The organism is Gemmata algarum, assembly GCF_034097035.1.
GTDB classification, from domain to species: domain Bacteria; phylum Planctomycetota; class Planctomycetia; order Gemmatales; family Gemmataceae; genus Gemmata; species Gemmata algarum.
Genome location: NZ_JAXBLV010000186.1, coordinates 1 through 57,671, shown reverse-complemented (window position 1 = coordinate 57,671; position 57,671 = coordinate 1). Strand labels below are relative to the sequence as shown.

Genomic DNA, 57,671 nt, shown 5'->3' with positions numbered 1-57,671 from the left:
CACTACAAGCACCGGCTCGCCAGCGCCAACATCCGGCTCGCGGCCCACGTCGCCAAGCGGTTCCGGCACCATAGCCTCGCTTACAGCGACCTCCTGCAAGAGGCCGTTTGCGGCCTGATGCAGGCGATCGACCGGTTCGACGTCAGCCACGGCACCCGCCTCGCCACTTACGCGACGTGGTGGATCCGTCAGACGCTTCAGATCGCGGTTGCTCGCCAAAGTCACCTCGTGAGCCTGTCGCCCCACCACTTGCAAGAACTGGGCCTTTTGCAGCAGGAATCGGAAGCGTTGGCCCACGGCGGCAAACACCTGCCCAGCCCGCAAGAACTTGCCAGCAGAACCGGCAGCTCGCTCGAACACCTCACGCACCTCCAAACCGCTACCCGCACCCCTGTCAGCCTGAACGCCGTCCTCGACGACGACAGCGATTTCAAGCTGACGGAAGCGATGCCCGACACCGGCACGCTGGTGATGCAGGAGAACAACGAACGCCAGGAAGCGCTCAGCTTCCTGATGGAAAACCTGCGACCGCGTGAGCGCAAGGTGTTGGACCTGCGGTTCGGGCTCACCGGCAACGGGACCCACAGCCTGCGGCAGATCGGTCATCTGCTCCGGATCTCGAAAGAGCGTGTGCGCCAGATCCAGAACCGGGCGCTGGAAAAGCTTAAGGCCAATGCCGAGCGCGTCGGCTGGGAGCCGACTCTGTTGCTTGAGTAGTTGAATTGCTTCTAGCTGAGCAGGCCGCGTAACATCACGAGCCGCCGGACCGATGGTCCGGCGGCTCGCGGCGTTTTGAACAACAGCCCGCTGGAAAAAGGTGCGAGGCTTTTGACGATTCAGGTGCGTTCGCAACGGCAAATATTACCGGCCCACCCGGAGTTAGCCTGGAGCGATTTCTCGGTTGCGAACGGTCGTGTTAAGCCGAAACTTGCCACTTCTCGGTGTCGAAGAAAACCGTCACCACACCATCGGTGTGCGGCAGACCTTCGGTCAAAAGGTTCGCGTGTCGCCCGATGACCACGCTCACCGCCCGTGGGTAACCGGGCTTGTCGCGGAGCTTCGCGAGTAGCGACTGATCCGCGCTGACGGCGTTCGGGTTACTCAGGAACGCGAACGACATCGCACCGAGGCGTTCGTCGGGCGCCCCACGCTCGCCGAGTTTCCAGAAAAGAAGGTCGGGCACCCGCGCGCCGGCATCCGGGTCGGCCTGAATTAAGACGTGCCCCAGCCCGCGGCGGACCGGCTCGGCCTGATCCCACATCCGACGGAACTCGTGGTAAAACTCCATCACGAACGACCGCTCACGCACCTTGCGTGCGGCGGGCGGTTCTTCGGCTTCGTCCGGAGCGTATGCCGTTCCGTGCGCCGCCGCGAACCGCGGGTGCATCAGATTCAGTGCGTCGGTTACAAAGGCAAGAAACGGGTCGGTCACGAAAGTCCCTCATGATCAAAATCGAGGGGCCAAGGCGCCGGGGCGCGAAACGAGTGGGGTTACTCGAACGATTTTAGACGCACGGCCCGCGAAGCAAGCCCGTAGACATCCCCCTCGTGGTGTTGGAACAGAGGGGGATGAGAGCCGTTCTTCACACCTTCACTCCGGCGAGCAGCTCCTTCCACTTTTTCACCCGGACCGCGTCGACCACGCCGTCACGTTTGCCCGCTGCGCACACGGACGTGCGCACCGCGAAGTAATCCGGCGCCACCCCCTTGAGCTGCTTCAGTTGCTCGGGGCGCAGCGAGCCCCCCACCACGACCGTTGTGTACACGCGCTTCAACCCGTCCACGAGCGCGGCGATGTCCTTTGCGGACATGAAGTCGAGGAGCGTTTTGCCGTCCTTGCCCCACGTGTCGAGCAGGAACGCCTTGAACCGGAACCGCTTCGCGAACTTCGCCACTTCGGCCGGCGGCACCGACTTCGCGCGCTCCCAGTCGGCGTAGGCGACCGCGACCATCTCCGTTCCGATGGGCAACTCGCGCCGGGTGTCGAGCAGGTCTTCGCCCCAGCCCGGGGTCGGCGCGTAGCCCGCGAGGCCCCACTTGACATACTGGAGGGGCAGTTCGAGGTGCCAGTGTGCTTCGGTGATGGCGTTCGGGGACCACTCGCCCAGCGCGGCGCTGACGGGCACTTTGCCGTCCACCGCGTCGATGACCGCCGCGACCACTTCCGCTTCCGCCGGCGCCAGCGGGCCTTTCAGCGGCTCCTTCACGTCGATGACGTCCGCTCCGCCTTCCAGGGCCGCCGCCACTTCTGCCGCCGACCGCACGCTGACCAACAGTCCGGGCGTGGTGCTCATAACAGGGTGATTCCTTCCACCGCGAAGAAGAAGATCCGTTCGGGGCGGGCATGATAAGCGATCCGGCTCACATTTTGAAACCCGAACCGGTCCGGCGCTCCGACGCACGGGCGCCCCCGACCTCCGAACCCCACCTGTGGCTGGGTGAATCGAATTTGTTTCGCGCCCCGCGCGAACGTCTGAACTCTGTGGGCGAGTTCTGGAACGGGCGGACGGTGTCCGCCTGCGGAAGCGGTTCAGCGGCGGCGCGAACCGGCTTCGCGGCCCGACCGGCGTTTTGCCAAACCTCGCGGTCTGCTCTACAGACTATTAGCCCCTTACCCCGTCCTCTCGCCCCGCGGCGTGCGGCTCGGCTCCCCAACGTGGCTCCGTGTTATGCCGGTCCGACTGGTCAGTCACGAAGAGCTGCCGCACCCGCTCAACGGGTACCGGCTGATCGAGCGCCTCGGCCGGGGCGGGTTCGGCGAGGTTTGGAAGATCGAGGCGCCGGGCGGCCTGCTCAAGGCCGCCAAGTTCGTGTTCGGCGACCTCGACGCGATGGACGAGGACAGCCGGCCCGCCGAGCAGGAGCTCAAGGCGCTCGAGCGCGTCAAGCTGATCCGCCACCCCTACATCCTGACCCTCGAGCAGTTCCGGGTGATCGACGGGCAGCTCATCATCGTGATGGAGCTGGCCGACCGCAACCTGTGGGACCGGTTCCGCGAGTGCCGAAGCCAGGGGCTGCCCGGCATCCCCCGCGACGAGCTCCTCCGTTACATGGAGGAGGCCGCGGAGGGGCTGGACCTGATGAACAACCACTACCAGATCCAGCACCTCGACGTAAAGCCGCAGAACCTGTTCCTGCTGTTCAACCACGTCAAAGTCGCGGACTTCGGCCTGGCCAAGGTGCTCGAAGGGGTGCGCGCGACGGTGACCGGCGGGGTGACCCCGGTGTACGCCGCGCCGGAGACGTTCGAGGGCTGGGTGTCGCGGTTCTCGGACCAGTACAGCCTCGCCATCGTGTTCCAGGAGCTGCTCACCGGGGCGCGGCCGTTCACCGGCTCGAACACCCGCCAGCTCCTGATGCAGCACATCAACGGCACGCCGGACCTGAGCGCGCTGCCGCTGGCCGACCGCGCCATCGTCGGCCGCGCCCTGTCGAAGCGGCCCGACGACCGGTGGCCCACTTGCACGGACCTGGTTCGCGCGCTGAAGACGAGCGGGCTGCCGCCGCCCCCGCCGACCCCGACCCCGGCGCAAACGCAGCCGGAGCCGCCCGGGCGGCCCAAGCGCCCCGTGCCCGGGTCGGGCGCCCCGACGATGCCGGCCGCGGCCGGCCACGCGCTGGCCGATTCGATCCAGGTGACGCGCATGGCCGGCGGGTCCGGGCAACTGGGCGCCGCGCCCGGACTCACGCCCCCGCCGACGCAGCTCCCGCCCCTGATCAAGCCCGGGGGGAGTCCGGCGTACACGCCGCTGCCCGCGCTGGTGCCGCCGAACCCGTCCAGCGGGCGGCTCGTCTCCCCGGGCTCCGCCGCACAGAACCCGTCCCAGACGCTGAACCGCCCCGTCGTGATGCCGACCGGGCGGATGGGGAGCCTGGGTATCGCGCCGCCGGAGCGGTCCGGGGACGGCGCGCTGTTCCCGGCGCTGGTGGTCGCCCTCGGCCACACGGGGCGGCGGGTGGTCGAGCAACTGAAGCGCATCATCACCGACCGGTACGCGTCCGCCGAGCGGGTGCCGAACGTGCGCATCCTGCACATCGACACGGACCCGGGCGCCGGGGGCGGGGACGCCTCCGACCCCGCCGGGCTGACCGTGCGCGAGGTGATCCCCGCGCGGCTGAACCGGTCCACGCACTACATGCAGCGGGACGGGCTGCCCCCGGTCGAGCAGTGGATGCCGACCGGCTCGCTGTACAAGTTGCCGCGCAACCCCGGGCCGGCCGCCGGGGTGCGGGCGTTCGGCCGGCTCGCGCTGTTCGACCACTACCGCGCCGTCGCCCAGCGGGTGCGCCAGGAGATCGAGACGTTCCTGACCGACGACCCGCTGCTCCAGGCGGACAAGGCCACGAACCTGGGCCTGCGCACCAACCGCCCGCGGGCGTACGTGGTCGCGGGGCTGGCCGGCGGCACCGGGGGCGGCATGTTCCTGGACGTGGCGTACCTGCTGCGCCACGAGCTGCGCCAGGTCGGGTACCTGCGGCCCGAGGTCGTGGGGGTGTTCTTCGTGCCCCGCGCGGAGGTGAGCTCCCCGCGCAACGCGGCCCTGGCGAACACCTACGCGGCGCTCGCCGAGCTGCACCACTTCCAGTCGAAAAGGACCCGCTACCAGACGGTGTTCGACAAGTCCGAGGCCCCGGTCACCGACGGCGAGGCGCCGTTCGCCCGGGTGATGGTCACGCAGCTCCCCAAGAGCGCCGACGCGGGCGCGGCGCACCCGGTCACGGGGGCGGCGGCGCGGGCACTGTTCCACGAGCTGCTCACCCCGACCGGCCGGGTCGCGGACGAGGGCCGCGACGTGTACTCCCGGGCGTACCCGGCCGACGCGCCGACGTGCCAAACGTACGGGCTGTTCCGGCTCAGTTGGCCGCGGCCGGAGGTGCTCGCGGCGGCCACCCGGCGGCTCGCGCAGCGCCAGCTCCAGCGGTGGACCGGGAAGGACGCGGCGCACTTGCGCGAGCACATCGCCGCGTGGCTCGGGCAGCAGTGGGCCGACCGCAACCTGGCGTTCGACGCGGTGGTCGAGGCGCTCCAGGGGGCGGCCCGGGCGGCGCTCCGCGAGGACCCCGAGAAGGTGTTCGACGCGTTCATCGACCCGCTCCGCACCCGCACCCCGTCCGGCGGGCGGATGGACGCCACGTCCGCGTGCGCGGTGCTCGACCAGCTCATCAAACTGGTGGGCAAGCCGGACATCGAGAACGACCCGCAGACGGGCACGCTGCACGCCGCGATGAGCCGGAAGTTCGACGAACTGGTGAAGGAGACCGAGGGGCACGTCTCGGTGATGGCGGCCACCTTCCTGGAGGTGCCGCAGTACCGGCTGCCGGGCGCGGAAGAAGCGGTGCGGCAGATCGCCGAGCGGCTGAAGGGGCAGATCGACGCGCTGGAGGGGGTGCGGGCGGACCTGGACCGCGACGTGCGGACCGCGTACGCCCGGCTGTTCAGCGCGATCGGCAGCCTGGGCGGCACCGGCCTCGGGGCGATGGCGAGCCGCAAGGCGAACGCCGCCGAGGTGCTCGACCACCTGCGCGCGTACCCGCGCAAGCGGCTGCAACTGCACACCCTCGACTTGGCCCTGTCGGTATTCCGCAAGCTGCTGGGGAACGCCCCGGAGTACCTGCGGGAGATCAACTTCTGCCGCTCGACGCTGGGCGAGATGCACGCGGCCCTGGGCGCGGCCGCCGGGCCGGTGGGGTCGCCCGACGCCCCGGGCAAGCTGATCCTGCCGGACGGGTGCAAGAGCCTGGACGACGCGGCCGACCTGTTCCTCGCGGGGGTCGCGCCCGAGGACCTGCTCGCGTTCGACCAGGCGCTCCAGCGGGACATCACCCGGAAGTTCCGCGGGCTGGGCAACGTGTGCCTGAAGCCGCTGGAGAAGGGGCCGCCGCTCCGGGAGCTGCTGCTGAAGAAGGCCCGCGAGTTCCTCGACGCGAAGCTCGACCACTCGGACGCGGCGGCCGTGTTCTTCCGCTCGCGGACCGAGAACGGGACCGCGCAGCCGCTGCTCGGCGAGGCGTTCGAGGAGGCTTCCCCGGAGCTGATCCCGAACGTGTTCCCGCGGCCGTACGAAATGGTGGTGCTCGGCGCCCCGCCCGGACCCGACGGCGACCGGCTCCAGGAGCTGGCGCGGGTGGTGCTACCGGAAACTGAGTTCGTGGGCGCGCCGCTGCCGGACGACATCTGCTTCTACCGCGAGTACCCGCAGTTGAAGCTGGCCGACCTGCCGCAACTGGGGGAGTACGCGCGGGAGGCGTACCAGCAGATGGCCGCCGGCGGCGAGTTCCCACACGCCCGCACCGACGTGCCCTGGCAGCTCCCGATCACGTAACCGGCGGCCGCGTCAAACGCGGCCGCTTTGGTGCCCGAGTGCGCGTTCGCCGCCCGACGTTCCCGTTAGCCCCTTCGATCCACCCAGCCACTCCAACGCCCTCACATTTGATCACGGCGCCCGTGCGTCACTTCCGCGCCGCGGCCTTGCGGTCGTGTCGGTTCTGTGATGAACTACCAGAATGGGCCTGTGCGTCCGTAGGAGTAACCGCATGTTCCGAACCGGGAAGTGGGCCGTTGTGGTCGCGCTCGTCGGCACCTCGGTGTGCGCCGGGGCCGCGCTGACGGCGCAGGAGCGCCCGCCTGCCAACGCGCAACCGGCCGACCTCACAGCCCTGCGCGAGGCCGTTGCTGCCGCCGCCAAGCGCGGCGAGAACGTGGACGAGATCCGTAAGGCACTCGCGGCTCTCGAAAAGGTGTTTCCGGGCGCTAAGCCCGGCGCGGCGCCGCCCGAACTTCAGACCCTGCGCGACGCCGTCGAGGCCGCCGCGCGAAAAGGCGAGAACGTCGAGGCCGTTCAAAAGGAACTCGCGGCCGTCGAAACGGCCGTGACCGGGCGCGCACTCACACCAACCAAGCCGGTTCCGCCGCCGGACCGCCCGAACCCGCCGGTCCCGCTCGAGTTCGACCAAGTTCTACCCGGTCGCGTCGACCCGGAAGCGTTTCAGAAGGCCAACGAGCTCCGAATGAAGGCACTCGAGCTGCTCCTCAAGAACCCGAACGACCCGGAGGCACAAAAGCTGACGGCCGAAGCCAACAGGCTCATGCTCAGGAGCCTGCGTTTGAACCTCAACGAATTCAACGGCCCAGGCGGGCTGATGTTTCCCGAAGTGGATCCGCTCCCGAACCTGGGCCGGATACCCGAGCGGGCTAGGCTCGGCATCCGGTTCGAGGCGCTCTCGCCGCTCGTCGCGGACCAACTGGGACTCGATCCTGACGTGGGCATCGCGGTGGCCGGTGTGGTGCCCGGGTCCCCAGCCGAGCGCGCCGGGTTGAAGGTCCACGACATCGTTCTCCAGTTCGCCGGCAAGCCCGTGAGCGGAAACGCCGACGAGTTCGTCCGTCAGGTGAGCGTGACGAAGGCCGGCGAGAAGATCGACTTGGTAGTGCTCCGCAAGGGCAAGAGGGTCGAAATCAAGGGTGTGGTACTCCCCGCCGCCGACGGTCCGGCGGTCGCGCCCGCACCGCTCCCGGACCGCGCCCCGCGCGTGAGGCCGCTCCCCGCGCCGCCCGTTCCAAAGGTGGCCCCGATCCCCGAGAAGGTTATCGATTGAGGTTCGAGCGGCCGTGAATCAGAACCGCACGTCCAGGCCGACGCTGAAGAGGTGGGTGGTGAAGTCGATCGCGTGCGGGCGCAGCACCGGACCGAGTACGAACATCTCTTGCGCCCGCCGCACGTTGTTCCAGTAGAGGAAACTGTACCCGGCTGTTACGCGGACGTGCTCGGTCGCGCGCCAGTTGACGCGCACCCCGCTCTCGGCCACCACGCCCAGATAGGTCAGACGGTTGCTAACACTCGACTGCGTGACCGGCAGCGCCAGCGCCCCGCCCGCCCCGAGGAGCCGCGACCGCGCGAAGTCGAGCTCACTCACGGTCACCCCGAGCGCCGTCGCGGCGTGCCCTTCGAGCCAGACCGCCCGCCCGCCCGTCGCCGCGTGCAGCCCGAGTTGTGGCCCGTAGAAGTTGTTCCGGGTGCGCACGTCGTCCGCACCGTTGAGCTGCGTGCCGGGCGCGGCGGCGGCGAGGGACGCGGCACTGAAGTTCACGTTCAGCTCGTCGGCGAGGTGCAACTGGCGGTAGCCCGCCAGCAGTTCGATGCGCCCACGGTCGCCGCGCTCGATCGCGCACCGCCAGTTGAGATCACCGCCGGCAAACGTGGTTTGGGCGCTGGCGCTGACCCGCCCCGTTGTCAAACCCGGGAACCCCACGAACGCGGGCACCTGTACCGTCGCCCCGCCCGCGGACACGGACTGCGGGACGTTGATCACTACCGCCCCGTTCGGGATCGTGCGGAGCTGCGAGTTGCCGGTGAACAGCGAGTACAGCCGCAGACCCGCCCCGGTCCGCCGCTCCGGGTCGAGCCACATTCCGACCTCGATCCGCAGCCCGGTGCGCCAGTCGTTGAGGAGCCGCTTCCCGCCGAACAGCGGCACGGTCCCGGCTTGCCCCACGGAACCGGCGAGCGCTCCGGCGCTCGCCGGCCCGGTTGTCACGACCGGGGCGACGCTCGCTCCGCGGGTGCGGCCGATCAGCAGCTCCGCCGACATCCAAGTGGGGAACCCCGGTTCACAGGCGCAGGTGTCGCCCGCCGCGATCGCCCGGAGGTCGTTAGCTGCGGTCGCGTCAGCGAGTGCCGAAGGCGCCGGTGCCGATTCTTGTGCTGCTGCGGGCCGAAAAAACGGATCGGTGAAAGGGTCGTGGCCGGTCGCCGGTAGCTCCATCGCGGAAGAAGACGGTTGCTGCGCGGGGGCGTTTCCGATCGCGGCGCACAGCACCGCTACAGCCGCACACAACCGGTTCCGCATGTTCGCACCTCGGGCGCAGTGTCGATACACCGAACCAATCGGCACAACTAGACCAACTAAATTAAGCGGAACGCTCGCCTATTTGGCGCGCCGTGGGTAATGCGCGAAGTGAGCGAACTTACGCAACTACCAAGTTGATAAGGTGCGCAATCTGCGTCCGCGGCGAAATGAGCCGCACTGTGAGTAGCACTGCTGGCCCAAGACGAAGGCATGGCGCGCGCAAGCTCGATGCAAAGCCCTGCGAAGATTTTGACAGGATGGGCAGGATAAACAGATTTGAAATCGATCGGTCTTTACCCGGTAAAACCTGTTAATATTGTCGAAATCTATCTTTTTAAATCAGAGGCCCACGCGGCCCCAAATAATCGCCTGTCATAATAGCACTCGGCCAGGTTGCTGAGTCATTAACGCCTTGCGCGGGGCGGGCGCGAATCGCGGCGCGGCCCACCGCACCGTCCCGCCCGTGCTTGCACTCGCGCAGCGCATCCGGAACAATAACACCGTCGAGCGTCCTGATACCTGCGCCCCGAGTGCTCCCGATGCCCCAAGATGTCACGTGCCCCGCGTGCCAGGCGACGTTCCCGGTCACCGAGTCGCGCACCGCTTTTACCGTCGCGTGCCCGCACTGCGACGCCGAGATGACCGTCGAGTTCCGCAAACCGGCGGCGCCGCCCGAGCCCGGCCAACCGCGACACGCCCTGCACGTCACCCCCGGCGCACTGCCTGCTCCCGAACTGCCGCGGCCCCGAACGAAAAGAGACATCGACGGCGAAGACGCCGAGCCCCAGCGCGCGAGCGGGTCCGTGGCGATCGTTCTGCTCAGCGGCGGGTGCGGGATGCTGATGGTGCTCGGCGGGCTGGGCCTCACCGCGTGGGTGCTGTTCGGGCTGATCGACACCACGCCCCCGGTCGCCTACAACCGGTCGGGAACGAACCCGCCCCCCATCAACCGGGTGACCCCGCCGAGCAACACGTTCAACCCGCCGAACAACACGTTTACCCCGCCGAGGAATACGTTCGTCCCGCCGAACAATTCGTTCATCCCACCCCAGCCCAAGGACACGTTCGACCTGCGCCCGGTGACCGCGGCGCTGCCGTCGATTACCCCGGCGCCGCTTGACGCTGATCCGGCGACCGTCAAGTTGGAACGGGTGGGTATGGTCGCGGTCGGCGGCGGCGGCCGGTACCTCGTGATGCACCTTCCGGACAAGGGGCAGCTCACCGTGTTCGACACCAGCGCCGGGCAGTTCACCGCGACCGTCCCGGCCGACACCGGCGACGCGCACCTGACCGCCGGGGTCTCAAAGGTCGTGCTGGCCGCGCCGAACGCCCGCATCTTCCGCGTGTATTCGCTCCCCGGCCTGACCAAGGAGTACGATTCGACCGGCCCCGCCGGCATCCGCGGGATGGCAATGGGCTCGCGGACCAACGGGCCGATGGCGACCGTCGAAGTGTTCGGAGAGGTGAAGCTTTGGGACATCGGCGCGGGCGGCATCACGGAAGTCGAAGGCGCGTCCGGCAAACCGGGCGTCCACTGGCACGACCGGTGCCTCCGCGCCGCCCCGGACGGTACCGCCTTCTCGACCTACGACGGGTTTCACAGCAGCCAGAACGCCATCCTGCTGACCACGCAGAACCGCAAGTGGCAGGTCTCGGCCGACATCTACCCGGTCCCGTACCCCGGCGTGGACGGAAACTTCTACGGTAACGGCATCGTGGTCAGTAAGGCGTATCAGGACCAGCGGGTCGGCGGGATCGGTGCGAGCAGCGGCGTGTGGTTCGTGCCGTCCGTGTCGAGCAAAGACTACTTCCTGAAGGTCGCTCCGCAAACCATCGGGTTCGCACCGACCCAACAGAAAACGCTCGCGGTGAGCGTCCACAAAGGGCGTAACTCCGAGGCCACGGCACCGGGCACAACGGTGCTGAGCGACCTGCCCGAGTTCGAGGGGATGGTGGACGCGTTCAGGGGCAACGTGAACGTCGCGTGCGACCAGCACTTCTTCCTGATCCCCCAGGCGAAGTTGTTTATCACAATAACCGCGAAGCGGGACCGGCTCGTGGTGCGACGGATCAACCCGCGTTGAGTACGCGAGCGCGGCTGTTCGGCCCGTCACGCCCCGAACAGCCGCGCGAGCCAACTTCGCCGGATCGGGGCCGGTGGAGGAACGACCACGGGTTCGCCGCGCAGTACGGCGGCGCCACGGACGCACGCGATCTCTTCGGCCCGCCGCCGCCCGATCCACCCCTTGAGGCGCCCGAAGCCGGCCGCCAGTTCCGGCCGGCGGCGGTCGATGCCGTGGCCATCGGAACCGAGTAGGTGAATGAACCCGCCGGTCGCCCAGCGCCGCAGCGCGTCCTCCTCATCTCCCTCGGCCTCTGCGAGCGCCCGGGCCGTCACCTGAATCAGGCACCCGGCCGCGATCCATTCGCCCGTCAGGGTGGGATCGTCGAGCAGTGGGGGATACCGCTCCGCGTGGGCGATAATGAGCCCCACGCCCTCCGGGCGCAGCGCGCCCGCAAGCGGGAGCACGTCGAGAAACCCGTCGTGCGGCATTTCGACCAGGAGCCACTGCCGGTGGTCGCCGACCGACATGAGGGTTCCGGCCCGCCACTCGTCGAGTGTGGCCGCGGAGAGCATGACCTCGCCGGTGGGGTGGACCGACAGCGGGATCTTCTTTTCGCGCAGTGCCACAGCGAGTTGTGTCGCGGCCGAGCGGAGCCGGTCCGCGGTGTTCTCGGGGTAGTCCGGGTTCTGATGTGCGAGTGCGGTTACGTATCTAACGCCTTGGGAAACGAGCGTCCGGCACATCGCGAGTGCGACATCCGGGGTTTCCGGGCCGTCGTCGAGGTCGGCGAGCAAGTGAACGTGAGTATCCGCGAGGGGAGTCATGACGTGTTCGGGGCAAGCGATGTGCCGGCGGGCTCACGCCACTCGCTGAAGATGCTGTGTCGAGCCGTTCACTTCGTGACCTGTGGTGCGGAGCGCTCACGGCACCGCCCGCAGGACCTGCAATTAATCTTGCAGGTAATGGAGACCGGCGAGATTGCTCCAGGCCTGCAAGATTAATTGCAGGTCCTGCGGAAAGCGGTGCTGGAACAGCGCTCCCCGCGACGCATTGCCGGACAAACGCTCGGCTGACGCAACATCGGCCTGCTGCAACGCAGCGAGCTGAACCGGCCCGACACAGAAGGCGCAACGAGCCGGCCCCGGTCGTTCCAACTGGAGCGTCCGGGGCCGGTGAACTCAACTCAAATTACTCGCCGGCCGGGTCCTTGCCGCCGACCCACGGGCCTTCGAGCTTCTGGTAGGCCGGCGGTTGCAGCAGGCTGCCCTTGTCGCCAGCGTTCCAGCCCATGATTTGGTTCGGCTTGCCGCGCTTCTTGCTGCGGGCCTCCCACTGACCGGCCCACGACTGGTCCGCTTCCTTCGGGGCGCGCTTTTCCTTGTCCCAGAACAGCACCTTCCCGTACCGGTAGCTCTGCACGCCCATGTTGACCGTGGCGAACGCCGCGGCGCCGAGTTCCGGGGTGCTGAGCGTCTCGCGCTTGCGCTCGCGGACGCACTGGAGGAAGTTCTCCCACAGGGCGTAAGTGGCGTCACCCTTCTTCGGGTTCTCGAACACGTGAACCGGCTTCTCCTCGCCGTTGGCGGTCTTCGGCTTGGCGGGGCCGCCGGCGATGTTCTGGCCGTACACCGAGAAGCCCTTGATGAAGTCGCCGCCGCCGTCGAACTTGATGGTCGCGAGGTGGCCGCGGATCATCTCGCCGAACTGCACGTCGTTGCACATCGTCGCGCCGACGATGAACTGGCACCCCTCGTCGTAGTCGGCCACCACGGTGGCCACGTCCGGCACGTCGCGGCCGTCGTACTCGAGGTACAGGCCGCCGGCGCCCACCACGCGGGCCGGGAACCGCAGGCCCATGGCCGCGATCATGTGCGTCGTCTGGTGGACGAAGAGGTCCGTGTACATGCCGCCGCCGAACGGCCAGTAGCACCGCCACTGCGCCCAGATGGCGCGGTCGAACGGCTGCGCGTCCGGGGTCGGCCCGAGGGGCTGGCCGTCCACGCTCTGGAACTTGTGCCCGAGCCACATGTCCCAGTCGATGGTCTTCGGCGTCATGTCCTTGGTGAGCGGGTAGTACCGCCACTGGCCGACCGAGCTGTTGCGGAAGTAGCTGGTCTGCCCCTGCATCACCTTACCGATGTTGCCGGCGGCGACGTACTCGTGCGCCGCGAGCCAGGTCGGGTCGGCCATGCTCTGCACGCCGACGGTGACCACCTTGTTGGTCTTCACCGCCGTGTCGACGACCGCGATCGCTTCGGCGATCGTCTTGGTCATCGGCTTCTCCATGTACACATCCTTGCCGGCGTTCATGGCGTCGATCGCCATGCGCGCGTGCCAGTGGTCCGGGGTGGCGATGCACACCAGGTCCACGTCCTTCTGCTCGAGGATCGTGCGGTAGTCCTTGCTGACGTGGTTCTTGTCGGTCTTGTCGAGCCCGCACTTCTCGGCCGACGGGTACAGCCCGCGCCCCTGGATCACGCCCTTGACCGACTGCCCGTCCCACACGTCGCACACCGCGGCCGGCGCGACCGCCTTGCCCTCCTTCTGCATCTGAAGGATGACGCCGATGTGCTGCTGGCACCGGCCGCCGACACCGAGGAAGCCGACCCGCAGCTTCTCGTTGGCGGCCTTGATCCGCGCGTAGCTGGCGGCCGGAAGGGACATCGCGGCCCCGGCCGCGGCGGTGCCGGCGATGAACGCCCGGCGGTTCACGTTCGAGTTCGACATTCGCAGCTCCTGCGGGAGGATTCAGACTACGGACCCGTCACCGGCGATCGGTGCTACCTTCTCAATGGTCACAGGCCCGTCGTCTGGCTCGGAAAATCATCGGTCACGAGTCGGAGAACCCAGGTGCTCACTTCTTTTTCTGCTCGAGCAGCCACGTGTACAGCTCGTCGGTGTCGTAAGCCGCGTCCCACGAGTTGTGCCCGACCTTCGGGTACTCGGTGTACTTGGGGCTGCCGCCGGCCTTCTTGATCGCGTCCACCATTTCGCGCGAGAGGTCCACCTTCACCGCGGTGTCGGCGTCGCCGTGGAACACCCACGTCGGGATGTCCTTGATCTTCTCCGCGTTCTTCACGTTACCGCCGCCACAGATCGGCACGATCGCGGCCCAGCGGTCCGGGTAGGCGGTGGCGATGCTCCACGTCCCGAAGCCGCCCATCGACAGCCCGGTCAGGTACTGGCGCTTCGGATCGGTCTTGTACGCCTTTTGCACCTCGTCGAGCATCGCGAGGGCGCGCTTGGCGTCGTCGGAGGTTGCCTGCCACGTCCGCTTTTCGGACTGCGGGATCACGACAATGAAGGGGAAGTTCTTCTCACGCTTTTTGATCGCCGTGCCGAGACCGACCTCGACCGGCATTTTCTTCCCGCCTTTGGTCTCGCCGGAGCCGTGTAAGAACAGGACCGTCGGGTACTCCTTGGTGCCGTCGTACCCGTGGGGCACGAACACGACGTACGGCGAGGTGGTGCCGTCGGCGTTCTTGAAGGTCTTGTCGACGAACCCGGTTTTCGGTTTGTCATCCGCACGAGTCGGCGCGACCAGAGAGAAAAAGGACACGCAAAGCAGGAACGCGGAGAGGACGCGCATGCGAGGGCCTCCGGTGGGGGGCAGTGTGTTAAAGCCTATCAAACCGACCGCACGGTCGCCAGCAAGAAGGTGAAATGTCAAGTTGCGGGAAGCGTAGGGTCGCGCGCCGTCCTACTCACCACGGCGGCGCAAAAATACTCTTCGCGGCCACGAATGAGGCCTATCTTTGGATAAACCGCTGTGGTGGAATGGATGAACCTGTGAGGATTCACCGATGTCCCGCCCCACCACCCTAAGAGGCTCTACGAAAAAATCACGCTGCGAGGCTGTGATTTGCAGCGATTGGTGCAGAGCCTGAATCTGTTGGCTTCGTAGATTTGGTGAGCCGGCGAAGCAGTATCACTCATATGAGTGATATGTATGATTACCCCTCGCTGGATTCAGACGTGCGCTCGTAATCCTTGGCGTGCCGGCGGCTCTGGATCAGCCACCCGAACGTCCGCTCGACCACCCACCGCTTGCGGATCGGTACGAACCCCTGGGCACCCGGCGGTCGATTCCCGACCTGTAGCGTACACGACAGGTGTTGATCGGCGAACGTGTGCAACTCGTGCCGATGGTACGCCTGATCCACGAAGATGGTCCGGAGCCGGGGTTGCTCGAATCGGGACACCTGGCGAAGCACTCCGATGGCGTCGGCGGCGCTGGCCGCAGTGACTACCACGGCGATCACCAAGCCCAACGTATCGACCAGGATGTGACGCTTGCGCCCGTTGGTTTTCTTGCCCCCGCCGTACCCCCGGTGCCCGCCCGTGGGGGCCGCCTTGACGGTCTGGCTGTCCCGGGCCGCCGCGGCCGGGTGCGGATCGCGCCCGGCCTGCACCCGCACCGCCTCCCGGAGCGCGTCGTTGATCCGCCGCCAGGTGCCGTTCTTGACCCATTTCATGTAGTGGTACGAGACCGAGGACGGAGGCGGGAAGTCGTGCGGCAAGTCGGCCCACTTACAACCGTTGTCGTTGATGTAGAAGACGGCATCAATGATCTCTTTGATGGGGATCGTCTGGCGATGCCCGCGGCCCGCGTTCGGCGGGAACATGAACTCCAGGATCGCCCATTGATCGGCCGTCAGGTCACTGCTATACGACTTGCGTGCTGAAGTATCCGCGCCAAGAATCAATGAATATATATACTAATTTCTCGCACAGCCCCTCAGGCGACTACTCCTTCCGAGCCGTTGCCGCCGCTCCCGAACATCCCCCGCGGGGCGCCAGTGGTGATCGAGGGGCGCGTGCTCGTCCGGCGCTACGGTGTGGCGTTTCATCTCCTGCACAGTTCGCCAGCCGGAGCATCGCCGTGTTCGACCCACGCCTGGGCGCCGTTCTCGTCGCATCACACCACCCAAACTGGCTCGCAGGTCAGGTGTTTGATGTTGATATCCCTCTCCGAACGGCTGGCTAAGAGCAACGCCTCTCGTGACGCCACACGCGGTCTCAAACCGGAACGGTCCGGAGTGGTGCTTTTGGGTCCCTGCGGCATGTGGTGCATGCGGTAGCACATGGCCCTGTGACGGCCCGGGTAAGGGGGGCCGGCTCCCATACGCCGCCTGTGGGCACGAATAAAGCAGCGATGGGCAAATTTTGCCCATCGCGGGGCGAATGTTTACCTCCAAGATAATTCGCCGGCGTGGCGAGTGACCGACAGGCGCCGAACTGGTACCTCGGGACATGCGGGTGCGACTCACGCTGCCGGCTCTTCGATTCCTGTACCCCATTACCGATCCGTCCGTGCGGCGCAAATGCACCGCCTCAAAGCGGCCCAATTCATTCCTATTTCCGTTTGGACGGTGGCATAACGCCATTTCAATCTATATTCTTTCAACTCCACAAATTGCCCGCCCTCGCCGCAGGTTGCGGTGTCCACTGGTGCCGAAATGACCGAGTTTGCCGAAGCTCGCAAGGTGGCCGCGTTGCTCGCCGCCGTGGCCGAGCCGACCCGACTGCGTGTCCTGTGGCAGTTGGCGAAAGGCCCCGAACACGTCGGGAACCTCGCAGAATTAGTGAAAATTAAGATGGTTAACATGTCGCACCACCTCGGGGTAATGCGGCAAGCCGGTGTGCTGGAAGACGAGAAGGACGGGCGCCGGGTGATTTACCGGCTGCGGCCGGACATCTTCACCCCGGGGACCACGCCCGATGTACTCGGCGTGCTGATGCTCGGCAGCTTCCGGGTGGTGCTCCGGGCCAAACCCGAGGCGCCGCCGGTGTCGGCGACCGCCGCCGCCGCCAAAACCCGCCGGAAGGCCGCCAAGAAGTGAAGGCGTGGCGACCGGCGGTCGGCACCGCGGTCACTAAGATGTGGGGATGGACACCTCGGCTCCGCAGGACGCGCTGTCTCGCCCGCTCGGGCGGCAGGTGCTCGTCCTTGCTCTGCCCGCACTTGCACAGCAATACCTGCACCTCGTCGTGCAGCTCTCGGACCAGTTTCTCGTGGGACGGTTTCAGGTATCCGATCCGGCCGCCCGGGTCGGGTACCTGTCTGCGCTGAACACGGCCGGGTACCTGTACTGGTTCGTGTCGAGCTACACCGTTTTAGTGAGCGTCGGGAGCACCGCGCTCGTGGCCCGGTTCGTCGGGGCGCGGGACTTTGCGCTCGCGAACCGGGCCGCGGGCCAGTCGGTCGTTTTGGCCGTTGTGTTCGGTGTTGCGGGTGCGGTTGCGGCGCTGGTGGGGCTGCCGGACCTGATCCGCACCCTGAAACTCGAGGGCGACGCGGCGCGGGTGTGCGTCGAGTTCCTGACGCCCCTGGCGGCCCTTCTCGCGTTCCAAATCACCGAGTCCGCGTGTGCCGCGTGCCTCGCGGGCGCCGGGGACACGCGCACCGGGCTGAAGGTCCTCGGGCTCGTGGCCGTACTGAACGTGCCGCTAGCGTGGGGGCTGTGCTTCGGGTTCGGGCCGTTCCGGGGCTTCGGGTTCATCGGGATCGCGCTGGGCACGGGGCTGAGTCACGTCATCGGGTGCGTCACACTCCTCGTCATCCTCGCGCGCGGCCGGTCGGGGCTGAAACTGCACCTCACCAACTTGGTGCCTGATACCGGCCTGATCCGGCGGCTGCTTTGGGTCAGCGTTCCCGCCGCGATCGACAGCCTGTCGGCCGCGTTCTGCCAGTTGTGGTTCCTCAGCATCGTGAACCGGCTCGGCGACACCGCCGCGTCCGCGCACGGGATCGCGCTGCGCTGGGAAGCCCTTGGCTTCCTCTCCGGCGCGGCGTTCGGCACCGCTGCAATGACGCTGGTGGGGCAGAACCTGGGCGCCCGTACCCCCGACCGCGCCGCCCGGAGCGTGTGGGTGGCGTTCGCGCTCGGCGGGGGGCTCATGTGCTGCATGGGCGTGCTGTTCGTGCTCCTGGCGGAACCGATGTTCAAGGTGTTTTGTCCGGACGCCGACTTGCAACCCGTCGTTGACGCCGGGGTGCCGGCGCTGCGGCTGATCGCGTGCGCGATGCCGGCCCTGGCGAGCCAGATCATTTTCACCGCCGCGCTGCGCGGGGCGGGCGACTCGCGGGTGCCGGTGCTGTTCAGTTGGCTCGGGTTCCTGGGGGTGCGGATCCCGCTGGCGTACCTGATGACCGCCCCGCAGGTGGGCCTCGGCCCGCTCGGAACGGTTCGCGGTGGGGACATGGGGCTGCTGGGCGCGTGGGTCGCGATGTGCGCCGACCTGTGGCTGCGGGGGACGTTTTTCGCACTGCGGTTCGCGAGCGGCAAGTGGAAAAAGATCGAAGTGTGAGCGGTTCGGCTGCCACCGCCGATTCGGCCGCATGTATTTATATCTTTGTTATAATTCGCTTGCGTTCACGCCCCTTGGTGCGTCGGTGCGGCGTGTGGCGCGGGTACAAGCCCGTCAACGACCGGGGCGCACCCGTTACCTTGAAGGGTTTGGCCCTTTCGCGCCTCGCGTGCTGCGATGCTCCAACTCCTGCCGTCCAGTCAGTCCCACTACACGGTCGCGTTCCCGCCGGACGGGCGCTGGCTGGCGGCAGGTGGTCTCGGCTCCGCTGTTGATTTCTGGGATCTGCACGCGCCGTCGCTCCCCTCGCGGCGGGTCGGCCCGTTTTCGGCGGCGGTGATCCGGGTGCCGTTCACCCTGGCCGGCCGATTCGTGCTGGTGGCCACCGAGAGCGCGTTCGTTTTCGAGTTCTCGAGCGCGGGCGCCCCCTGGTCGCTTGAAGGCGAACTCCCGCGGGCGAGCCGGGCGGTCGGCTCGCCCGACGGTAGCAGCTTGGCCACGGTCGGGGCGATTGTGACCCTTTGGCCTGCGCGGCACTGCTCCGGTCGTGGCGCGGCACGACATTTTCAAAGCAAGTGCCGCCGCATTTACGGGGGACGCGAGTCTTTTGGTGGCGAACGGGTAGGGAACTACGGTGTTGCCGGAATCAGGGGGCTCGGTGGCCGGCGGGATCGCTGGTTCGGTGGCCGTATGGGACACGACCGACACTGGCCCGCCGCTGCGCACGTTTCACTGGGGCGTCGGCCCGGTGTACGCTGTGGCGTTCGATCAGAACGGGCCGTGCGCTGCGGCGGCCGGTCATGCCGGCGCGCTCGTTTGGGACGTGGACGACTGAGCCCGATTCGGGCCGCGGCCCTGGCGCGGGGGCGCGGTGCGAGTTATGGTTCCCGGGTAGGGGAAGGGTATGCTCGTCCTGAAAACGGCTTCCGCGGAGGTGCTCGACCTGGCGTTCAGCCCGGACAGCCGCGCCATCGCCGCCGCTGTGGACGGGGCGCACGTGTTCCTCTGGAACCTCGACTCCCCCAACATCGCGCCGGTGCGCCTGGGCCTGGGAGGGAAGTACCGGGCCGGGGGGCTGCGGTTCTCCGCTACCGGGCGCCGGCTGGAGTGGCAGCTCGCCGACGGCTGCCGGGCCTACGACCGTGACGAGCGCGACGCGACCAACGAGTACCCGTCGTTCCTGACCAAAGCCACGGTCTGGAAGGTCGGCCCCGCCGGCGACCGGATCGTTTCGAGCCACGGGATGCCGGACCACTTCCTCGCCGGGTGGCAGTTCAAAGATGGGGAATGGGTCCGCCAGTGGGCGCTGTCCACGCTCCACTTGTCCGTCGAGAGCGTGACCATCTCACCGGCGGGAGACCGGTTCGCGATGCTGACCCGTCCGGCGTCCCCGGGGCGCTGGTGGGACCAGCCGATGCGCCTGGAGGTGCGGGACCTCCCCACGTCGGCGAGCCGCAGCGATGGGACGTACCCGTACAGCTACGCGGGGAAGCTGTGGTTCAGCCCGACCGGCGCGGCCGTGGTCGGCATTCACGGGATGACGCTGCTCTCCTGGTCACTGCCCGCCGGCGGCGGCCCGCGGCTGGCGCGCAACGACAACCGCAAGCATTTCACCGCCCTTGCGTACCACCCGAACGGCCGGCGCCTGTTCGTGACGAGCAACGACGAAACGGTCAACGAGTTCGATGCCGACACCCTCGAACGTACGAACCGCTACACCTGGCAACTCGACCGGCTGAGCGCGATCGCGGTCAGCCCGGACGGCACACTCGCCGCGGCCGGCGCCGCTACCGGCGACGTGGTGGTGTGGGATCTGGAGTAATGCGGAACCCGGAATTGAAGGTTGCAAGGCCCAGAACGGGTGCGCACGCGTTCCGCTCCGCGTGCCGAATTACTTCTTCCGCCACACTTGGTCGGCGGTGAGGCCGAGGCGGGCCATCGTGGGCCGGATCGCGGCGTAGAACCGCTTGGCGTCCACGGGGTAGCCGGCGGTCGGGGCGAGGCCCGGCACGCGCGCGGCCCAAAAACGATTGAACTGCCGCATACACAGCTCGCGCAGGTACTTGCACAGCATCGACGCGAGCGCGACCGCCACGCTGTCGCCGTCCGCCCGGGGGCGAAACACGACCGTTATGGGGCGCGACAGGTTCTCGACCCGGTAGCGACTCTCCGCCGCGCCCTCGCGCTCCGTGACCACCCACCCGGTCGGGAGCGACGCCTGCACGATGGCCGAATAGAAGTTCCGCCCGCCCTGCTTGTCGCACAGGATGAGGAGCGGTTCGCCGTCGTCCGGGATGGCGGCCGTCACCGACTCGATCAGGTCGATCAGCCCGCAGCTCAGCACCGTGGCCTTCGAGCCGGACCCGTCTACGATCTGGTTGAACCGGAGCGTCGGTACGATGCGATAGTCGCCGGTCCAGTTGCCGTTTAAGGCCGTGCGCAGCGGTTCGGAGACGGCCCATTCGGTTTCCGCGTCGATGTGCAACGGCAGGAGGTCGTCGCCGTCGAACCAGAACTCCGCGCGCAGGTGCTCGCCCCAGAGCGGCAATTCGTCCCCGTGCCAGAAGTAGTCGTGAACGCGGGTCGGTTCGGCGCCCGAAATGGCCCACACACCGCGCTCAAGGGCCTCGATACCGCCGCGGGTGTACACCTTCTTGGAATCGTCGATCAGAACCCGCCCGTCGGGCTTTTCGTGCGCCCGCCGCACCACCGATTTGAGCGTGTCCCAACCGGCCGGGTCGCTCTTGGGCAGGCGCAGCGCGATGGCGGCCTGCACCAGCGGACCGAGGTTCGGCCCGTACCCGGCCTCGTCGATTCCCACCACCCAGAGCATCAGAAGGACCTCTCCGCCCCTCCAAACGTGAAGGGCTTCAAAACCACCGCGCGCGGTTCCACCACCGGTCGCAAGATTGCCCGCCCGCGGTTCCGTCCCGGGGCGGTTCCCCGCCTCCTCTTTTTAGGAGAGGGGTTGGGGGGAGGGCTTCTTCGCGCGTATGGTAACCGCATCCGCACCCGCAGGGGACCTCGAATGCTGGCCGACAACCTCTTCCTCAAGATCATCGACAAACGCATCCCCGCGAAAATCGCCCACGAGGACGATTTGTGCCTCGCGTTCCACGACATCATGCCGCAGGCGCCGGTCCACGTTCTGATCATCCCCAAGAAGGTGATCCGCACGCACGCGGACATCGCGCCCGAAGACCAGGCCCTCATCGGGCACCTGCACCTGATCGCGGCCAAACTGGCGAGGGAACTCGGGCTGGTGCAGGGGTACCGGCTCGTGATCAACTGCGACGAGCACGGCGGGCAAACCGTGCCCCACCTGCACATGCACCTGCTCGGCGGGCGCGACATGACTTGGCCCCCCGGTTGAACATGAACACATCTGACCTGCAAACGGTACTGTCCGCGCGCCTTGCGGCGGTCAAAGGGCGCATCGCGGAGGCGTGCCGGCGCGCCGGGCGCACTGCCGATAGCGTTACACTTGTCGCGGTCACCAAAACGGTATCACCGACGGTGGCCGCGCTGGTGCCGCCGCTCGGGGTACGTGCCCTCGGCGAGAGCCGCCCGCAAGAGTTGTGGCGCAAAGCGGAGGCGGTCGCCGGCGCGGACTGGCACCTGATTGGGCACCTTCAGCGGAACAAGATCGATCGCACGGTCCCGCTGGTGTCGTTGGTCCACTCGGTTGACAGCGTGCGCGTGCTGGACGCCCTGAGCGCGTTCGGCCGGAAGCGCGGGGCGCCGGTCGCGGTGCTGCTCGAGGTGAACTGCAGCGGCGAGGAGAGCAAGGGCGGGTTCGCCCCGGCCGACGTGCCCGCACTCGGCGACACACTCGCGGGGCTCGGCGGGGTGGACGTGCGCGGGCTAATGACCATGGCCGCCTACTCGGACGACCCCGCATCGGCGCGGCCGACGTTCGCGCGGCTGCGGGAGCTGCGCGACCAGCTCCGGACCCGCACCGGGCTTGCGCTGAACGAGCTGTCGATGGGCATGAGCAACGACTTCGAGATTGGCGTGGAGGAGGGCGCGACCCTGGTCCGCGTCGGCACCACACTGTTCGAGGGACTCAGCGAAGAGAGATCGTAGCCGCAAGAACGAAGGCAGCAGAGGATTGGCCGCAAAAAAGCACAAAAAGCACAAAAGGGAACCAAGAACGAAAACAAGAGAGTGGGTTCAACACAACTATTCTGTATTCGTTTTCGGTTTCCTTTTGTGCTTTTTGTGCTTTTTTGCGGCCAATCCTCTGCTGCTTTACTTCTCCTTCTTTGGCGGTTCCTTTGCCTTCTGTTCCAACAAGTACGCGAGCAGGTCGTAGAACTCGCTCTCCGGGAGCACGTCGGCGAAGTTGGCCGGCATCGCGGAGAGCAGCGTCTCGCGGTTCTCCGCGACATCCTTCAGTGGAATGCGTTTTTCCTTCCCCTCCGGATCCGCGACGACCAGCACCTCGCCCTCGGCACGCAGCACCAGCGCCGTAATGGTGCGGTCGTCGGTCGTGGTGATTGAGCGCGCCCGGAACGCCTGGTCCACGTTGCGGTTCGGGTCGAGCACGTCTTCGAGCAGACGCTCGGCCCCGCGGACGCCGATACCGTCGAGTTGCGGCGCGATCTTCCCGCCGGCGTCGCCGATCTTGTGGCACGCGGCACAGTGCTTGGCGAACAGCTTCGCGCCTTCCTTCGAGTCCCCCTTTGCCCGCGCGAAGCCGGTCGCGCGGGCCTTCAACACGGTTGCGATCCGCTGGTCCGCGGGCGGGATGTTCTTGGTGAGGTCGGCAACCTGTTTGTCCCACCCAGGCAGGTTCGACGACTTGAGCCGCTCCAGAATCGCCTTCTCCTGAAGGAGTCGTTGCGGGGCCTTGCCGTCCTTGACGGCCGCGAAGAGTACGCCCGCTCCCTCTTTCGTGCTGGCGAGGCTCAGGCCGATCTGCACCGCGACGCGGTACGGGGCGTCCTTGAGGGCGTCACGGGCCACGGACTGCGCGTCCTTCGAGTTCGACGCTGCCAGCGCGAGCAGGCACCCGACCCGGACCGCCTCGGGGGTGTTGGCGTCGGCGAGTTGCTTGCGGATCGCTTCGACCGCGTCCGCCGGAACGTACTTCAACAGTGACTCGGCCGCGCCGATGCGCACCTCATCGGGCGAGTTCGTGGAGAGCGTGGTTGCGAGAGTGTTGACGGCGTCCGGCGTGAGCTTGAGCGTACCGGCGCCGACGGCGGGCAGTGCGTTTAGCACCCGCAGCCCCCACGCAACGCTCTTGGCGTCCGTAAGTGCTTTCTGTGCGTTCCGGAACAGATCGATGGTGGCCGCCGCGTTGAGCTTGGCGCCGCGAGCCTGCACCCCGCGGAACCCGGCCAGTATTGCGTCCGCGTTCGCCTGCTCGGCGAGTGCCGCGAAGAGCACCGTTTCGAACGCGCCCCCGCCGTGCCGCGTGATGTGCTCGGCCGCGGCCGGCAACCGCTCCGCCGGGAGCTTTTTCTCACACAGTTGCACGGTCAGGTACTTCGCGGCCTCGAACTGAGGGATCGCGAGGGCGACATCGGCGTAGGTCGCGTCGTACCCGTCCGGCCACGCCTTCGGGTTGTCGCGCAGACAGTTCCGGAGTGCGATCCGCGCCGCCTGGCGCAGGAGCGTATCGTCCGCGGGGCACTTCGCGAGCACCTCGACCAGCGGCTTGATGTGCTCGGCCTTCGCCCCCCAACCCATCCACTCCGCGGCAGCCCGGAGCACGTGCGCGTCGGCCCTTTCCAACCGGGGCTGCTGACGCCGTGATTGCTCGCTGTTGGGGTGCTCACGGACCCACTCGTCGTGCGCCCGCCGCGCCCGCAATGCGTGCGAGGCCAGGAGCGACGAGTCGCGCCTGGGTTCTGCCTTTTCTGGCGCCTGCCCGTGCCGCCATGCGCGCGCCGCGTCCACCCACAGCCGGTGAGCTTGGTACACGTCCGAGCCGTCTGAGACGGGTTTTGCGTTCACGTCGCGGGCGATGAGCTGGTTCGTTGCCGCGAGCCGCACCGCGAGGTTCGAGTGCCCGAGCAGCTTGTCTATCGCTTCGGGCTTCTCCGTCGTGAGGTCCGTGTACGCGAACTTCGGCGCCGGTGCTTTGCCGTCGGTACCTTTCCACACGATGCGCCAGATGCGCCCGCGGTCCTTGTCGCGCCGGGGGTCCTTCAGGTCCACTTCGTAGTGCCCGATGATCTTGTTGTAAAAGTCGGCGACGTACAGCGCGCCGTCCGGCCCGAGCTTGATGTCCACGGGGCGGAACCACCGGTCCGTGCTCGTCAGGAAGTCGGGCCGCTCCTGCGCCACCGGGGTCGAGCCCTTCCACACGATCTTGTCGGCGCTGATGCAGTTGCTCACCACGTCGCCGAGCAGCATCACGTCCTTGTATTCCTTCGGAAAGTGGTCCGCGTCGTACCACACGAGCCCGCACAGGCCGGTGCTCTTGTGCGGGTGCGCGGTGACGTGCGGGGTGAAGCCCAGCCCGTCGTGCGGCTTGCCGAAGCTCTCGTAGTACGCCCCGGGGACGAGTTGCGTGATGGGCTTCGAGTGGCAGTCCGCGGTGTAGAGGTTGAACCACGGGTCCACCGCCATCCCGAACGGGTTCACCTGCCCGCGGGTCCAGGTTTCGAGGCGCGAGCCGTCCGGGCGGAACCGGAACGTGTTCCCGGACTGCATCTGGATCTCGTGCCCGTCCTTGCCCCTCACCTTGCTGTCGTTGTTGAACCCGTGGCACGCGTACACCCAGCCGTCCGGCATGAGGGTGTACGAGTTGTACATGCCGTGCGTGTCGCGGAACCCGAACCCGCTGAACAGCACCTCGGACTTGTCGGCTTTGCCGTCGCCGTCGGTGTCGGTGTACTTGCGGATCTCGCCGATGCTCGACACGATGCAGCTCTTACAGTCCGGGAGCGGCAGAATCCCGATGGGGATGTTCAGGTCGCTGGCGAACGTCTGAACCTTGCGGGCCTTCCCGGTCTCGGGGTCGAAGTCGGACAGGACAAACAGCTTGTCGGTGGCTTTCGCGTTCGCGGGCGGGAACGGGTAGTGGTACGACGATGTCACCCACATCCGGCCCTTGGCGTCGAAGGCCAGTTGCATGGGCTTCTGGATGTCCGGCTCGCTCGCGACGAGCTGGACATCGAACCCCGGCGGCACGGTGAACTGTTTCCGCTCCTCGGCCGGCGAAAGCGGGTCGGTCGGCGCCATCAGGTGGGGCGGCAGATCGGGCGGCTTGGGCTGCGCGGTCAGGCGGGCGGGACAGGTGAGTCCCCCGAGTGCGACGAGCGCGAAGGAGATGGCGGTCCGCATGCGCGGGCCTCCGGCGGGAGGGAAGGCGGGCAAAAAAGCGAGCGCTGATTAAACCACGACGCGGTACGGTGGGCAACGCAGAAGCACCGGAACCCCGCCCCGCACCCTTCGTCGGAAGGGTGCGGGGCGGGGTTCCGGTGCCGTCGTCGGGCGCCGCCACACGACGGCTACCCTTGGGGCCACTTCGTCATCATTCAGCGGGCGACTTCTGCTGCCCGGCTCGCGCGGACCAGGTCCGCCAGCGCGTCGGCGCTCAGGCCGATGTCCGCGAGCAGCTCGTTCCGCTCGCCGTGCTCGATGAACCGGTCCGGGATGCCGCGGCGCACGACGTTCCGCGTGTCGAGGCCGGCCGCGTTGGCCGCCTCCAGCACCGCGGAGCCGAACCCGCCCTCAACGGTCCCTTCCTCCACCGTCACGACCAGCGGGAGCGCGTCCACCGCGCGGAGGATGGTGTCCTTGTCGAGCGGCTTCACGAATCGGGCGTTGACTACGCCCATGTGGATGCCCTCCGCCTTCAGCTTCTTCGCGGCGGCCACGCAGTTGGAGAGGAGGGTGCCGAACGCGACGAAGCAGCCGTCCTCGCCCCACTCGATCACCTCGGCCTTGCCCAGCTCGATCGGCGCCACCGGCTCGGCGCGCTCCATCGTCTCCAGGTTGGCCTTCGGGTACCGCACCGAGATCGGCCCGGTGTGCTGCAGCGCGAACTTGACCATCGGCGCCACGTCGGCCTCGTCGCCGGGGGCCATGCTCACCATGTTCGGGAACAGTCGCATGTACGGCACGTCGAACACGCCGTGGTGCGTCGGGCCGTCCGGGCCGGTCAGGCCGGCGCGGTCCATCAGGAAGGTGACGTGCAGGTTCTGGAGGCACACTTCCTGGAAGATCTGGTCGAAGCTGCGCTGCAGGAACGTGCTGTAGATGTCCACCACCGGGTTGGCGCCGGACTTCGCCATCCCGGCCGCGAACGCGACCGCGTGGCTCTCGCAGATGCCCACGTCGTGGAAGCGCTCCGGGAAGTCCTCGCGCACCTTCTCCAGCTTGTTCCCCTGGCACATCGCGGCGGTCATCACCGCGATCGTGGGGTCGTCCTGCATCGCCTGGTGGAGCGCGAAGCTGACCGCGTCGGTGTACGCCTTCGCGCCGCCCTTTTTGAACGACACGATCGCGCGGTCCGGGCCGACCTCCGCGAACACCGGCGGGGTGTGGTACGTCACCGGGTCCTCGGCCGCCTGCGGCACCCCGTGCCCCTTGTTGGTGAGCACGTGCAGCAGGATCGGCCCCTTCTGCCCCTTGAGGTCCTTGAGGATCTTGCGCAGCGCCGGCAGGTCGTGCCCGTCCACCGGCCCGAAGTAGCGGAACCCGAGCTCCTCGAACAGCATCCCGTCCTTGATCCACGCCTTCAGCCCGTCGCGCATCGCCTCCAGCGACGCCCGGGCCGTCTCCCCGATGAGCGGGACGTGGTCCAGGATCTGGTTGATGCGCCGCTTGCCGCCCTGGTAGAGGCCGGTCATCCGGCACTGGTCGAAGTACTTCGCCACCCCGCCGGTCCGCGGGCAGATCGACATCTTGTTGTCGTTCAGGATCACCAGCGTGTTCTGGCCCATCCCGCCGATGTTGTTGAGCGCCTCGAACACGATCCCCGACGGGAACGCGCCGTCGCCGATCACCGCGACCGCGTGGTTGTCGGTGCGGCCCATCAGCTCGTCGCCGGCCTTGAGCCCGGACGCGGTTGAGACGCTGCACCCGGCGTGGCCGGTCATGAACAGGTCGTACTCGCTCTCGCCGGGGTGCGGGAACCCCATCAGCCCGCCCTTGGTGCGGATCGTGTGGAACTGCTCGTACCGGCCGGTGATGAGCTTCTGCGGGTAGATCTGGTGCCCGGTGTCCCAGATGAGCCGGTCCTTGTCCTTCGAGAAGTCGAAGGCGAGGTGGAGGGCCACCGTCAGCTCGACCACCCCGAGGTTGCTGGCGAAGTGCGCGGGCCGCGTGGTGAGCACGCGGATCAGCTCGTCGCGGATCTCGTGAGTGAGCTGCTGCAACTGCTCGTCCGAGAGCGCGTGCAGGTCGGCCGGGGATTTGATCTGCGGCAACAGTTGCGTCGTCATGTCGTTCCCCCGGGAAGCGGTGGGGAGTGACCCGAGAGGAGCGAGGGGCGGGGGGCGAAGGCCGGCACCAGCGGGTGCGCCTTCACCCCTCAACCCTCACGTTCCGGCCCTCACTCTCCACTCCCCACTCCCCACTCCTTACTTCTCTCGAGTCACCACGTACCGGGCCAGGTCCGCGAGCGGCTCGCTGCCGAGTCGTTCGGCGGCGGCGACCGCGAGCTGGCCCAACTCGGCTGCCCGCCGCCGGGACGCCTCGGTGCCGAGGAGCCCCGGGTAGGTCAGCTTCCCGCGGGCGGCGTCTTTGCCCACCCGCTTGCCGGCCTTGTCGGCCGTGCTCTCGACGTCCAGCAGGTCGTCGGTCACTTGAAACGCCAGCCCGAACGCGTCCGCGTAATCGTCCGCCGCCTTCAGCGCCTCCGGGCAGGCGCCCGCGGGCCGCTCGGCCTGCGCCGCGAACACCCCCAGCCGCAGCGACGAGCGGAACAGCGCGCCGGTCTTGCGCCGGTGGATGTCTTCGAGCCGCTCGACCCCTTGAAGGGCGGTCGGACCGGCGGGCACGCGGCCTTCGGCTTCGAGGTCGAGCGTCTGCCCGCCGACCATGCCCACCGCCCCGGCGCCCCGCGCCAGCTCCGCACAACTAACCGCAGCGGTCCGGGGCGCGTAACCCGCACACACGACCTCGAACGCGCCCGTCAGCAGCGCGTCGCCCGCGAGGATCGCGAGCGCCTCGCCGAACCTCTTGTGGCACGTCGGCTGCCCGCGGCGCAGGTCGTCGTCGTCCATCGCCGGCAGGTCGTCGTGGATCAGCGAGTACGTGTGAATCATCTCCACCGCGCACGCCGACGGCAGCGCCGCATCGAGGGCGCCGCCCGCCGCCTCGCACGCGAGCGCCACCAGCAGCGGTCGCAGCCGCTTCCCGGGCGAGAACAGGCTGTACGCCATCGCCTCGGTCAGCGCCGGCGGGGCCTCCCGGGTCACCAGCCCCAGCGCGTCGCGGAGTGCCCGTTCGACCCGCTCCTGGCGCGCCTTCAGGGCGTCCAGTAACCGATCGGTCGTCGAACCGGCGCCGCCCGCGGGAGCAGCAATGCTATCAACTTTGCGTTGCAAAGCCAACCGGGTTTGGGTGTCACCGATGTCAGATCCCGAAGTCATTCCGTTATTCCCGGGTCGCGTGCGGGCGGCGGTGCGGGTTTGCGCACGGCGGCCTTCGCAGTTTCGATGGAGGCGACGTGATCGAACGGGCGCAGGTCGGCACCACCCTCTTCGTTCAGCCCGGCGAGCAGTTTCACCTTTTGCTCGGCGTCGCGGAGCTGGCCGTAGCACTGCCGGAGCAGGCTTACGCCCCGCTCGTAACGGCTCAGCGCGTCTTCGAGGGTGGTGGTGCCGTCTTCAAGTTCGCGCAGGATGCCGTCGAGTTCGTCCAGCGCGAGTTCGAACGGGACGGGCTCGGCGGGTGGTTCGGGCATGGCGTGCGTCCCGTCCCTGGGGCTAAGAAAGAAAGGCGGAGTGCGGAGCCCGGGGCGACGAGCGGGGCCGGCGGGGTTACCCCCCGGCCGCTGGGGTCTGGTCCGGGTCCGAATCTCGCGCTCCGGGGTCCGTGCGTTCCGGGTCTGTCGTTTCCGTGGCCGTCACCAGCGAGCGAACGGTGCCGCCGCGGACGCGGGTGAGGAGCAAATCGCCCGGCCGCAGGTGGTCCACCTCGCGGACCAGCCGGCCGTCACCCGTGTGCGTCAGGCTATAACCGCGGCCGAGCACCTGCAAGGGGCTTAACGATTCTAACTGCGCGGAACGCCCGGCCAGCTCCTGTGCCGCCTCAAGGAGCCGGTGGCGGGCCGCGCGGTGCAGCCGCTCGGCGATGTCGTCGAGCCGCTGGCCGGCGTTGTGAACCCGCTGGAGCGGGAGCCGGAACGCCTGGCGCGCGGCGATCTGGTCGAGCCGCTGCTTCGCGAGCCGGAGGCGCCGCGCCACCGATTCGCCCATCCGCTCGCGCAGCTCCCCGAGGGACGCGAGCAGTTCGCGCCGGTCCGGGGTGAGGGCGATGACGGCGGCGGTCGGCGTCTCGGCGCGGTGGTCGGCGACCAAGTCGGCGACGGTCACGTCCGTCTCGTGCCCGACCGCGGACACCACCGGCACCTCGGATTTGAAGACCGCGTCCGCGACGACCTCTTCGTTGAACGCCCACAGGTCTTCGGCGCTGCCGCCGCCGCGGCCCAGGACGATCGCGTCGAAGGCGAGCTTGTTGTTCCGGTGCAGCCAGTTCAGTTGCAGCAAGGCCCGGGCGATGTCCTGCGCGGCGCCCTCGCCCTGCACCCGCGACGGGCGGACGACGAGTTCGGTGAAGGGCCACCGCTGCGCGAACACCTCGATCATGTCGCGCACCGCCGCGCCCGTGGCGCTGGCGATCAGCCCGACGCGCTGCGGCGGGCGCGGGAGCGGGCGCTTGCGTGCGGGGCTGAAGTACCCCTTCGCGAGCAACTTTTCCTTCAACTGCCGCAGCGCGAGTTCCGCGCCGCCGACGCCCTTCGGCTGTACCTCCTCGACGACGAACTGGTACTCGCCCTTGGGGTCGTAGACGGTGAGCCGGCCGCGGGCGATGATCTCCATGCCGTTCCGGAGATCGAACCGGAGCCGCAGGTTGATCCCGCGGAACGCGACGGTTTTGATTTGGGCGGTGGCGTCCTTGAGCGTGAAGTACCAGTGCCCGCTGCTGGCGCGGGTGAAGTTGGACACCTCGCCCGCGACCCACACGGACAGGAACTTGGCTTCCAGTGTGCCGCGCACCTGGGCGGTGAGCTGCGACACCGTGAGCGGCTGAACGGCGGGTTTCGGGACCGCACTCATGGCCGACGCACCAGGTAAATGGGGTCACCCTGCTGATCGTGCATACAGCATACCAGCGTGAGATGTCCGAACGCAGCCCGGTCGGCCCATTCCTGCTCGATCAGCAGCGCGGCCGCGCCGGGCGGTAACGATTGCGGGTCCGAGAGCCGCACCGCGGGCCGGGCGTAGTAGAACGTTACCCCCTCGTCCTTCAGCTTGAAAACGTGCAGCGGCCCGTCCGGAACGTGCTCGCGCAAGGCAGCCCCGGTGGCTTCGGCGTTCCGCCCTGCGGTGCGGCTCGGGACGACCACCTCCACGAACACCACTTTCGCCACCGCCCAGCAAATAAGGAAGGTGAGGAGCAATGGCAACCTACCCCCCAGCCCCCTCCCTGAAGGGAAGGGGAGAGCAGGCACTCCGGAACCGGTTCGCGTATTCGGTTCGCTGGACGGATCATCCAAACTCCCCCTCCCTTCAGGGAGGGGGCTGGGGGGTGGGTTGCCTTTCGTGCTGACCCACGCGAGCAGCCCCATCACCCCGAGGCCCATGAGCCCCGCACTGACGGGCAGCGCGTACCGCACGTTGTGGTTTGGAACGAGCGTCCAGAACAGCAGGTTCGGCCATGTCCAGCAGTGGAGCAGTTGCAACAACAGCTTCCCGCGCCCGTCCCACCGCTTCCAAAAGCTCGGCCGGAACGTGAGCAGCGCGAACCCCGACACCGGCAGGTGCGCGGCGAACACTGAGAGCGGGTACGTCACGAGTTCGGCCCACGGGTAGCCCTTACTTGCCTTCGGGGCGAACCGGTATGCCGCCTCTTTGCGAACCGTGTCCGCCAGCGCGTCCCAGCCCACTTCGTGAACCACCGCGGCGGCCCATAGCGCGCACGCGGCGGTCGCAACACCGACCCCAACGAGGTGCCGCCACCCGAGCAGCAGCCCGAGGCGCCCGCGCCAGATCAGCAGCGGGACGGCGGTGAGGTAAAAGAACGCCGGCGCGGTCCACTTCGTAAGCGCCCCGCCCGCGACGCACAGCAGCGCGCCGACCCAGAATCCGAGGGCGCCGTGGCCTTCGGATTCAACCGCGCGGTACAGGAGTACGATCGCGGCCGTCACCCAGCCCACGAGCGTCATGTCGATTTCCGCGCTCGGCACCTTGTCGAGCCACAGCACTGAGCACGGCAGCAAAAGGGCGATCAGCAGCCCCGCGCGTTCGTCCAGCGTGCGGGAAAAGAGGCCGTACATCAGTACGACCGACAGCGCCGCGGCTAGGGCGGATGGGAGGCGCGCCGTGGCGGCGGTGACTTCGCCGAAGGGGAGGCTGCACAACCCGATCGCGACGTAATGGCCGGGGGGCTTCGTGAGGAACGGCTCGCCGTACAGCGTCGGGTACAGCCAGTGCCCTTCGAGGCACGAGCGGCCGATGATCGCGCGGAGGGATTCGGTCCGGTACAGCGGCCCTGTGGCGGTGCCGTACAGGAACAGGAACACGCACCAGCCCGCGACCAGCAACGGCGCGAGCCGCCCGCGGGACAGCGGGACGTGCAGAGGAATGCGTGTCGCAAGTCGAATCGGCGGCCTCCTTGCTGCGCCGGAGCGCGGGCCTCCGGCCCGCCTCACGTTTGCTTGGGTGGTGGCGGTGGATACACACCCAGCCACACGATTGGGATCGCCGAGCGGGCCGGAGGCCCGCGTTTCAGTTACGCCACCTTCCGCCGCACCAACCCAACGGCAACTCCCACGAGGGCGAGGAGCCAGCACCCCGCGGGCACCCAGTCGCCGAACTGGGCGTAGGCCGAGCGGCGCGCGTCGATCGGCACGACCGCGGTTACGATCGCGTCCACCTTCTTGGAATCGCTCCACCGGTCGGCGGGCAACTTCACAAGCCGGCCGTCCGAGTCGATGAACCCGGAAATGCCCATGTTCACGCTGCGCACCACGGCTCGCCGGGCCTCGATCGCGCGGAACCGGCAGATGGCTAAGTGCTGCTCGTGCTCCTCGGTGCCCTTGAACCAGCCGTCGTTCGAGATGTTGACCAGGAAGTCCACCGGCTCGGATGCCGCGTACTGGCGGGCCAAGTACGGGTCGGAGTCCTCGTAGCAGATCAGGCACCCGAAGGTGAACGTGCGGCCGTCGCGCGCGGTCAGCGGGAACCGGGTCCACCGCTCCCCGGGCCGGCACGCGTAGTCGTGCTTGTACGGGGTGAACACCTTCATGAACGGCAACTCATCCCCGAGCGGTACGTACTCGCCGAAGGGGACGAGGTGCATCTTGTCGTACCGCCCGGCGGCGGCGCTAAACGCGATCTGCGGGTCTCCCGGCTTCCAGAGCGGGTCGCGCGCGAGCGGCTTCACCAGTAGCGCCGAGTTGTACTTCCACACCCGAGTGCCGTCCCATTCGAGCCCGTTCAACCCGAACAGTACGTTGGTGCCCCATTGCCGGTTCAGGAACCAGTCCTGCGAGTCCACCCGGTGTCGCTGGAACCCCTGCGGCGCGTTTCCGAGAGATGCATCCGGTGCCACATCGCACCAGTCCACCGGGCAGCACGTTTCCGGCCACACGACCAGGTCCGGCGGGTCGCCGTAAAACCGGTTCTCCGCGCGGTCGTACTGGATGGCTTGGTAGTGCAAGTCGCTGTAGGACTGAAGGAGCCCGTTCGGGTCGTCCATCTTGTCGTCCTGCGTCAGGTTCCCCTGAACCGCGCTGACCTTCGGCCCCTCACCAAAGGGGGCGTGGTTGAGCTGCCAGAATCCGTACCCGAGGCCGGCGCCGAACAGCACTAAGGCGAAGGCCAGCCCACGCCCGACCTTCTTCCAGGACGGCGAGGGCGAGATGGGCGGGGCGCCGACGGGTTGAGGCGCCGGCCGCACGCAGAACCGCAGAACCAGTTCCGCCACCGCGCCGTTGACCGCACCCACCACGAACGACACCGCGTACACGCCGCCCACGTCCGCGATCTGGATCAGCGGCGTGAAGGCGTGCTGGGTGTACCCGAGGAAGTACCACCCGAACCCGATCATCTGGTACGCGCCGACGTGCTTCATGAACGTGAAGCCGGTCGGGAAGTGCATCCGGAAGAACTCGAACGCGACCCACGCCACCGGCACCGAGACCGCCAGCGGCAGCTTCAAGGAGTCGAGTGTCCGCAGCACGGCGAGGGCGGCGAGCCAGAACAGCGGCATGACGACCGCCAGCCCGAGCCACGACCCGTACATCATCGGGTGCGCGACGCGGACCCATTGTGTCGCGAGCGCGAAGAAGGTGAACCCGCCGAGGTACGCGGCGAGGTACCGGCGCCAGCCCGAGACCGGGGCACGCACCAGCGTGAGCCACGGCGCCAGCGCGACGAACCCGAGCGGCCCGAGGTCGCACGGGAAGAACGCCAGCCACAACAGCACGCCCGAGGCGATCGCGGGCACGAACACGCGAGGCTTCACGCGGAGTCCTTCCGGAGTGAAAAAGGCTTAGAAACGGTGGCCGAATGGGTGCATGGTCGTGGATTCATGTCGGCCATACAGATCTCGTGTATAAGAGCAGGTTTTTGACAGGATCGACAGAGTAAACGGTATGAAGGCAGATCAATTTTAGATCCCGTTTACTCTGCTGATGCTGTCAAAGACGGCCTGCGCCCATCCATTCGTTGTGGTCCTTGCGCCCGTTTTACAGCAGCACCACGTCCGCGAGCGTGCCGGCATCGGCGCGCGTGTCGCCGGCCGGCAGCACCAGGAGCGCGTCCGCCCGCTGCATGCTGACAAGGTCGGGTGAGCCGGTCGTTGTGAGCGGGCGCACGCCCCACCCGGTCGCGTGCGGTTCCAGCTTCGCCGGGCGGTAGGTCGGCCGGTCGGTGCTCTCGGCCAGACCGTCGGCCAGCGGCAGCCTGATTGTGCGCGGACCGGCCTCCGCGTGTCCACCCAGGATTCGGAGGGCCGGTCGCACGAACAGTTCGAACCCCACAAACGCGCTCACCGGGTTGCCCGGCAACCCGAACACCAGCGTGCCCTTCTCCGTGGTGCCGAACAGGATCGGCTTGCCCGGCTTCATTCGGATCTGGCGAAATTGGATAGCAACGCCGAGTTCCTTCAGCACCTCGGGCACGAAGTCGTGGTCCCCCACCGACATCCCGCCCGCGATCACCACCACGTCGGAAACGTCGAGCCCTTCACCGATCAGTGATTTCGTGACGGCGCGGTCGTCGCGGGCGATCCCCAGGTAGCGGGGCCGTCCGCCCCCGCGGGCGGTCAGGGCGGTGAGCATCGGGCCGTTCGAGTTGCGGATCTGTCCGGGCGGCGGCTTCGTGCCCGCTTCGACGATCTCGTCACCGGTGACGATGATCCCGACGCGCGGCAACGGGAACGCCGGCACCGCTGTCTGCCCGACGCTCGCGAGCACACCGCACGCGGCGGGGGTAATCGGCGTCCCCTTCGCCAGCACGACCGCCCCAGCCCTCATCTCCGCGCCCTGAGCGTACACCCACTGGCGCGACTTCACACCGGCATCGACGATCCGCACCCGCCCGCCGCCGAGCTTCTCGGTGTGCTCCTGCATCACGACCGCGTCGGCACCGTCCGGGATCGGCGCCCCGGTGAAGATGCGGGCCGCCTCGCCGGCCCCGACCGACTTCGTGGGCACCTTTCCGGCGGGCACCTCCTCGACCACCGTCAACTCGGCGCCGGCCGACGCGCAGTCGGCGCTGCGGACCGCGTACCCGTCGCGGAGCGACTTCGCGAACGGCGGCGAGTCTGCGTCTGCGGTGATGTCGGCCGCAAGCACCTGCCCCAGCGCCGCGGCGGAGAGCGCCACGACTTCAGCGCCCAGCGGCCGACAGTGGCTCAGGACGGTCGCGAGTGCGTCGGCAACTTCGAGCATGGTGTTGCACCTCCCGGAGCGGTGCGGATGGTATACCGATACCCGGTGCGCGAGCTATCCTGATCGTTACTGGCACGCGGCCTCCGGCCTGCGTGCGACATCGGCCGTAATGCTTTGCGGACGATCGGCCTTGCTATTGTGGCTGCCGCCAAAGCGGGCCGGGAGGCGAGAGCAGCACCATGACCGAAGCGGAATGGCTCGCGTCTGACACCCCCGACGCGCCTTTACGGTTCCTTGAGGCCAATGGGCGCGAGCGGGCGTTCCATTTGTTCTCGATCGCGTGCTGCCGCCTCATGATCGAGGACATGAAAGTGCATCAATCCGTCGAGCGGGCTCTTGATGTTTTGGAGCTTCATGCGGACGGACGGGCGACAAGAGAGGAATTGACCGCGGCCGTTGCGAACGCGTCGTTTGAGCCACGCGGGCTCTATTGGCCGCAGGCGTGTCGAGAGGCACTCCAGTTGGGGCGCCCGAGCGGTGCGGCGTGGTATGTTTCACGCGGTGCGGCCCTCGGCACGCCGGAGCTCCTGTTCAGACACGTCAGTGCTATTGGGGTTTACCCTGCGAAAGAGCGCGTCCGGACCGCGACCCTGGCCACCCACGCCGAGTTGCTCCGCGACATCTTCGGGAACCCATTTCGGCCGATCGCCTTCGCCCCCGAGTGGCGCACGGACACCGTTCGCGCCCTGGCACGCGAGATGTACGAGTCGCGCGACTTCGGCGCGATGCCAATTCTCGCCGACGCGCTTCAGGACGCCGGGTGCGACAACGATGACATCTTGAACCACTGCCGCAACCCGAAGGGCGTTCACGTCCGCGGGTGCTGGGTCGTGGATTCGGTACTGGAGAAAGAATAACGGCTCACGACGCGGTGCTTCGTGAGCCGTCCTCAACGGTTGGCAATGTCAGGTCGCGCCGGGAGCAGGTATCTGCGCCGAGTGCAGGTCGTGCCCGTGCTGGTGTAGGATCTCCCACGCCCGCGGGCGTGCGTCGCCGGCCGACACGGCCATCACGAACGGCCCGTCCTCACGGTCGGTCGCGGGCGCCTCGGTGCCGCGCCGGTGCATGCTCATCCCGATCCAGCCGCCGAAGAAGCCGACGAGCATGGCGCCGCAAACGCCGGCCGTGACGCCCAGGCCGAACAGGTCGTGCGGTCCGTTCAGGGGCGATAAGACCCGGTTCAACAGCGGTGTCAGTGCTACGCCGATCGCCGCCCCGATGATGCTGCCCAACACCGCGCCCGCGAACGTGTGGCTTCGCTCCAGCATGTCGGTCGTATGGCCGTTATGAAGCCGGCCGGTGTACCCGATTTGCTTGTCGCGGAACCCCGCCAGCCGCAACCGCAGCAGGGCCTCGTCTGCGTCGCCTTGGTTGTCGAACGCCGCGACCACATCCGCGCGGCACGAAGTGCTATTATGCCCCCACATGGTTCCCTCTCCCGACGGTTGGGTTGGGCAGCCGATAACGGGTGCAACTGCCGCGCCGAAGGAGCGCCGCTCGGGTCAACCGGAACCGAGGTACACATGCTGACGATCTACATCGACGCGGACGCCTGCCCGGTCAAGGACGAGGTGTACAAGGTGGCCCGGCGGTACGGCATGAAAACCGTGATCGTCGCGAACAGCACCATGCGCGTCCCTACCGACGCCATCTTTGAGCTGGTCGTGCGCACGGGCTTCGGCGCGGCCGACGACTGGATCGCGGGCGTGATCGGGACCGCTGACATTTGCATCACATCGGACATCCCGCTCGCGGCGCGGTGCGTCGCCAACGGCGCGGTCGCGCTCGACCCGAAGGGGCGGCTGTTCACCGCGGACACCATCGGCGAGGCGGTCGCGATGCGCGACCTGATGGACGAACTGCGCACGACGGGGCAGGCGAGTGGCGGGCCGGCCGCAATGACCCCGAAGGACCGCTCACGGTTTCTGGCGCGCCTGGACGAGGCGGTCAACGCCGCTCGTCGCGCTGCGAAGACATGAAGAGGAGTGGCCACAAAAAAGCACAAAGGGCACAAAAGGAAACCACAGACAGAAGAGGATTGGCCGCAAAAAAGCACAAAGGGCACAAAAGGGAACCACAGACCAAAACAGATGAGTGAGTTCAAAGCACGTCTTCTGTCTTCGTCTGTGGTTCCCTTTTGTGCCCTTTGTGCTTTTTTGTGGCCACTCCTCTTCTGCCTTCGCGGCCCGGCAGGCTCACGCGTGGCATGGTCCTTTCGCGCCGACAATTGTCAGGCCAATTTCTGACGCTATGCTGTCGAGTTGCTCACGCCGCGCTGGTACACTCGGCCGAAACGCGCCCCGTCCGCGAATCGGAGCTGCCACCGATGCGCCTCAAGACCCTCTTCGCGCTGCTACTCGTGTCCGCGGGCGCGCCCGCGCGGGCCGCGGACGTGTCGTTCGAGCGCGAGGTGCTCCCGGCACTCACGCGCGCCGGGTGCAACATGGGCGCGTGCCACGGCAACCTGAACGGCAAGGGCGGGCTGAAACTGTCGCTCAAGGGCGAAGACCCGGCCGGCGACCACGCCGTTCTGACGCGGGACATGTTGGCCCGCCGGACGGACCCGATCCGCCCGGACGAGAGCCTGTTGCTTCAAAAGGCAACCGCGCAGGTGCCGCACGAGGGCGGCGCGCGGTTCACTAAAACCAGTTCCGAATATGTGATCGTCCGCGAGTGGGTCGCGAACGGTTGTAGGACGGACGCCCCCGGCGCGCCGACGCTGACGAAACTCGTCGTCACGCCCGGGAGCAAGGTTCTCGTGGAGCCGGCGGACCGGTTCCACGTTAAAGCGGTGGCCCATTTCTCGGACGGTACGACGCGCGATGTCACGTCGCTCGCGGCGTTCGAATTCACCCAGGTCGGCGTCGCTAAGGTCGGCGGCGACGGCGAGGTCGTTCGCGAGCAACCCGGTGAGGTGGTACTGCTCGTGCGGTACCACTCTATTGTCGAGCCGGTGCGCGTCGTTTTTCTCCCGGACCGGCCGGTTCCCGAAATGAGGGGCTTCCGCCCGATCAACAAAATCGACACGTTCGTTATCTCTCGGCTTCAAGAGCTGCGGATCAAGCCTGCGGAACTGGCGCCCGACCATGTCTTCTTGCGGCGGGCGTACCTGGATGCCCTCGGGGTGCTCCCCGCGCCCGCCGAGACGCGCGCGTTCCTGGCTGACGCCGATCCCAAGAAGCGCGAGCGGCTGATCGACGCCCTCCTCGCGCGGCCCGAGTTCGCGGAGTTCTGGGCGCAGAAGTGGTCGGACCTGCTCCGGAACGAAGAGAAGGCGCTCGACAAGAAGGGCGTCGCGGTGTTCTTCCGGTGGATCGCCGCGCAGCTCGCCGCCGACCGACCGCTCAACGAGTTCGCCCGCGACGTGCTGGCTGCGAAGGGGAGCACCTACGAGAACCCGCCGGCGAACTTCTGGCGCGCGGTCCGCGATCCGCTCGCCCGGTCGGAGTCGGTGGCGCAGGTGTTCCTCGGCGTGCGGATCGGCTGCGCGCGGTGCCACAACCACCCGTTCGACCGCTGGACGATCGACGACTACTACAGCTTCGGGGCGCTGTTCGCCCGCGTGGACTACCGGGTGCTGGAGAACAGCAAGCGGGACGCGCTCGACAAGCACGAGTTCGTGGGCGAGCAGGTGGTGTGGCAGAACCGCACCGGAGAAATGACGCACCCGCGCACCAAGCGGGCCGCGCCGCCACGGTTCCTCGGCGCGCGGGCGCCCAATGTCGGCGACGACCGGCTGGGAGCGGTCGCGGACTGGGTGGCCGCACCCGACAACCCGTTCTTCGCTCGGGCGCAGGTCAACCGCGTCTGGCTGCACCTGATGGGGCGGGGACTGGTCGATCCGAACGACGACTTCCGCGCGACCAACCCGCCGAGCAACCCTGAACTGCTGGAGTGGCTAGCGGCGGACTTCGCGAAACACAAGTTCAGCCTGAAGCACGCGGTGCGAACCGTGATGACGAGCCGCACGTACCAGCTCGCCGCGACGGTCCGGGACCGCACGACGATGGGCGACGAGCTGCACCACTCGCACGCGACCGTTCAGCCGCTGGAGGCGGAGCAACTGCTCGACGCGCTGTCGAGCGTGACCGGCGTCCCGGTGCGGTTCGCGGGGTACCCGGTCGGTTTGCGCGCGAACCAGATCCCGGCCCCGCCGCAGACCGGGCGCCGCGGGTTCGACGGGATGGGTGAGAAGTTCCTCAAAACGTTCGGCAAGCCGGAGCGGCTCCTTACCTGCGAGTGCGAACGCAACGACGACCCGGGGCTGTTACAGGCGTTCCAGCTCATCACCGGCGAGTTGATGAACGCGCTCGTGAAGGACCACGACGGGCGGCTCGGGAAGGGGCTCTCCGCGGGCCGGACCGATGCGGAGCTGCTGGACGAGTTCTACCTCGCGGCGCTGTGCCGCAAGCCGACGCCTGTGGAAGAGAAGAAGCTGCTGGCGTACCTCGCCGGCGCGAAGGACCGCCGCGCCGCATGGGAAGATGTGCTGTGGGCGCTGCTCAACAGCAAAGAGTTCCTGCTGCGGAGGTGACACAGGGCTCCCGCCCTGTGCTACGTCCGGCGACCCCTCCGGGGTGCAAAGACAACGGATATACGGCTCAGGTCGCTTGCCTCTCCGCCCCGGAGGGGCCGGCGGGCGTAGCACAGGGCGGGAGCCCTGTGCCCAAGCAGGCATGAGGTGAACTGTGCTCAATCACAACCCCATTTCCCGCCGGGCCGTGTTCCGCGTCGGCGGGGCGTCGCTGCTCGGGATGTCGTTCCCGCAACTGCTCGCCGCGGCCGAATCGGCGAAGGCGAAGCACCGCGCCACCGCCAAGAGCGTCATCTTCCTGCACCAGTGGGGCGGGCCGGGGCAGCACGAGACGTTCGACCCCAAGCCCGACGCGCCGGACAACGTGCGCGGGTGGTACAAGGCCACCAAAACCAAGCTGCCCGGAGTCGTCTTCGGCGAGCGGATTCCGAAGCTCGCGGCGATGGCCGACAAGCTCTGCGTCGTGCGCTGTATGCAGCACGCGATGAAGAACCACAACTCCGCGGGCTACTACTCGCTGACCGGCGTCGCGCCGGCAACCGACGACCAGCGGCTGCGCGACTCGCTCGACCTGTTCCCCGCCTACGGGAGCATCGTCGACAAGCTGGCGCCGGCGCCGAAGGGGGCCGCGACGTTCGTGGCGTACCCGCACGTCATCGCGGACGGCAGCATCACCCCGGGCCAGCACGCGAGCTTCTTGGGTAAGGCCCACAGCCCGCTGTTCGTGAACCAGGACCCGAACCGGTCGGACTTCAAGCTCCCGGAACTCACGCTCCCCGACAACCTCAGCGCGGAGCGCCTGGGGAGCCGCACCGACATCCTGAAGCTGATCGACGAGCAGAGCGACCTGCTGGAAACCTCGCTGGTGGCGCAGGGGCTAGATGAGAGCTACCAGAAGGCGGTGGCGATGCTCACCAGCCCGCGGTTCAAGCAGGCGTTCGACCTCTCGAAGGAGAGCAAGAAGACCCGCGACGCCTACGGGCGCACCACCTACGGGCAAGGGTGTTTGCTCGCGCGGCGGGCGGTCGAGGCGGGCGCGAAGTTTGTGAACGTCTACTTCTCGCGCGCGATCGGCGGGAAGGGGCAGGGCTGGGACTACCACGGCTTCCGCGGCGAGGACGTGCCCGCGCGGCTGGACGAGCTCCTGCCGATGACCGACCAGACGCTCCCGGCGCTCATCACCGATCTGGAGGAGCGCGGGATGCTCGACAGCACGCTGGTGGTGTGGGTCGGGGAGTTCGGGCGCACGCCGCGGATCAGCTCGAACGGCGGTCGGGACCACTGGCCGCAGTGCTACAGCGCGGTGCTAGCGGGCGGCGGCGCCAAGAAGGGGTTCGTGTACGGCGCGTCCGACAAGATCGGCGCCTACGCCACCACGGGGCAGGCGCGGCCCGAGGATCTGGCCGCGACCATGTTCGAGGCGCTTGGGATCGACCCGGAAACGGAGATCCGCGACAAGCTCAACCGCCCGCTGCCGATCGCCCGCGGGAAGCCGCTGCGCGAGCTGTTCGCCTGACCGGGCGCTACCGCCCCTCGAAGTCGCGCAGCGCCTCCTGGTACACCTTCTGCGACGCGGCGGCGGCGGCGTTGGCCTCGTCGAACCGCTTCTTGTGCAGCCCCTCCCCGGTTCCCTGTGCGATCTGGAACTTCCGGTACGCCAGGTACGCCTCTTTGCGCTGCTCCTTGAGCGCGTCCACGTTCTTGGCCAGCTTTTCGATCGTCGCCTTCCACCGCGCGTGCGTCTCGTCTTTCGTCACGAACGTTGACACGTGCTTGCCGTTCGCCCACTCGGTTTTTCCCTCGCCGCGGTGGAGCCGCCGCAACTCCTTCTCCAGTTCAGACAGTCCCGCGGACCGTTTATCGATTTCGCGTTTGAGCTCGTCCAGCGCCGCCTCGACTTGGGGAAGGTGCTCCTGCCCGAATTCTTCCAGGTACGCGTCCGGGCCGGCGGATCTGGGTTTCGGCGGCGGGGCCGAGGGTGTGGTGGGGACCGGGGGCGGAGGGGGCGGCTCGCTTCCGCAACCGCCCGCGGTTCCGAGCAGGAGCGTGCCGAGCAGCACCGCCGCACACCGAGAACCCGGACTGGCGCTCATCGACCGCTCTCCGACGGGGACCGAATCACGCCAATAGTAGCAACCACCGGCGCGGGCGGGAAGGCAGACCGCGCCACGACCGAATTCTGGGTGCGGCGCCGGCGGTCGTCCTCCGGTCTTGCGGCGCGCCGCCACGTGGTCGCGAATAGCGCACGCTGAACAGGCACGCAACCATTTGTAGACGAATCGGTTACACCTCAACGAAGCATTCGAGCCGGTGCGGTCCGACCGTTCAGAGTTGCCGTAATTACTTGCAGATCAGCTCGACAACTGGTACAAGCACAGGGCCTTGTGCCGGTCAAGCGCCAGAGGCCGTTCCCTCACACGTTCAGCACAGGCTCGTGTCACCGGAGGCGTCCGGCGTGAATTGGATTGATCGCTGCCACTGCGGCCGGTTGCTCGCGCTGCTCCTCGGCGCGTGTGGCGGCCCACCTGTATCGGTTACGGCTTACCTCGCCGCAGCGTCGTGGATGTCGTTGTCGGGTGGGTGGGGAGTGGGACTGGTGCTGGCGGTGGTGTTTGGTCTTACCACCGGGCTCACGTGCGTCGCGCGCCTGCCGGAACCGGTGGCCGTGCGCGTGTGTCTGGCGGTGCTGTACGTGCCCGCCGCCGTGGGTGGGCTCATGCTTCTCTGGGGATTCGCCGACCAATTCTCGCCGAGCGATTAGTCCGCTCGTGAATGCCGCGTCACGGGCGGCCTCTTCGCATCCGGCTCGGCCCCACCCACGGCCGATCAGCTTAAATCAGCGGGCGCCCGATACAAGACGCGGGCCGTGCTTTTTGTGGCCAAACGACCTGGATTCTCCGCCGCTCAACCGAATAGCAGAAGCACGTTCCACGGCGGAGTCTGCTCGAACTCGCACCCGAGTTCAAAGTAATCCTGTGCCCCGTTCTTGCGGCAGCTCCGCACGACGAGTGTCACGAACCCGATGGTGTCGGGGGCGTCCACGGCCCGGACCTGGACAAGGGTGCCCGGGGGCAGCGCAGACTGCGTGGCGAGTTTCAGTCCGCCGGTCGAGCGGTCGATCACGTAGCCGTCACCGGCCCCGTTGCGGAACGTCGCCGCCGCGAGCAGCACCCGGACCGGTTGCCCCTCGCGCCGCGTCGCGGAGCGCCGGTCCGCGTAGGACTGCTCTGGGGGTTCCCAGTTCAGCGATTTCTCACCCGTCAGGGCGTTATGCGCACCGGTGGTTTGCAGCTTCGACGGGTCGAGCCCCTGTCGCCGCCGAGCTGAGTTAAGAACCAAAAACAGCAGGACAAGGGCCGCGACGCAGCCGCCGACCGTAATCGGCAGGTGGCCCGCGGTCCAGGTCTTGACGGTTTCCATGATGTCAGCAAAGAGCATGTGGCAGCTCCCGTCCGATCCGCACTACGCTGTCAATTTGAATGTAGCACGGGGTGAGTGCGTTGCAAAAAATGCACACCGCCAACACAATCGCCATATTCGCCAGAAGTGCCGACGGCTCCTCGTTGCCAGGATTTTCGGAAGGGATTTGATCATCACGGAAATAATTGCTCACGTTCTGACACAAAGTGCGCGCGGAGTGGGCGGCAGGCAAGAAGAACGTGGGGCACTCGTGACAAGTCCTGTGATACAAAAAGCTGTGTTTTCCACGCATCGAATTGAAATCCCGGGCAATTTCACTTCATGGCACCCAGGTTGCATTAAGGCTCAAACGCGACCTCTCGGCTGAACCACCCGGTCCACCAAACTACTCACGATCGCGTCAGCATGAGGCTGAACGCCTTTCGTCGGCGTAGCGAGCGAACCGAACGGTTGTAAGCCTGTAACAGGCGGTGCGAGGGCGCGAGTAACTCGTGATTCTGGTGGCAAATGCTGCCGTACACGCCTTCCAGGACAGGTGACGCCGTGCAACCGCTGTTCGAAGCTGTTTCAGCGCCCGCCCGTACCGACCAAGAGGTCGTTGAACTGGCCCTGTTGCTGCCGCTGTGGCAAGCGATGGAACTGGAAGCGGCCGCGAGTAAGCGAGGCATGACCACAGGGCAAATGCTCCGGCGCGTCATCGGCGAACTCCTGGCAACTCAACCGAATCCGTCCGTGTCCTGAACGCCCGGCTCTGTTCTCAGCGGATCGCCGTCGCGCCGGGCTCTTCTCGAACACCTCTCCTCTCCCTCCGATCGACAAAAGCATCATTACATTCGCGGTGAACCGTCACCCGCGCGAAAGTTGGCCAGCACGCGCTCGATGAACGGGCGGCTTACCGACTGGAACCGGTCGAACGCAGTTCGGCTGACGGTGTACACTTCAACACGTGTCAGCGCGCGGACGCTAGCGTTGCGCGGCTGGTCGAGCAGGAACGCCACCTCCCCGAAGTAGCGGCCCGCGCCCAACTCGGTCAACTTCTGGACGGCCCCGTCTACGTCGCGAAGCACCTCGACCGTTCCGCGCCGGATCAAGTAGAACTTGCTCCCCTCGTTGACCGCCTCCCCCTGCCGGACGATGAACTGTCCCGGTTCGTATACTTCGACACGGCCGGGACTTCGGATGAGGTGATCGGGGCGCACGTCTTCGTTCGGGTGAACGCCGATGAGTACGGAATCGGCGAGCTTCTCCTGCTCTTCGGGCAGCACGGCGGCGAACGCCGGACTTTGCCGCAGCCCCTCGCGCACGAACAGCCGCTCCGCGACCACCACGTTCAACTCGATCCGGCCGCGCTCCATGTGAACGATCCGGTCGGCGAGGTTCATGATGCGCGCGTCGTGCGTCACGATGAGGCTCGTCGTCCCGTGTTCGGCGGCGACCCGCTTCAGGAGCGTCACCTGCCACTCCGCGAGGCGCCCGTTCTCGCCCGCCTCGTCTGCCGATCGCACGAGCCTCATGAGTTCGGTTTCCGGGCGGGCACGCGCCAGCTCTTGCACCAGCGTGACCACCGCGAGACCACTGTTCGCGTCGAGCGCGGCGGTCGGTTCGTCCGCCAGTACCAGTTTGGGACGGTTGACGAGCGCGCGGGCGATGGCCACGCGCTGGCGCTGCCCGCCCGAAAGTTGTGCAGGCTTGTAATCGAACCGCGACTTCTGAGGCTTGCCCGCCAAGTCCTTCTCGCCGAGCAGCAGGTACGTGAGCACGTCGCGGGCGTCCGCATCGGGGTCGGTGCCGCGCTCTTTGAGCAGTTGGGCCATCCGGATGTTCTGAACCGCCGTGAGCGAGTCGAAAAGGTTGTGGCGCTGGAAGATGAACCCGATGAGCCGCCGCACGTGAACCAGTTCGGCTTCCGGAACGCCCTGGAGCGTGCGGTACCCGCCGCGGTCGGCGTCCCAGACCTCGATTTCGCCCTCTTGAAGGGTGCGCAGCCCGCCGATGAGGGTCAGAATGGTGGTTTTGCCGGACCCGCTCGGCCCGCTCATGATGACGAGTTCGCCCGGCATCACTTCGAGGTTGTTGTCGAAGAGCACCTGCGTGCGGGTGTCACCGGAACCGAAGTAGTGGTTCACCCCGCGGATGCGGAGCACCGGCTGACCGGGTGGCGGGAGGCGCGCCCCGCGCCCTTCAGAGCGGGGACCGGGGCGTGGGCTGCCGTTCTCGCGCGGCTCAGAAAACATCGGCGGGGTCCACCTTCTTGACCTTACTCACCGCGAGCAACCCGGACGCGGCGCACATCACGACGGTCAGCGCCAGCACCAGAGCGAACCGCGCCGGTGTCAGTATCATCGGCAAACCGGTCAGAACGGTGAGCAGAAGATAGGTGCCGAAGGTGACCAGTATCCCGGGGGCGAACCCGGCTACCGCGAGGATGAGCGCCTCTTGCAGCACGACCCAGCTTAGGTAGCGGTTCGTGTAACCGATAGCCTTGAGGGTCGCGTACTCGGGCAGGTGGTCGGCCACGTCGCTCGCGAGGATCTGGTAGCAGATCACCATCCCGACCACGAACCCCAGCAACACCCCGGCGCCGAACGCGAACCCGATCGGCGTGTTGGTCCACCAGAAGCCCTTTTCGCGCGACACCAGTTCGTCACGGGTGAGTACCAACACGTCACCGCCCGGAGCGAACTTCGCCTGGAGCGCGGCCTTGATCGCGTGCGGATCGGCCCCCGGCCGCAGCTTCACCACCCCGATGTCGGCCTCCGCCAGCGGGCTCGTCGGGTAATACGGCTCGCGCACCCACTCCGAGAAGGTGCGGTCGCTGACCACCACGCTGCCGTCGGTGCCGAAATCGAACCCCATTTCGAACCCGGCCACCATTCGAACGTCGCGGCCCGCCAGTTCGGTCCGCGTTCCGGGGGCAAGTTTTCCGAACACCGACTCGCCCGGGTGCCGCGCCTGGTCCGGGTGCGCCCGGCTCGCGCGGTCGTAAAGGGCCGTCCCGGGCGTGTTGAGTTCGCGCCACTCGTCCGCCGACACCCCGGGGAGGTTTAACAGGTCGGCGTTCGGATCGACGCCGATGACGCGCACCCGTCGGGTGCTGGTGCGGGCGGCCGGATCGTCGGCGGTGTGCCGCAGCGCGGCCGTCGAGTACTCCACGAACACCGGGTGCGCGCTCGCCACGCCGGCGACGCCTTCCGCCTCGGCGATGCGCCGCCGCGACACCCCCTCGCGGTACAGCAGCGACGCCTTGTTCGGGTTGATGAGGACGATGTCCCCCTTGAGCCGCTCGATCAGCACGGTGTTGCTGTCCAGCATGGCGTTCATGATGCCGTACTGCACGCCCATCAGCACCACGGCGAACCCGATGCCCGACGCGAACAGCCCGAACCGCACCTTATCGTGCGTCAGGTTCTTCCAGGCCAACGGTACGAGGGGAGGACGCATAAGCCAGCGAACCGGGTGGGAAGACAGAAGACCGTGTGTTCACCGCAGAGGGCACGAGAGGGCGCAGAGAAAACAGCAGGCAGTGAGAGAAAGCACGAGAAGAGTATTCGCCGCCGCCGGGAGACCGCGGAGCGGTTCTCACTCACAACTTTTCTTTGTCTTTCTCTCTGCGCCCTCTCGTGCTCTCTGCGGTGAATACGGCCTTCTCGGCCCTCTCAGCCCTCGACTAAAACAGATCCGCCGGGTCGGCCGTGTGGACCTTCCGCACGGCCAGGAGCCCGGACGCGAGACACATGGCGCACGTCAGCGCGAGCACGCCCGCAGCAATTTCGGCCGTCATCTGGGTCGGGATGCCGCCGAAGGTCCTCGCCACATAATACAGCCCGAGCGCCGCGGCGAAACCCGGGACATACCCGAACACCGCCAGCAGCACCGCCTGCCCCAGCACCGCGCGGGTCAGATAAGACGGGCGGTACCCCAGCGCCTTGACCGTCGCGTACTCGGGTAGCATGTTCCGGATGTCGGCGGCCATCATCTGGTACACGAAGATCACCCCGACTACGATGGCCAGCACCACCGCCACCAGCAGGAACTGCCCGATCGACGTGAGCCGGAGCCAGTAGTCCCGCTCGTCCGCGTTGATCTCGGCCCGCGTGTACACCTTCACGTCCGGCGGCAGCACCGCGCGGAGCTGTTTCTGGACCGCGCGGGGGTCGGCCCCTGGGGCGAGTTGCACCAGCCCGAAGCTCACCGCGTCGCGGGGGCGCATCACGAAGTCGGAGTACGTTTCTTCGCTCGTGAGCAGCATCCCGTTCCAACTGAACCCGGTGCCGAGGTCGAAGGCCCCCACGACGCTCGCGCGCCGGCCGTTGACGCGCACCAGTTCGCCGCTGCGGCCGTCCGGCGGGAGGCGCCGGAGTCGCGCCGCGTCGCCGAACTCGGGCTTGGAGCGCGCGTCGAGCAGGAACGTGTCGAGGCGCGCGAGCCGGCGGCCGGCGTCACGGGCTTCGTCCGCGGACCCGAACGCGCCGCCCCCTCCCACCGCAAAGGCTCTGTCGAGCCGGTCCGGTGGCGCGGCGACGATGTTAACGCTCAGCGCTCCGCCGGACTCGGTCGTACCGAACGGCGTCTCGTGGCGCGGCGCCCGCCAGCCCGCAACCCCGAACGACACCGGGATGACGTCGGCGACGCCTTCGACGCGCGCCTGAGCCAACCGCGCGCGCGGGAACTCCGGCGCGCGGCTCAGATCAAGGTACTCGCGGGAGGTGATGAGCAAGTCGAACTGGAGCTTGTCGTAGAGGATGGTTGCGGTGCGCCCGACCCCGCCGAGCATCCCGAGTTCCATGAACACGAGAACCACCGCGAACGCCACGCCGGTGACGGCGATCAGCGTCCGCGTGCGCTTGTGGACCAGGTTCGACCACGCGAGCCGCATGGGATTCATGTGCGTTCCTGGGGCGCGGGTCGGGAGGCCCGGTGGCACTGGCCTTCGGGCTCTTCGTTTCTCGGTCCGCTTCCGCTCGGAACTCGCGCCGACGGCGGCACCGCTCGAGCGCGGCCGTCCTTTGGCGTGGCACAACGCATCGGGGCAGAATATCTTAAGGTGCCCGCGCTCCAGTAAAGCCGAGGCCCTCGTTCACGTGACATCACGCGCGAAGCCAACGGGCCAGAGGCCCGCGCCCTAGTAAAACCGCGACCACCCTCCGCAACGCCGGCGCGGCCGGCGGCCCGCGCTCCGGTAAAGCATCACTTGTTCTGGAACAAGATGTCCATTGGCGTGCCGGGGCAGACGCGGGTGGGGCGGTTCTGCGGGTCGCGGATCTCGCTCTCGGGATCGACGCCGAGGGCGCGGTAGATGGTTGCCCCGATGTCGAACGGGGTGTACGAAGTGGTCACCGGGCTCGTGCCGCTGCGGTCCGACTTGCCGATGACGCGCCCGCCGACCACCCCGCCGCCGGCGAACAGTCCCGAGTAGACCCGCGCCCAGTGGTCGCGGCCGGGGATCGTTTCACCGGGCAGTGTCGAGACCTTGGGCGTGCGCCCGAACTCGCCCGACACCACCACGAGGGTTTCACCCAGCCGGCCGAACGACTCCAGTTCGTCGACGAGTGCCGCCAGCGCCTGATCCAGCCACGGCAGCAGCCGGGTTTTGAGCTTGCCCCAGTTGTCAACGTGCGTGTCCCAGCTCTGCACGATGCCCATGTTGGCCTGGACGATCGGCACACCGCTCTCGATCAGCCGCCGCGCGAGAAGGAGCGACTGCCCGAACTGGTTGCGGCCGTACCGGTCGCGCACCTTGATCGGCTCGCGATCGAGGCGGAACGCGCCCGCGACGCGGCCGGAGTTGAGCAGCTCGAACGCCCGCCGCTGGTGGTCGCGGAACGCGGGGTCGCCGGTGCCGGTCGATTCGAGCAACTCCAGCAGGCCGCGCCGCCCCTCGACGCGCACCGGGTCGGTGCCGTCCGGCAGCGCGAACGCGTCCATCTTGAAGTTCGGCGCGCTGGGGTCTTGCGCCACGAGCATCGGGTCGGCGCTCGGCCCGAGGAACCCGGCGTGCTGGCCGGGCCAGGTGAGCGGCCCTTCGATGAGCGCGTGCGGGAGCACCACGCCGTTGGGGATGCCGTCCTTGCGCGGTCGCAGGTGGTTCAGACCGGCGGCGTAGCACGGCCAGTCGCGGCGCGAGAGGACGTTGTCGAGGTCCGTCTGCCGCTGGTTGGGCATGGTCGAGCCGGTCAGCAGCCGGTGCGTCCCGGGCAGGTGCCCGTTCTCACCGTGCGACAGCGACCGCACCAGCGCCCAGTGCCGCATGCGGGCCGCGAGCAGGGGCAGGTGTTCGCAAATCTGGATGCCCGGGAGGGCGGTCTGGCGCGGCGCGAACTCGCCGCGCACCTCGGCCGGCGCGTCCGGCTTCATGTCGAGCGAGTCGAGATGACTCAGCCCGCCGGTGAGGTTCACGAGGATGACCTGCTTCGCCTTACCTTCCGTGCTGGCGAGCGCGGGGCGCGGGAGGGCCAGCCCGACGGCGGCACCGGCGCCGAGTTTCAAGAAATCGCGCCGTGCGAGGTGTGAAAGGAGTGACATCGCGACTCCGGCGGGAGGGCGTGGAAGCGGGAATTACTGGCGGGACGCCAACTTTACCACAAAACGGCAGACGAAAGCAACCGCCGATTCCGGACATTTGCGCGGGGTTTTGAGCGCGGAGAAATGAGCCAGTTGGGTCCCGCCTTCCCGCGGCTCGAGCGGCAACGAGCGGCCCTGCTCTGCGATCAGAGGGCAACACGGAGTGCGCGGTTTGCTACGGTGCCAATCCAACGCGCACCCGGAGGGCGCTATGCAGTTGTGTCAGGTCCGCGGGTACGACGTTGTTCGTCAGTTGCCACTCACCAATTGTTTTCGCGAAATCGCTATCTGGGCTGCCTGGGTTCTGTGGCGGCTGGTAGACATATTCGCGTACCCGCCGGAAAATCTCTTTGCCCGAGAAGTCCATTAACCACGCACCGCTCGCAAGAGCAGCGGTGAAATTCGCTTCGGCGGCCCGCAGCCGAGCCGAGACGTGCCCGGCGGTCGCCCAGGTGCCTACACGTCCGGCGATCTGTGCAAACCAGTCCGAACCGGTAATGTGTTGCTCGGCCTGTGCGACCGTCGTCACGTGTGCAAGGCTCGGGTGTTCGGGGAAGTTGCCCAGCACGTCTGTCCGCATTTCGGTAACGACCCGTCGACACGCCAACCATGCCGGCTGTTGCGCCACCAATTCCTCCAACCGAGTCGTGATTTGCGCACCTGTGCGCCTGCGGTTGTGGAGTGAACACCCTGCAAGTGCCGCGGCATCAAGGGTGTAATTCTCGATTTCGTGGCGCGGCGGGTAGAAGATGCGAATATCCGCGCCCAAGTTCGCCCAGGACGCGATGTTAGTGTGCCCGAAATCACGGTCGATCAACCCGAAGACGTGACCGATGCCTTCCCGCCGGGCGGTCTCGACCGCTGGACGAACGGCTGTGTTGCCCCCGGCGATGAAGAACGCGATTTCCGCCGGATCGCCCCACACCTTCGTCAGGTAATCGCGCGTCACCACATCCTCGACCCACAGAACGATGGGCGCGGCCGAGTAGAACGAACTGAGGTGGGCGACAGCGGTCATGTCCCGATCGCACCCGCGGGTTGCGGCTTCCAAGCCTGTGCCCGGGGATCGTTCTCCGGCACCAGGAAGTGGCGCTGAAACGACATGACCGAATCGAACACCTTCGGCGAGTGCGTCGCGATCAACAGTTGCGCGCTTGGCAGGAACCGGCGGATCGCCCGAATCATAAGCGCGTGCCACTGCGGATCGAGGTGCAGTTCCGGTTCGTCGATCACGAGGATGCCGTCCCGGAACTTCACCAGCATCAGCGCACCGAACAGGGCGAACAGTTCGAGCTGCCCCGAGCTGAGTGCATCGACAGGCACTTTGCGCCCGTCCTTGCACACAAGGAACACATCGAACCCGGCATGCGGGTCCGAACTCACCGGGCCGACCTCGAACCGCTCCTCGGCCTTCGGGTGAAACGTGGCCCAAACCTCGTTCAGCCGTTTCAAGTCTTCTTCATAAGTCGCAGAATCCGCGAACGAGGTGCCTTCCGACATGAGCCGGTGCGCGCGGCTGTCAATCAGGTGCTGTTTCGCGCGTCGGATGCGATTGTCTTCCGTGTCCTCGGCCCGTTTTCCGCGTTTGCCGGCACGAATCGGTAACGCCCCCACGAGCTTCGGGGCACGCCACGAACTAAAGTACAGACACGGAATTGGGACGGATTCCGTCGCCTGCCCTTTATCCAAATCGACCCACGAGTTCCCATCCTTGGGGTCCACGAGAATGCGATACGCGCCTTGCGGAGTCCCAATCTCGGCCTCAATTGTCCACCGACGTCGGTGAATGCGCGCCGCGTTTTGCCCGCTGGCTCCCTGGAGTTGCCCCTGAAAGCCGATCGCAATCAGGCACGCCTCCAGAGCGGTCGTTTTCCCGCACCCGTTCGGCCCGCCAATGACGGCAATGTCCGACGGCCCACCGTCCGCGCCAATGAACTCCAGGCGCAACCGATCAATGCGGCGGAAGTCGGTGATTTCGATGAACCTCAGCCCGATCGGCGGTGACGCAGTCGGCATAAAAAGCCCTCGGTTCGCGGAGGCGAGCCGCGCACCAATCATATCGGAAGGTGTCACAGCCGGTTACACTCGGGCAGAATGAAAAAGTCATCGAGCGCGGTGAGCGCCGCCGACATTTTTGCAGAGCCGCCCGCCCTACTTGCCCAGCACCAGATCCACCACCCAGCACCCGCGCACATGCGGTCCCGGTCCGCGGCAGTGGTTCAGGATGTCGTCGCTGTCGCAACCGGCGTCTTGCAAGGCGTCCGCCAGAATTGGCAGCCGGTCGAACGCGCCCTCGTCGTAAATGCCGCGGGCCAGCGCGAGCGCGTCGGACGTGCGCCACGCCGGGTTTAGCACCATCGGGCGGAACGGGTTGCCGAAGATGTCGCGGATCAGGTCGGCCTGATACGCATCCTCGGCCTCTTCGGCTCTCTGGTGCGCGTTCTCACTTTCATCGGAGAAACGGGCCGCAGCCCCGGCCGCAGACGCCGTCTCGCGCGCAACCTCTTCCGCGTCCGTGAAGTGGTCAGAGATGTCCGCCGCCGCGCTGCACGCCGCGGAGGTCGCCTGATACCGGCCGTCCGGCGGCCCGTCCAACTCCCAAGTCACCTGCCCGGCGTCACGGGCCGCCTGTTCCAGCCGCTTCTTCGTCAACCGGCCGTCCACGTACCGCTCGACCGCGTCCAGCGCGGCCCGGCTCCGCGCGTCGATCAGCAGGCGCTCGACGTGCCGGCAGCACGCGACCGCGAACAGCCGCGCCTGACGCGCCGGCGGCCAGACCGTCGGGTCGTCATCCTCGACATCCTCGGGCGGGAGCCGGGCGAGGTGGTCGAGCATCATGTACGGACTGTCCCAGACCTGCCACTCCGCTTCCGTCATGGCGCCTCAACTCAGTGCGTTCCCGAACCGCTCCTCCAGCACCGCCCAGTTGCGGTCGCGGATCGAGTTCTTCGTGATGCGCAGCTCCTTCAGCTTCCCCAGGTGCTCGCTCTGGGCCAGCGCCCGCGCGCCGCGATCGGTGATCCGGTTGCCGCGCACGTCCAGCGACTCCAGCGCCCGCAACTGGGGCATGTTCGCCAGCACGACCGCCCCTTCGCTGCCGATCTCGTTGTCGGCCAGGAACAGCTCCCGGAGCCGCGACAGGTCCGGGTGCTCGCCGAGCAGCTTCAGGTCGCGGGCGGTCAGCTCCAGCCCCTCCATGTCGATGCGCTCCAGGCGCGACAGCAGCGGCGATTTGAACAGCGGTTCGGTCCACCACGAGTACGCGCCGCTCACCTGGTCCCAGATGCGGCACGTGGTGAACTTCACCCGGGTCAGCGGGGTGAGCGCGAACCACCGCTCCGCGTGCTGGAGGAACAGGTTCGCGGGCACCTCGACCGTCTGCACGAACCCGCGGGCGAACGACTCCTTGCGGGCGAACGGGATGAACGACTCCAGCCACTGGGCGCCGTGCGCCTTCAACAGCTCGGCCCGGCGCGCGAACAGCACCGCCCGGCGGCGCTCGTCGGCGTCGGTGCCGGGCGGGGTGTTGGCCAGTTCCACCTCCCCCCGGATGTACGCCGCTCGGGCCGTCTGACCGTGCTCTTCGAGCCAGTCGGCGTACACCAGCCGGACGGTGTCGTCGTCCGGCTGCTCGCAGATCAGTCTGAGGAAGGCCGATTCGTCGCTCATGACACCATCGTATCGCGCCCCCCGGGCGCCCCGGCAACGGCAGCGGCACCGGCGGGGGTGGGGTTTCCGTACTATAACCGCGGCCGGGCGCCGGTTCATCGACCGTTGCGGCGCCCCGTGCCGGCGGCACACACGGGCGCCGGCGCACACATTCACTCGGGGGCCGATACGAAATCCGTTTGAAGAGTCGCCTTCTTCTGTAGCCGGCCTCTGTGAGCGCCGGTGGGGCATCATCCGCGTCGCACCGGCCTCACAGAGGCCGGCTACAGAAGGCCCGCACAGGCACAGATCAACCGGATTCGGTGTCGGCCCCCGCTCGCCAGATACAAGGTCATGAGCGAAGAACGCCAACTGCACCTGCTGTCGTCGTACCGGCTGGCCACCTCGTACCCGCTCCAGCAGACGCCGGACGAGGTGGCGGCGTGGCTCAACGGGTACGCCGCCCTGTGGCATCCCGCGGCCCTCGCCGGCGCGACCCAGGCCCCCCAGGCGTCCAGCTCCTACGACCATGACTACCCGCGCACCGGGTTCGTGTACTGCCTCCCCGAGGGGGCGCAACTGTTCCAGCCCGACAACTGGAGCGACCGGGTCGCGGAGGCGAAGGCGGTCGTGTTCCGCGCGACCGCGTCGCGCGCGGAAACCGTCGAGCAACTGCTGGGGGCGCTGCGCGAGGCAGGGCAGACCGGGCCGCTGTTCGACGCGCCCGCGGAGGCCGTCCGCCTGTTCGCCGGGCTGGGCTACGGCTACCAGATGCTCGACACGCTGTACGAGGCGATGGACCACGAGAAGCTGCTCGACGGCCCGGGCTTCTGGGCGGACGTGGTGGCCGCCCGCGACGCCCTCGAGCGCGGCGAGGACTACCTGATTCACCTGCGGGCCGCCGCGGAGAAGCTCCAGGCCGGGCGCGAGCCGGTGTACTCGGGGTCACTGTACTGGCTCGACTGGGTCCACCTCGACCCCAAGAACCTGAACGCGCAGTGGCCGACCTCGTTGCTCGCCGGCCTGCCGATCACGCTGCTCGCGTCCGGCGAAACGCTGGAGCGGCTCGCGGAGCAAGCCCCCGACCGGTTCGCGGAACTCAAAGCCAAGCTCCCGCCCGACTTGCCGCAGGCGGTCGACCTGTGCGTCGGCTCGTACCGGGACCGCGAAGACGCGCTGATGCCGGCCGAGAGCCAGTTGTGGAACCTGCGAGCCGCTCGCAAGGCGGCGCGGGAGTTGTTCGGCGTGGAGCCGGCGGTGTACGGGCGCAAGAAGTCGGCGTACCACCCGCAACTGCCCGGGTGGCTGCTGCACGCCGGGTTCAAGCACGCGGTGCTCATCAGTTCGGACGGCGGGCTGATCCCGAGCATCCGCTCGTCGGCGGTCAACTGGCCCGGCCCGGACGGCAAGGCGGTGGAGGCGTTCACCCGCGAGCCGCTCCCGGCCCACGACCCGCACACGTTCTTCAACCTCGTGTACCACCTGCACCAGGCCACCACCTACGACTCCGCGCCGACGGTGTCGCTGGCCCACAAAGGCGAACCGGCATTCGCGTCGTACGCGGACCTGCTCGCGCTGGCCGACCTGGCGCCGGTGTTCGGCGAGTGGACGAACCTGAGCCGCTACTTCGGGGGCGCGACCAGCGGCGACTACATCGGCGTGCAGTCGGCCGACGAGTTCTTCGCCGATTACCTCGACGAGCGCGTCACCAACGAGCGCCGGCCCGACCCGGTGGGGGGCTTCCCGAAGCACCTGCGGGCGCGGCGCCGCATCGACTCCGCGTTCACGCTCGCGGCGCTGCACCGCGCGCTGACCCCGCACACCGCCGAGGACGAGGCTTCGCTCAAGCGGCTGGAGGCCGTCGAAGACGCGATCGAGCTGGCGGGCGTGAACGGGGTGGAAGACAACCCACCCCCCGGCCCCCTCCCTGAAGGGAGGGGGAGAGAAGGCACTTCTGAAACGTCTGGCGATTCGAGCCTGCCGGGCGCACCGGCCGAACTCCCCCTCCCTTCAGGGAGGGGGTTGGGGGGTGGGTTGTCTTCCCTCGGCGAACTCGAATCGCACTGGGCGCAGAAGCTCGCCGACCGCATCCAGATCCGCTCCGCCGCGGGGCAACCGGGGCTGATGGTGTTCAACCCGTGCGCGTACACCCGGCGCGTCGCGCTGGAGGTGGACGGGTTCCGCGGCGCGATCCCGGTGACCGATCCGGTGAAGGCGGCGGAGTTCTCGGGCGGCGTGGCGCGCCTGGTGGTGGAAGTCCCGCCGCTGGGCTTCGCGTGGGTGCCGCGGGCCGGGAACGCGGCGCCGCCCAAGCCCCGGATCAAGCTCGCCGACGGGCTGACCGTGCGGAACGAGTTCATCGAGTGCGACCTCGACGCCACCACGGGCGGGATTCGTTCGTTCCGCGACCTGCGCACCCGGGCCACGCGCTTCGGTCAGCAACTGGTGTTCAACCCGGGCAGCAAGATGGTGGCCCGCGACATCCGCGTCACTAACAGCGGCGCGGCGCTGGGCGAGATCGTGACCGTCGGCGATCTGGTCAGCGAGCGCGACGAGGTGCTGGCGGGCTTCACGCAGCGGGTGCGGGCGTGGCTCGGCCGCCCGGTGCTCGAGCTGCGCATCGAACTCGACGTGAGGCACCAGCCGTCGGGGTACCCGTGGCACGCCTTCTACGGGGCGCGGTTCGGGTGGCGCGACGACCGCGCGGTGCTGTTCCGCGGCGTGAACGGGGCGAACACACAGACCGGGTACACGCGCCCGGTTTCGCCCGACTACCTCGAAGTCCGGCTCGGGGCCGAGCGCTCGTTCCTCTTCACCGGCGGGCTACCGTTCGTCCAGCGGCACGGGTCGCGCATGGCCGACGTGATCCTGGCGCCCGAGGGCGAGCGGACGCGGGCGTTCGACCTGCTGCTCGCCACCGACCGCGAGTGGCCGATGCAGACCGCGCAGGGCTGGGTGTCGCCCACGCCGGTGGTGCCCACCGAGAAGGGGCCGCCCGCGGTGGGCACCACCGGGTGGCTGGGGCACGTGGACATCCCGAGCCTGCTGCTGCTGAGCCTGCGGCCGTGCCCCGCGGGCGAAGGCGCCGGCCGGGCGGTGGCGGGGACGTTCGTTGAAACGGCGGGGTTCGGCGGCGCTGCAGACCTGCGGTTCGCCCGCGACCCGAGCGCCGCGGCGCTCGTGGACGCTGCGGGCAACGTGCTCCAGCCCCTCACGCTGAACGGCGACGCGATTCCGCTCGAATACTCCGCGGGCGAGACGTTCCGCGTGCGGGCCGAGTGGGTGTGACCGCGGGCCGCCGGAGTTACCCCGGGGGCGCGGGCGCCCTGCCACTGACGCGCACGCGCCGTGGGCCTTCACGAAGCGTCGTCGCACTCACTTCGGGCGCCGAACCGAAGGGCCGGAGGCCCGCGCCCCGTCCCGGCGCCATCGGACCGACCAATCGCTCGGCTTTCGGGTTCCGCTCGGCAGTTCCGTTCAACACCCGGAGCCGTTCATAAACTGCCAGTAGGTTGCGCGCGGGCGTGCTGTTCCGCGCGGTTGACCGTTCTCCCCTTTCACGAGGAGCTGACCATGGCGCACACTCTGCCCGCGCTGCCTTACGCGTTCGACGCGCTCGAGCCGCACATCGACGCCAAGACGATGGAGATCCACAGCCAGAAGCACCACAAGGCGTACGTGGACAACCTGAACAAGGCGCTCGAGTCGGCCCCGGAACTGGCGAACAAGGACATCACCACGCTGCTCCGCGAGATCGCCAGCGTTCCCGCGTCGATCAAGCAGGCGGTCATCAACAACGGCGGCGGGCACCACAACCACGCGCTGTTTTGGGAGGTCATGGGGCCGAACGCCGGCGGCGAGCCCACCGGGGCGATCGCGGACGCCATCAAGGACGCGTTCGGGGACTTCGCCAAGCTGAAGGACGCGGTGAAGGCGAACGGCACCGGCCAGTTCGGCAGCGGGTGGAGCTGGGTCGTGTACAACCCGACCAGCGGCAAGCTCGAAGCGATCAAGAAGCCCAACCAGGACAGCCCGCTGATGGACGGCCTCGTGCCGGTGCTGGGCGTGGACGTGTGGGAGCACGCGTACTACCTGAAGTACCAGAACCTGCGCCCCGCGTACATCGACGCGTGGTGGAACGTGGTCAACTGGAAGGCGGTCGAGGCCAAGTACGCCGCCGCCAAGGCCGGGAAGTAAG

General features: G+C 67.7%; 47 protein-coding genes (1 of these 47 running past the window's edge). 19 read left to right on the top strand and 28 right to left on the bottom strand.

Annotated elements, in window-relative coordinates:
- On the top strand, window positions 1–717 hold the 3' portion of the coding sequence (locus tag R5W23_RS17725; protein ID WP_261186838.1) for a sigma-70 family RNA polymerase sigma factor. 291 nt of this gene lie to the left of the window's left edge; only the last 717 of its 1,008 coding nucleotides appear in the window; the start codon falls outside the window, past its left edge; its stop codon occupies window positions 715–717.
- 199 nt (window positions 718–916) lie between these two features.
- Here R5W23_RS17725 and R5W23_RS17720 read toward each other — a convergent pair whose 3' ends face one another.
- Together R5W23_RS17720 and R5W23_RS17715 are read right to left on the bottom strand one after the other, a co-directional pair.
- Window positions 917–1,432 carry a hypothetical protein gene (locus R5W23_RS17720; RefSeq protein ID WP_320687439.1) on the bottom strand — a complete coding sequence of 172 codons (516 nt, stop codon included), beginning with the start codon at window positions 1,430–1,432 and terminating at the stop codon, window positions 917–919.
- A gap of 151 nt (window positions 1,433–1,583) precedes the next feature.
- The gene (locus R5W23_RS17715; protein WP_320687438.1) at window positions 1,584–2,294 is read right to left on the bottom strand and encodes a (5-formylfuran-3-yl)methyl phosphate synthase; all 711 of its coding nucleotides are present in this window, start codon (window positions 2,292–2,294) and stop codon (window positions 1,584–1,586) included.
- Between the two features lie 375 nt (window positions 2,295–2,669).
- Between R5W23_RS17715 and R5W23_RS17710 the strand changes: the two genes are divergently transcribed.
- A complete protein-coding gene (locus R5W23_RS17710; RefSeq protein WP_320687437.1) occupies window positions 2,670–6,323 on the top strand; it encodes a tubulin-like doman-containing protein in 3,654 nt (1,217 codons plus the stop codon).
- A gap of 211 nt (window positions 6,324–6,534) precedes the next feature.
- Window positions 6,535–7,596 carry a S1C family serine protease gene (locus tag R5W23_RS17705; RefSeq protein WP_320687436.1) on the top strand — a complete coding sequence of 354 codons (1,062 nt, stop codon included), beginning with the start codon at window positions 6,535–6,537 and terminating at the stop codon, window positions 7,594–7,596.
- 18 nt (window positions 7,597–7,614) lie between these two features.
- On the opposite strand, the gene R5W23_RS17700 is transcribed toward R5W23_RS17705, so the two are convergent.
- The gene (locus R5W23_RS17700) at window positions 7,615–8,847 is read right to left on the bottom strand and encodes a BBP7 family outer membrane beta-barrel protein (RefSeq protein WP_320687435.1); all 1,233 of its coding nucleotides are present in this window, start codon (window positions 8,845–8,847) and stop codon (window positions 7,615–7,617) included.
- A gap of 539 nt (window positions 8,848–9,386) precedes the next feature.
- Between R5W23_RS17700 and R5W23_RS17695 the strand changes: the two genes are divergently transcribed.
- Entirely contained in the window at window positions 9,387–10,931 is a 1,545-nt protein-coding gene (locus R5W23_RS17695; protein ID WP_320687434.1) for a hypothetical protein, read from the top strand.
- 26 nt (window positions 10,932–10,957) lie between these two features.
- Here the strand turns inward: R5W23_RS17695 and R5W23_RS17690 are convergent, their stop codons facing one another.
- From R5W23_RS17690 to R5W23_RS17675, 4 genes are all read right to left on the bottom strand, one after another.
- On the bottom strand, window positions 10,958–11,737 hold the full coding sequence (locus R5W23_RS17690; RefSeq protein ID WP_320687433.1) for a tyrosine-protein phosphatase: 780 nt from the start codon (window positions 11,735–11,737) through the stop codon (window positions 10,958–10,960).
- A 364-nt stretch (window positions 11,738–12,101) separates the two neighbouring features.
- Complete coding sequence (locus tag R5W23_RS17685) at window positions 12,102–13,640, bottom strand: Gfo/Idh/MocA family protein (RefSeq protein ID WP_261186846.1); 1,539 nt, start codon at window positions 13,638–13,640, stop codon at window positions 12,102–12,104.
- Between the two features lie 127 nt (window positions 13,641–13,767).
- Window positions 13,768–14,502 (bottom strand): carboxylesterase family protein, encoded by a 735-nt coding sequence (locus R5W23_RS17680; protein ID WP_320687432.1) that lies wholly within the window; start codon window positions 14,500–14,502, stop codon window positions 13,768–13,770.
- Between the two features lie 364 nt (window positions 14,503–14,866).
- The gene (locus R5W23_RS17675) at window positions 14,867–15,619 is read right to left on the bottom strand and encodes an IS5 family transposase (RefSeq protein ID WP_320687431.1); all 753 of its coding nucleotides are present in this window, start codon (window positions 15,617–15,619) and stop codon (window positions 14,867–14,869) included.
- Between R5W23_RS17675 and R5W23_RS32705 the strand changes: the two genes are divergently transcribed.
- The 3 genes from R5W23_RS32705 to R5W23_RS17665 all read left to right on the top strand — a co-directional run bounded on the left by R5W23_RS32705 (window position 15,619) and on the right by R5W23_RS17665 (window position 18,224).
- The gene (locus tag R5W23_RS32705) at window positions 15,619–15,900 is read left to right on the top strand and encodes a CRISPR-associated protein Csx3 (protein WP_407936143.1); all 282 of its coding nucleotides are present in this window, start codon (window positions 15,619–15,621) and stop codon (window positions 15,898–15,900) included. The genes R5W23_RS17675 and R5W23_RS32705 overlap by 1 nt on opposite strands.
- A gap of 472 nt (window positions 15,901–16,372) precedes the next feature.
- The gene (locus R5W23_RS17670) at window positions 16,373–16,756 is read left to right on the top strand and encodes an ArsR/SmtB family transcription factor (protein ID WP_261186849.1); all 384 of its coding nucleotides are present in this window, start codon (window positions 16,373–16,375) and stop codon (window positions 16,754–16,756) included.
- A 46-nt stretch (window positions 16,757–16,802) separates the two neighbouring features.
- Window positions 16,803–18,224, top strand: coding sequence for an MATE family efflux transporter (locus R5W23_RS17665; RefSeq protein WP_320687430.1), 1,422 nt, complete (start codon window positions 16,803–16,805; stop codon window positions 18,222–18,224).
- A gap of 209 nt (window positions 18,225–18,433) precedes the next feature.
- Here the strand turns inward: R5W23_RS17665 and R5W23_RS17660 are convergent, their stop codons facing one another.
- Window positions 18,434–18,724, bottom strand: a complete 291-nt coding sequence (locus R5W23_RS17660) for a hypothetical protein (protein ID WP_261186851.1) — start codon at window positions 18,722–18,724, stop codon at window positions 18,434–18,436.
- Window positions 18,725–18,861: 137 nt separating this feature from the next.
- Between R5W23_RS17660 and R5W23_RS17655 the strand changes: the two genes are divergently transcribed.
- Both R5W23_RS17655 and R5W23_RS17650 read left to right on the top strand, forming a co-directional pair.
- Entirely contained in the window at window positions 18,862–19,059 is a 198-nt protein-coding gene (locus tag R5W23_RS17655) for a hypothetical protein (protein WP_320687429.1), read from the top strand.
- 69 nt (window positions 19,060–19,128) lie between these two features.
- Window positions 19,129–20,046 (top strand): WD40 repeat domain-containing protein, encoded by a 918-nt coding sequence (locus R5W23_RS17650; protein ID WP_320687428.1) that lies wholly within the window; start codon window positions 19,129–19,131, stop codon window positions 20,044–20,046.
- Window positions 20,047–20,115: 69 nt separating this feature from the next.
- Here the strand turns inward: R5W23_RS17650 and R5W23_RS17645 are convergent, their stop codons facing one another.
- Entirely contained in the window at window positions 20,116–21,057 is a 942-nt protein-coding gene (locus R5W23_RS17645) for a hypothetical protein (protein ID WP_320687427.1), read from the bottom strand.
- Between the two features lie 195 nt (window positions 21,058–21,252).
- Here R5W23_RS17645 and R5W23_RS17640 point away from each other — a divergent pair, with 195 nt between their 5' ends.
- Window positions 21,253–21,597 carry a histidine triad nucleotide-binding protein gene (locus tag R5W23_RS17640; protein ID WP_320687426.1) on the top strand — a complete coding sequence of 115 codons (345 nt, stop codon included), beginning with the start codon at window positions 21,253–21,255 and terminating at the stop codon, window positions 21,595–21,597.
- Between the two features lie 2 nt (window positions 21,598–21,599).
- A complete protein-coding gene (locus R5W23_RS17635) occupies window positions 21,600–22,310 on the top strand; it encodes a YggS family pyridoxal phosphate-dependent enzyme (protein WP_320687425.1) in 711 nt (236 codons plus the stop codon).
- Window positions 22,311–22,475: 165 nt separating this feature from the next.
- Here R5W23_RS17635 and R5W23_RS17630 read toward each other — a convergent pair whose 3' ends face one another.
- From R5W23_RS17630 to R5W23_RS17595, 8 genes are all read right to left on the bottom strand, one after another.
- On the bottom strand, window positions 22,476–25,523 hold the full coding sequence (locus tag R5W23_RS17630; RefSeq protein WP_320687424.1) for a PVC-type heme-binding CxxCH protein: 3,048 nt from the start codon (window positions 25,521–25,523) through the stop codon (window positions 22,476–22,478).
- Window positions 25,524–25,717: 194 nt separating this feature from the next.
- Window positions 25,718–27,628, bottom strand: a complete 1,911-nt coding sequence (dxs, locus tag R5W23_RS17625; RefSeq protein ID WP_320687423.1) for a 1-deoxy-D-xylulose-5-phosphate synthase — start codon at window positions 27,626–27,628, stop codon at window positions 25,718–25,720.
- A gap of 138 nt (window positions 27,629–27,766) precedes the next feature.
- Window positions 27,767–28,780, bottom strand: a complete 1,014-nt coding sequence (locus R5W23_RS17620) for a polyprenyl synthetase family protein (protein WP_320687422.1) — start codon at window positions 28,778–28,780, stop codon at window positions 27,767–27,769.
- Window positions 28,777–29,094: an exodeoxyribonuclease VII small subunit gene (gene xseB / locus R5W23_RS17615; protein WP_261185284.1), complete on the bottom strand. Its 318-nt coding sequence runs from the start codon at window positions 29,092–29,094 to the stop codon at window positions 28,777–28,779. The genes R5W23_RS17620 and xseB overlap by 4 nt, the downstream gene beginning before the upstream one ends.
- A 76-nt stretch (window positions 29,095–29,170) precedes the next feature.
- A complete protein-coding gene (xseA, locus tag R5W23_RS17610) occupies window positions 29,171–30,469 on the bottom strand; it encodes an exodeoxyribonuclease VII large subunit (RefSeq protein ID WP_320687421.1) in 1,299 nt (432 codons plus the stop codon).
- Window positions 30,466–31,935 carry an ArnT family glycosyltransferase gene (locus R5W23_RS17605; protein ID WP_320687420.1) on the bottom strand — a complete coding sequence of 490 codons (1,470 nt, stop codon included), beginning with the start codon at window positions 31,933–31,935 and terminating at the stop codon, window positions 30,466–30,468. Before R5W23_RS17605 ends, xseA begins: the two co-directional genes overlap by 4 nt.
- 209 nt (window positions 31,936–32,144) lie before the next feature.
- Window positions 32,145–33,881 (bottom strand): apolipoprotein N-acyltransferase, encoded by a 1,737-nt coding sequence (gene lnt / locus R5W23_RS17600; RefSeq protein ID WP_320687419.1) that lies wholly within the window; start codon window positions 33,879–33,881, stop codon window positions 32,145–32,147.
- 223 nt (window positions 33,882–34,104) lie between these two features.
- The gene (locus R5W23_RS17595) at window positions 34,105–35,310 is read right to left on the bottom strand and encodes a molybdopterin molybdotransferase MoeA (protein WP_320687418.1); all 1,206 of its coding nucleotides are present in this window, start codon (window positions 35,308–35,310) and stop codon (window positions 34,105–34,107) included.
- A 179-nt stretch (window positions 35,311–35,489) separates the two neighbouring features.
- Between R5W23_RS17595 and R5W23_RS17590 the strand changes: the two genes are divergently transcribed.
- Entirely contained in the window at window positions 35,490–36,167 is a 678-nt protein-coding gene (locus R5W23_RS17590) for a hypothetical protein (protein ID WP_320687417.1), read from the top strand.
- A gap of 48 nt (window positions 36,168–36,215) precedes the next feature.
- Here R5W23_RS17590 and R5W23_RS17585 read toward each other — a convergent pair whose 3' ends face one another.
- Window positions 36,216–36,737: a hypothetical protein gene (locus tag R5W23_RS17585; protein ID WP_320687416.1), complete on the bottom strand. Its 522-nt coding sequence runs from the start codon at window positions 36,735–36,737 to the stop codon at window positions 36,216–36,218.
- 96 nt (window positions 36,738–36,833) lie between these two features.
- Between R5W23_RS17585 and R5W23_RS17580 the strand changes: the two genes are divergently transcribed.
- From R5W23_RS17580 to R5W23_RS17570, 3 genes are all read left to right on the top strand, one after another.
- Window positions 36,834–37,289, top strand: coding sequence for a YaiI/YqxD family protein (locus tag R5W23_RS17580; protein WP_320687415.1), 456 nt, complete (start codon window positions 36,834–36,836; stop codon window positions 37,287–37,289).
- A 347-nt stretch (window positions 37,290–37,636) separates the two neighbouring features.
- Window positions 37,637–39,844, top strand: coding sequence for a DUF1549 and DUF1553 domain-containing protein (locus R5W23_RS17575; RefSeq protein ID WP_320687414.1), 2,208 nt, complete (start codon window positions 37,637–37,639; stop codon window positions 39,842–39,844).
- A gap of 154 nt (window positions 39,845–39,998) precedes the next feature.
- Window positions 39,999–41,360 carry a DUF1501 domain-containing protein gene (locus tag R5W23_RS17570; protein ID WP_320687413.1) on the top strand — a complete coding sequence of 454 codons (1,362 nt, stop codon included), beginning with the start codon at window positions 39,999–40,001 and terminating at the stop codon, window positions 41,358–41,360.
- 7 nt (window positions 41,361–41,367) lie between these two features.
- Here the strand turns inward: R5W23_RS17570 and R5W23_RS17565 are convergent, their stop codons facing one another.
- Window positions 41,368–41,937 (bottom strand): hypothetical protein, encoded by a 570-nt coding sequence (locus R5W23_RS17565; protein ID WP_261185294.1) that lies wholly within the window; start codon window positions 41,935–41,937, stop codon window positions 41,368–41,370.
- A 362-nt stretch (window positions 41,938–42,299) separates the two neighbouring features.
- Here R5W23_RS17565 and R5W23_RS17560 point away from each other — a divergent pair, with 362 nt between their 5' ends.
- Complete coding sequence (locus R5W23_RS17560; protein WP_320687412.1) at window positions 42,300–42,605, top strand: hypothetical protein; 306 nt, start codon at window positions 42,300–42,302, stop codon at window positions 42,603–42,605.
- Window positions 42,606–42,748: 143 nt separating this feature from the next.
- Here R5W23_RS17560 and R5W23_RS17555 read toward each other — a convergent pair whose 3' ends face one another.
- On the bottom strand, window positions 42,749–43,282 hold the full coding sequence (locus tag R5W23_RS17555; RefSeq protein WP_261185296.1) for a PilZ domain-containing protein: 534 nt from the start codon (window positions 43,280–43,282) through the stop codon (window positions 42,749–42,751).
- Between the two features lie 525 nt (window positions 43,283–43,807).
- On the opposite strand from R5W23_RS17555, the gene R5W23_RS17550 reads away from it, so the two are divergent.
- Window positions 43,808–44,005, top strand: coding sequence for a hypothetical protein (locus R5W23_RS17550; protein WP_320687411.1), 198 nt, complete (start codon window positions 43,808–43,810; stop codon window positions 44,003–44,005).
- Between the two features lie 86 nt (window positions 44,006–44,091).
- On the opposite strand, the gene R5W23_RS17545 is transcribed toward R5W23_RS17550, so the two are convergent.
- From R5W23_RS17545 to R5W23_RS17510, 8 genes are all read right to left on the bottom strand, one after another.
- Window positions 44,092–45,498, bottom strand: a complete 1,407-nt coding sequence (locus R5W23_RS17545) for an ATP-binding cassette domain-containing protein (RefSeq protein WP_320687410.1) — start codon at window positions 45,496–45,498, stop codon at window positions 44,092–44,094.
- The gene (gene devC / locus R5W23_RS17540; protein ID WP_320687409.1) at window positions 45,488–46,705 is read right to left on the bottom strand and encodes an ABC transporter permease DevC; all 1,218 of its coding nucleotides are present in this window, start codon (window positions 46,703–46,705) and stop codon (window positions 45,488–45,490) included. Before devC ends, R5W23_RS17545 begins: the two co-directional genes overlap by 11 nt.
- Window positions 46,706–46,931: 226 nt before the next feature.
- A complete protein-coding gene (locus R5W23_RS17535; protein WP_320687408.1) occupies window positions 46,932–48,149 on the bottom strand; it encodes an FtsX-like permease family protein in 1,218 nt (405 codons plus the stop codon).
- A gap of 302 nt (window positions 48,150–48,451) precedes the next feature.
- Window positions 48,452–49,786, bottom strand: coding sequence for a DUF1501 domain-containing protein (locus R5W23_RS17530; RefSeq protein WP_320687407.1), 1,335 nt, complete (start codon window positions 49,784–49,786; stop codon window positions 48,452–48,454).
- A gap of 214 nt (window positions 49,787–50,000) precedes the next feature.
- Entirely contained in the window at window positions 50,001–50,843 is an 843-nt protein-coding gene (locus R5W23_RS17525) for a hypothetical protein (protein ID WP_320687406.1), read from the bottom strand.
- Entirely contained in the window at window positions 50,840–51,841 is a 1,002-nt protein-coding gene (locus tag R5W23_RS17520) for an AAA family ATPase (protein WP_320687405.1), read from the bottom strand. The genes R5W23_RS17525 and R5W23_RS17520 overlap by 4 nt, the downstream gene beginning before the upstream one ends.
- 135 nt (window positions 51,842–51,976) lie before the next feature.
- Complete coding sequence (locus R5W23_RS17515) at window positions 51,977–52,702, bottom strand: hypothetical protein (RefSeq protein WP_320687404.1); 726 nt, start codon at window positions 52,700–52,702, stop codon at window positions 51,977–51,979.
- A gap of 6 nt (window positions 52,703–52,708) precedes the next feature.
- A complete protein-coding gene (locus tag R5W23_RS17510) occupies window positions 52,709–53,494 on the bottom strand; it encodes a TIGR02996 domain-containing protein (protein WP_320687403.1) in 786 nt (261 codons plus the stop codon).
- Window positions 53,495–53,827: 333 nt separating this feature from the next.
- Here R5W23_RS17510 and R5W23_RS17505 point away from each other — a divergent pair, with 333 nt between their 5' ends.
- Window positions 53,828–56,761, top strand: coding sequence for a hypothetical protein (locus R5W23_RS17505; RefSeq protein WP_320687402.1), 2,934 nt, complete (start codon window positions 53,828–53,830; stop codon window positions 56,759–56,761).
- Between the two features lie 285 nt (window positions 56,762–57,046).
- Entirely contained in the window at window positions 57,047–57,670 is a 624-nt protein-coding gene (locus tag R5W23_RS17500) for a superoxide dismutase (RefSeq protein ID WP_261190777.1), read from the top strand.
- Window position 57,671: the final 1 nt, after the last annotated feature.

Coding starts and splice junctions, on each gene's coding strand:
- R5W23_RS17715 (WP_320687438.1), bottom strand. CDS start 2,294: ATGAGCACCACGCCCGGACTGTTGGTCAGCGTGCGGTCGGCGGCAGAA.
- R5W23_RS17710 (WP_320687437.1), top strand. CDS start 2,670: ATGCCGGTCCGACTGGTCAGTCACGAAGAGCTGCCGCACCCGCTCAAC.
- R5W23_RS17705 (WP_320687436.1), top strand. CDS start 6,535: ATGTTCCGAACCGGGAAGTGGGCCGTTGTGGTCGCGCTCGTCGGCACC.
- R5W23_RS17700 (WP_320687435.1), bottom strand. CDS start 8,847: ATGCGGAACCGGTTGTGTGCGGCTGTAGCGGTGCTGTGCGCCGCGATC.
- R5W23_RS17695 (WP_320687434.1), top strand. CDS start 9,387: ATGCCCCAAGATGTCACGTGCCCCGCGTGCCAGGCGACGTTCCCGGTC.
- R5W23_RS17690 (WP_320687433.1), bottom strand. CDS start 11,737: ATGACTCCCCTCGCGGATACTCACGTTCACTTGCTCGCCGACCTCGAC.
- R5W23_RS17685 (WP_261186846.1), bottom strand. CDS start 13,640: ATGTCGAACTCGAACGTGAACCGCCGGGCGTTCATCGCCGGCACCGCC.
- R5W23_RS17680 (WP_320687432.1), bottom strand. CDS start 14,502: ATGCGCGTCCTCTCCGCGTTCCTGCTTTGCGTGTCCTTTTTCTCTCTG.
- R5W23_RS32705 (WP_407936143.1), top strand. CDS start 15,619: ATGAATATATATACTAATTTCTCGCACAGCCCCTCAGGCGACTACTCC.
- R5W23_RS17670 (WP_261186849.1), top strand. CDS start 16,373: ATGACCGAGTTTGCCGAAGCTCGCAAGGTGGCCGCGTTGCTCGCCGCC.
- R5W23_RS17665 (WP_320687430.1), top strand. CDS start 16,803: ATGGACACCTCGGCTCCGCAGGACGCGCTGTCTCGCCCGCTCGGGCGG.
- R5W23_RS17650 (WP_320687428.1), top strand. CDS start 19,129: ATGCTCGTCCTGAAAACGGCTTCCGCGGAGGTGCTCGACCTGGCGTTC.
- R5W23_RS17645 (WP_320687427.1), bottom strand. CDS start 21,057: ATGCTCTGGGTGGTGGGAATCGACGAGGCCGGGTACGGGCCGAACCTC.
- R5W23_RS17640 (WP_320687426.1), top strand. CDS start 21,253: ATGCTGGCCGACAACCTCTTCCTCAAGATCATCGACAAACGCATCCCC.
- R5W23_RS17635 (WP_320687425.1), top strand. CDS start 21,600: ATGAACACATCTGACCTGCAAACGGTACTGTCCGCGCGCCTTGCGGCG.
- R5W23_RS17630 (WP_320687424.1), bottom strand. CDS start 25,523: ATGCGGACCGCCATCTCCTTCGCGCTCGTCGCACTCGGGGGACTCACC.
- dxs (WP_320687423.1), bottom strand. CDS start 27,628: ATGACGACGCAACTGTTGCCGCAGATCAAATCCCCGGCCGACCTGCAC.
- R5W23_RS17620 (WP_320687422.1), bottom strand. CDS start 28,780: ATGACTTCGGGATCTGACATCGGTGACACCCAAACCCGGTTGGCTTTG.
- xseB (WP_261185284.1), bottom strand. CDS start 29,094: ATGCCCGAACCACCCGCCGAGCCCGTCCCGTTCGAACTCGCGCTGGAC.
- xseA (WP_320687421.1), bottom strand. CDS start 30,469: ATGAGTGCGGTCCCGAAACCCGCCGTTCAGCCGCTCACGGTGTCGCAG.
- R5W23_RS17595 (WP_320687418.1), bottom strand. CDS start 35,310: ATGCTCGAAGTTGCCGACGCACTCGCGACCGTCCTGAGCCACTGTCGG.
- R5W23_RS17590 (WP_320687417.1), top strand. CDS start 35,490: ATGACCGAAGCGGAATGGCTCGCGTCTGACACCCCCGACGCGCCTTTA.
- R5W23_RS17585 (WP_320687416.1), bottom strand. CDS start 36,737: ATGTGGGGGCATAATAGCACTTCGTGCCGCGCGGATGTGGTCGCGGCG.
- R5W23_RS17580 (WP_320687415.1), top strand. CDS start 36,834: ATGCTGACGATCTACATCGACGCGGACGCCTGCCCGGTCAAGGACGAG.
- R5W23_RS17575 (WP_320687414.1), top strand. CDS start 37,637: ATGCGCCTCAAGACCCTCTTCGCGCTGCTACTCGTGTCCGCGGGCGCG.
- R5W23_RS17565 (WP_261185294.1), bottom strand. CDS start 41,937: ATGAGCGCCAGTCCGGGTTCTCGGTGTGCGGCGGTGCTGCTCGGCACG.
- R5W23_RS17555 (WP_261185296.1), bottom strand. CDS start 43,282: ATGCTCTTTGCTGACATCATGGAAACCGTCAAGACCTGGACCGCGGGC.
- R5W23_RS17545 (WP_320687410.1), bottom strand. CDS start 45,498: ATGTTTTCTGAGCCGCGCGAGAACGGCAGCCCACGCCCCGGTCCCCGC.
- devC (WP_320687409.1), bottom strand. CDS start 46,705: ATGCGTCCTCCCCTCGTACCGTTGGCCTGGAAGAACCTGACGCACGAT.
- R5W23_RS17535 (WP_320687408.1), bottom strand. CDS start 48,149: ATGAATCCCATGCGGCTCGCGTGGTCGAACCTGGTCCACAAGCGCACG.
- R5W23_RS17530 (WP_320687407.1), bottom strand. CDS start 49,786: ATGTCACTCCTTTCACACCTCGCACGGCGCGATTTCTTGAAACTCGGC.
- R5W23_RS17525 (WP_320687406.1), bottom strand. CDS start 50,843: ATGACCGCTGTCGCCCACCTCAGTTCGTTCTACTCGGCCGCGCCCATC.
- R5W23_RS17520 (WP_320687405.1), bottom strand. CDS start 51,841: ATGCCGACTGCGTCACCGCCGATCGGGCTGAGGTTCATCGAAATCACC.
- R5W23_RS17515 (WP_320687404.1), bottom strand. CDS start 52,702: ATGACGGAAGCGGAGTGGCAGGTCTGGGACAGTCCGTACATGATGCTC.
- R5W23_RS17510 (WP_320687403.1), bottom strand. CDS start 53,494: ATGAGCGACGAATCGGCCTTCCTCAGACTGATCTGCGAGCAGCCGGAC.
- R5W23_RS17505 (WP_320687402.1), top strand. CDS start 53,828: ATGAGCGAAGAACGCCAACTGCACCTGCTGTCGTCGTACCGGCTGGCC.
- R5W23_RS17500 (WP_261190777.1), top strand. CDS start 57,047: ATGGCGCACACTCTGCCCGCGCTGCCTTACGCGTTCGACGCGCTCGAG.